We start from the raw sequence: 56577 nt of genomic DNA, 5'->3' as shown, positions 1-56577 counted from the left end.
AGGCACTCGGCGACGTCCCCGTCAGCGAACCGACCCTCGCCGTCGCGGCCGTGGAGGGCGTCAAGCACCGGTGATCCGCGGCAGCCGGGCAACGGGGCGGCGCGCTGCTCCTGCCGACCACGAGACGGGGCCTGGCAGTGACTCCCTCGGGTGCGGCGGACTGCCTAGCCTTTCGGGTGATCGCGAGAAATGAGCAGTGAGAAAAGAGGAACGATGACCACCATCGCCATCATCGGTGCCGGCCCCGGTGTCGGCCTTGCCGTGGCCCGCCGGTTCGGTCGCGAGGGATTCGCCGTCGCGCTGCTGTCGCGTCGTCAGACGAGCGTGGACGAGCTCGCGGCCACGCTGGAGTCCGAGGGCGTCACCGCGCGCGGTTTCGCGGCGGACGTACGCGACCCGGAGTCGGTCGAGCGGGCCCTCGCCTCCGCATCGGCGTCGCTCGGCCCGATCGAGGTGCTCCAGTACAGCCCGCTTCCGCAGCGCGAGTTCCTCCGCCCCGTCCTGGAGACGAGCCGCGAGGACTTCGCGACCGCGCTCCAGTTCTCCCTGTTCGGAGCCATGGCGGCCACGCAGCAGGTACTGGAGGACATGCGCAGCACCGGCCGCGGAACGCTCGTCTTCGTCAACGGCGGAACCGCGGCACGGCCCAGGACCGATTTCGCGGGCACGTCCGTGGCCTTCGCCGCCGAGAGCGCCTACGCCAGCACGTTGCACGACGCGGTGAAGCAGGACGGGATCCACGTCACCCAGCTGGTCATCCCGGGTGCCATTCCCGCCGAGGACCCCGAGCGCGGCCCGGCCGCCGTCGCCGACCGCATCTGGCAGCTCCACAAGGAGCGTGAGGGATTCCGCCATTTCCTCACACCGTTGGACGAGGACTGAACCCGCCTACGGCTGCGCCGACTTCGGGACCCGGGAAAGCGGGAAAACGGGCACGGCTGCCGTCCCTCCTTGGCCTCCGCGCGGCCCTTCGGCGTCAGCGGCGAGACGGGGATCTCGCGCAGCCGCTCGCCCCACTCGCGCTGCCGCTGCTGGACCTCGTTGCGGGTCTTGGCACCCAGTCCGGGGGCGTTGACGAGCTTGCGGCGGCTGTAGTCCAGCAGTTCGCCGACCGTGGTGATGCCGAGGCCGTACAGGAACGACTGGGCAGCGGGCGTAAGTCCAGAGACCGTCAGCGGAGTATCCCGCATGACCTCGGCGGCGAGGCGGTCGCGCTGCTGCTCGGCGGTCTCCGGCTCGGCGTCCGCGATCGCCGCCGCGGCGGCGATCGCGGCGGGCGTCCCCTCCCCTGTGGTCGCGGCGGCCGGGTGGCGGGAACGGTGGCTGGACGGGACGCTCTGGGAAGCGTCGAGGAAGACCTTGCGCCAAGCGTCCCGCATCGGCTTCAGCTCGGGGAACCGCTTGGCCGCGTCGCGGTGCAAAGCCTTGTGGAAGAAGGCGACTAGACCGTCCCGAACGGCCGGGTCGAAGGCCTCGGCCGCGATGGTCGGGTACGGCCAGTCCTTCGGGACGGTCATGCGGGGCAGGACACTGCCGTCGCCCCACTTGGGCAGCTCGCCGGAGGCCATCTGGTGCAGGGTGACGGCGACGGCGTACCGCTCGGCGTGCGAGTCGTACGAGCCGCGGGTGATGACGTCGACGAAGGGGTCGAGGTAGCCGTCGGTGCCCGCGTTGGTGCTCTTCGCCGGGTAGCCGGCGAGGGAGAAGTCGATGAGGACGAGTTCGCGGGTGCGGTTGGGGCGGATGCGGATGGCGATGTTGTCGGGCTTGATGTCGCGGTGCCAGACGCCCTCGCCCTCCAGGAAGTCGACGGCTCCGAAGAGGTAGTCGCCGTACGCCTCCAGCTGGTCGACCTGGAGGCGGCCGTGCTCGCGGAGCTGGCGGGCGACGGTCTCCTCACGGCGGCGCGGGCGTCCGCCGCCTTCGGTGCCCTGCCCGTTGTCGTCGCGCTCGTCGCCGACGTACTCAAGTGCCAGGACGGTGCGGCCGGCGATGTGCAGCGGCTCGGGTTCGACGAGGCGGATGATGCCGGAGTGGGGGCGCAAGCGTCCCATGGCCTCGGCCTCGCGGGCGAGGATCTCGCTGCGGCTGTCGGAGAGGGCGACCTTCAGCACGGCCAGCGGGCGGGTCCTGCGGGCTTCGGCCTGAAGGTCGCGGACGAGGAAGGCGCGGCTGGTGGAGCCGGTGCCGAGACGCCGGCGGATCTCCCACCGGCCGCCGAACACGTCACCGGCTACGGCCTCCAGCGGGTCCTTGTCGGCGGCGGTTCCGTCGTCCTCGTCGCCCGGCCCCTCCGTACCGGTGGCCGCCGGGGCCGGGGCGGTGAGGGAGTCCTCGACAACCTCCAGCAGCTCCAGGAACTCGTCCACGCTGGACAGCCGCTGGCCCGGCCGGTACGCAGTGGCGGCCTGCACCAGGTCGTCCACGTCCTCCGACAGGCCGTCCACCAGGGAGCTGGGGCGCAGGCCCTCCCCCGCCTCCAGTCGGGCCAGCAGCTCGGCCTGGCTGGCGGCCGGGGCCTTGGCGGTGACCAGCAGGTACGTGAGGACGCCGAGCCCGTACACGTCGAGGTGAACCGGGTCGGGGTTGAGGGCGGTGAGTTCGGGGGCGAGGTAGGCGTCGGCGTCGTCGGCCAGGTGCATCGCGGACAGGGCGGTCGGCGCGAAGCGGGTCATGCCCTGGCCCTGGGAGGAGTCGCCGCTGCGCTGGGTGGCGATCTGCCAGTCGGAGATCTGGAGGTGCGGGGTGAGCCAGGCGGCCTCCTCCCCCACGGCCCGGCCCTTCCTGCCGCGCGGCCGGGGGACGACGAGCACGGAGCGGGCGGCGAGGGCCCGGTGATGGATGCGGCTGGAGTGCGCGGAGCGCATGGTCTCGGCGAGCTGGCGGACCAGCGCCATCCGGCCGAGGATGTCCAGCTTCTCGCCGTACTGGACCAGGTACTCGTCCAGCTTCAGGGTGTCCGGGTGGTAGTCGAAGATCAGCGCGGGGCCGGCGGTGTGCCCGGAGGGGAAGTACTGCTTGAGTTCGACCACGCCCGGGTGCTTGAAACGGCCCAGCACCGCGGCCTCTCGCCGGGCTGCGTTCTCGACGGACTGGCGCAGGGAGGCGTCGGAGCCGCGCTCGCTGAGGTAGATGCGGACGCGGGCGGCCTCGGGGAGCTCACTGTGACGGGCGAGGTAGTCCGCCCAGGTGGGCCCGGAGTCGAAGGACTTCCGCTCCAGCTCGTACGGACCGACCTTGTATTGCGCGTCGCTCTTGCGGATGCCGATGTTCTTGAGGGCCGCCTCGATCTCGCGCGAGCCGATCGCGGTGATACGGCGGCGCTCGTCACGCGGGGGCTGCTTGAGCATCTCGACCAGCTGGTGGACGGTGTAGACGCCGTTCTGGTCGTGGGCGGGCAGCCGTACGCGGAGGCTGTTGTCCGTGAAGCAGACGGCCTCGGCGACCCAGACCCGTTTGTTGCCGGGCAGCGCGAGCAGGCCGGCCAGCTCCTTGGCCTTGCGGTTGACCAGGTGCAGCGGATTGCCGTGCGTACGGCGGCGGCCACCGGGCGTGGTTTGCACCCAGGTGCCGTTCTCGGAGGTGACCGAGCCGTGCCAGTCCTTCAGCTCGATCATGCAGACGCCGCCGGGGGTGACGACCAGCAGGTCCACCTCGCGGACATGACCGGTGTTCGCGGTGAAGGTGAAGTTCGACCAGGCACGCCAGGGATCTGAGTCCGGCAGCTTCTCCCGGATCGCCTCCAGGCCACGGCGTTCGTGATCGAACTCGGACTCGGTGACCGTGACCCACCGGCCTTCCCGCATGCCTGTTCCCCGCTCCTCGTGTCCCGCAAGGGCGACCGTTCCCCGTGGTCAGACCCTCGACGCAGATCCTAGTGGCTGGCCGTGCCATGAAAAGAGACGGTGAAGGACGGGAGTATGGGACATTCCCCCCTTATCGCCCGACTTCGGTGACTTGTGGTGCGCGGACCACCAACATCTTGGAGCCTCGTCCACACCTTCAGGTGAGAATGTGCAAACTCCACACAGCCGATCTCATCGCGATCGATGCCGTCCCGTCCGGTGCCATCACGTCCGGCATCCGGGCGGAGACACCGCGGCGTCCAAAATCGATCTGCCCCAACTGGTGGGTGCACTAACGTGGTTACCCGCTGCGCACCTTCCCGGAGGGTACGTCGGCGGTGTTCCAGGTGCCGATCCTCGGCGATGAGCGACGAGTGGTCTCCATCGCGTGCCACACGCGGTGTGACTGCGGATGCCCGGTAGGGCGATCCCTGCCATTCCCAGCTCACGCTCAGGAGTGGAAACCGATGAACCCCGTTGAGTACAAGCTTGCACGTCGTGACCGGATTCGTCAGATTCTGGTCGACGTCACGGTGGGAGTCATCACCAATCTGCTGGTGACGGCCCTTACCGTGGTAGCGCGCCTGGTCTTCTGACCGGCAGGTGGCGGGCCCGGGAGCCCGCCACTACCACCTACCTGTCCACCGTTTCAGAACAGACGCATCTCTCCGGGCGGAGCGTCCTTCTTCTGACGCTTCCTGCGGCGGCGCCGTCCTCGGCCGGGACGGGGCAGATGTGGCTGTCTCGCCTGCTCCGGCAGGTTCTCCCAGGTGGGTCGCAGACCGTGGATCTCAACGTCGCCGACGAGCCCCTTCAGGTAGTCCCGGGTCTCCTCGTCCGTTGAGTAGAGCACGGTCGCCCGGCTCGCCCTGGTCATCAGCACGTGATACCCGTGCCGGACGAGGCGGGCGAACTCGTCGTCGTCCACGCTCTTCGGCTTCACCTTGGGATCGAACGACCCGGGAACGGCCACCCGCTTGACGCCCGCCTCCTTGTCCGCCCGGTCCTTGCCCCGGCGGAACACCCAGCGATCGCCCCGGCGCACCATGTCCTCGCCCATGATCACGCCGCACCAGTCCCACTCCAGGCCCTGCGCGGTGTACACACATCCGATCTGGCCGAGGCCGTTCTCGTGCACGGACCAGATCTTGGAAGGCGGGACGGTCTTGTTCTCGCAGAAGGAGTCGCTGTCCGCGTTCCACGGCCGGTGCCAGTCACCGATCCGGACGTCGGGCTCAAGTCGCTTCTCCTTACCCAGGGGTTTCGTCCAGGGCCAGCAGTATCCGGCGACCATCCGCGCGGACGCTCCCGCCTTGGCCTCGGTACGGATGATCCCCTCGAGTTGCTCCGGGCTGTCCACGACCTCGACGTGCATCAGTCCGTCCGGGGTCCACGGCTCCGGCTCCGCGTCGGACACCCCCAGCGCGCCGCGCACCCAGCGGATGTAGGCGTCGCTTCCGCCGCACCGGAACTGTTCCCGCAAGCGGCAACGGACCAGGTGGGCGTCGTAGCGCCGTGCCGCGTCCTCCACGAGAGCGGCGGTACCGACCTCCTGCGGGCGCACGGACTGACCCTCGTCGAGGAAGAACACCGTCAACCGGGAGGCGTCGAGGAGTTCGTCCACCTGAGGCTTGGTGCCCCAGTCCTCGGGTTTCCAGAAGCGGTTGGTGGAGCGGTCGCGCAGGCGGTGGGCCTCGTCGCAGATCAGCACGTCCAGAGGCGGGTCGGGCGGGGTAACGAAGTTGCTGAAGTAGGTGAAGGTCTCCTTGAACTCCCGGTCACCGTAGCCGACATGCTCCTGCAAGGCTCCGTTGAACGCCCGGCTGCCGCTCGCGTACTTGACCGTGCGGCCCTCCGCCTCCAGTTCAGCCTTGAGCTGGAGGCCGATGGCGCTCTTGCCCGTGCCGGCACCGCCCGTGACCAGGAACACCACCCGTCGCTCGTCGGGGAGGAGCGCGGGGCGCCGGGGATCGGGAAGCACCTTGGCTGCCGTGTCGAGGATCTCGTCCGCGACCTTCTTCTGACGGCCGCGCAGGGTGAAGACCGTGTCCTCGCCGCTGGAGCGGATCATGGCGTCGAGCAGCGGGGTATTACGCAGCCCCATGCTCCGTAGCAGGATCTCGGCCGCCGAGTCGGCACCGTCGGCGGCGAAGCTGCTCCGCAGGTCCGACAGCAGTTGGGCGCGGCGGTCGTTCGTGTAGACACGGGCGTAGGAACCGGTCGGCGCGTCCACGCCGACCAGTGGGAGCACCGAAGCGTCGGTGGCGTTGTGCAGATAGGCGAAGCCGCCGCACTCGAAGTTAAGTCCGTACAGCGGACCTCTGTCGCTCGTGAACGCCTCGTAGTATTCGCGCAGTTGTAGTGCGGGATGCTTCTTCTCCCCCATGCCGGGGACGTGCACCAGTTCCGCGGTGGCTCGCTCCACCCGGGTCACCGTCGACCACCGCTTGAGCTCGACGAGCTGGACGGACAGCCCGTTCTCTTCGGGATGGTGACCCACGAGGACGACGTCGATGAGCCTCGGGTCCCCGGCGCGGTCGGTCTCGTCGAGCGTGGCCGCGCACTCGACGACCATCTCGACGTTCCCGCGTTCGGCGGCTACCAGATCCTCGGCAAGATGCACCAGGCTCTCCGCCCAGGCGGAACGTTCGGTCAAGGAAGCTTCGGTGCTGAGGAAGTGCTTCCACCTCGCGGCGAGGTGGGGCACCATACGGCGTCTTGAGTTCAGGTTCAGCAGATCCCGCGCTGCCAGTTTCAGCAGGAGCATGGACACGAGGTGGATCCCCCAGGGCACGAGTGACTCGTGCGGATGGGGGCATGTCCACGTGGGGAAGCCCGTCGGGCCGCAATGACGCCTGGGATCTTAGGCAAGTGACGTCCCGTCCCACGCATATGACACGTCGGTCGGCTGGAAGCACGGACATCATGGCCGGATATCACGCGCTCACCGCCGCAGAACGGGCTCCTCGATCGCGTCAGGCCGTGGCTCCGGTCGGCCGGACACCAGTTCCCGTAGCTTCTCCCGGGTCTCCGGATCGGTCGAGTACACGATGGTGCCGACCATGCCCCGCGTCAGCAGCACCTTGTACGTGTTCCGGATGAGACGGTCCACATCGGTGTCCGGTGTGGACCTCTTGAAGACCGGGTCCTTGGACGCGGTGCGGTCGGTGATCCAGCGGTCACCCCGCCAGACCAGATCCGGGCCGATGATGACGCCGGACCAGTGGTACTCGAACCCCTGGGCGGTGTAGACGCAGCCGATCTGGCCGAAGCCCGCAGGGTCGGTGGCCCACAGAGCGGACGGGGGCGCACCGGAGACCGACCGGTCCCCGCGCAGGTTCCACGGCCGGGCCCAGCCCCCGATGACGACATCGGGAGGCAGTGGATCGCCGGGCTTGGGCTCGGGGGACCACCGCCAGCAGTAGCCCGCGGACATCCGGGCACCGTATTTCTCGGCGCGGCGGGCATCGAGGAACGCCTCCAGTTCCTCAGGGCTGTCTGCGACCAGCAACTGCATGCGATCGTCGGGTTCCCACACGACCGGCCCGCCGGGCTCGAGGCCGAGGAGCCGGACCACCCAGCGCAGGTAGGCGTCGCTGCCTCCGCAGCGGAACTGGCTGTCCAGGGGCACGACATGGCAGTCGATACCCCGTCTGGCCGCGGCCTCACGAATTTCGTCCACGGTGCCCATCTCACCGGGACGCACCACCTGGTGCTCGTCGAGGAAGAAGACCGGTACATGGGCGACGTCGATGAGTTCGTCGATCTGTGCCCTGCCGGTCCGCAGTGCCGCGCGGGTGTAGCGGTTGGCGGACGTTTCCCGGATGCGGTGCGCCTCGTCACATATCAGAGCACCCAGGCTGTTCTTCTCCGTGGTCATGAAGCTGTTGAAGTACTTGAAGAGATCCTGGACTTCCCGTTTCCGGGAACCGGCCACCTTGCGCATCGTCTTGGTGAACGACTGCGAGCCGGTCGCGTGGACCGCGGCCACACCCCTCCGGTAGAGCTCGCCGAGCAGTTGGAGCGCGATCACGCTCTTCCCGGTACCGGGGCCGCCGGTGACGATGACGACTTCCTTGTGGTCGGCGCGCTTCGCTCTCTCCACCGCGTTGAGCACCGTGCGGTAGGCGACCTGCTGCTCGTCGAGGAGGACGAACTGCTGCCGCTCCCTCACTTCCTGGGCTGCCACCGACATCAGCTGCTTCGACGGCACGGTGGCGCCCGCGAGCAGCTCGTCGGCCGCACGGGCACCGGGGTGCTTGTCGCTCAGCTTCGACCGGAGGTGGTCCAGGAACGCACCGCGACGCTCCCCCGTGAAGAGCCGTACCTGCCCGTCGCGCTCGATCTCCCGCAGCCCCGTCACCCCGAACTCGGTGGCGTTGTGCAGGAAGGCCACTCCGTGGATCCGCTCGCCGTGCTCGGCCACCGCGCCGTTGAAGTTGACCAGGTAGTCGCAGTATCGCTGCACCTGCTCGATCGGGTTGAGCACGGGGTGCGCGTAGGCGTCGACATGGCACAGGGTGGGGTCGTCCTCGTGCGGAGCCGCCTGGCTCCACTGCTTCAACTCCACCACAACGTAGGACGGCTCCTGTGTGACCGGGTGCAATCCGGCGAGGACGACGTCGGCACGCTTGCTGTTCAGCGGTAGCGCGTACTCCAGCATGACCTCGACGTCGCCCAGGCCGGCGTCGTTGAGCGCGGCGGTGAGAAGCGGGATGCTGCGCTCCCAGGAACGCACCTCCGAAGCGCCGGGCCGATAGCCGTGCATGTGGACGAACTGCTCGGTGAGATGCAGGAACAGCGAACCGTCGAGTGCCATGACGGCGACCGTTTTCGCGGACGCGCGGAACAGCAAGGACTTCCCCCAGGCAGCACGAAGAGACTCGTGCGGGTGGGGGCATGTCCTTCGAGACTCCACCTGAGTGGAACGGAAGCCCGTCGGGCCGCGTTGACGATGTGTCTGAGGGTACCTGGCGGTACTCACATTCGTACCGGTGGTTGCAGTGGCGGCAGCGGACGCTGTGCCCGGTCTCCCCTACCGACGTCCGGATACCGGAGTGCATGGCCTTTGACCTCTGGAACCGGCGCGGTCGACTTCGGTGGCGCCCGTGTCATCCCAGCGGATGCGGCCGGTGTCGGGGCTTACCGACCGCAGGGGAGCCTGGCCAAAGCAACGGCGACCAGGGCCCCGTCGTCCCCCTGCACCGCCCGACCTGGACATCGGACCGCTGCTCTACGCGGTCGACGACGAGGACGCGCCGGCGCGCGGCGGGTCTGGGTCTTGATCTCCGCAATTCCGATGCCCGCGTCCCGGACGCTGAGGCTCAGAGTGATCTCCTTGGTGACCGGCTCGACCCTGCCCGGAACGGAGCCATGTACGGACGCGCCTCCTTCCAGCTCCTGCGGATACGCATCCTCACCCGCTCGTAAGGCCCTCGGCCCACGACGCTGGCGGGCGGTGCGGACCTTCTCGTACAGGGCGGCGTACTCCTCCTCGTCCAGGTCCGGGTAGCGGGCCTGCCAGTCAGACCGGCGTCGGCGCTCGCTGAGTCCCGCGATCTGCTCGACGAAGGTGCGGCGTTCGCACCGCTCGCGCTCGCAGAAGAACCGCCGAACCCGGAGCCGTACAGACAACTTCTGCCCAGCCAGGGGCAGTTCGGCGAGCATGCGCCAGTAGGTGGAATGGACTCGACGTCCCCGGTCTCCGCAGTCCGGGCAGCACGGCGGACGACCACATGCCGCCGCTTCCAGCACCACGAAAGGCGGCTCCATGATCAACTGGTTCAACTCAACGTCAACGCCGGGGAACAGCACATCCTTGATCACGCAGAGGCCCACGAGTAAGAGATGCCACACGGAAACGATCCTGCATGCAGGGCGCCGACCTGCGGATTCACGCAAGCGCGGTCAGAGCCTTGAATCTCCCCAACCGGTGCTCGGGGACAGGACGGACCTGCTCGCCGAAATTCCCCACGCGCGGGCCGCCGGCCTATGGCTGGCAACAGGCAGGTTTTCGGCCTATCAGGCAGAGGGAACCGCGTCGACCTCTGAACTCATGCCCGAAAGCCGCCCTCCTGTACGGTGCGACGGCCCCAAGCCGATGCCCTTCGCCCCGCCAGTAGATGGCCCCACTGCCCGAGTCGCGACGGGCTGCTCCTCTTTCGGGTCGTGATCACATCCGAACCGGTGGGCGTGCCCCCACCCGCATGGCCGGCTGACCAGGCGAGACGGACCTCCGCGTTGGGCTTGGCCGAGAACGAGCAGGTGTGGCGCACACCTACTGGAAGATCGCGTTCCGAGTCTGAATGAATACGGAGTGTTACCAACCCTGCTCGCTCCTCCTCGTGAGCCTCTGACGAAAGGGCACAGCCATGCCTTCGGCCATGCGTAAGACGACGAATTCTCCAGTGGTACGGCGGCTGACCGCCGCGGCCGTCGCGCTGGGCAGCTGCCTGGCGCTCGCCGGCCCGGCGGGAAGCGCCGGCGCGGCGCCCGCCGACCCCGTACCGACCGTCTTCTTCGGCGACTCGTACACCGCCAACTTCGGCATCGCTCCCTTCAACCAGGACGGCAAGAGGGACTTCTGCTTCCAGGCGAAGGAGAACTATCCCACCGTCGCCACCCGGCGCCTTGCGGACAAGGACATCACGCTCGACGTCCAGGCGGACGTCTCCTGCGGAGGCGCCCTCGTCCACCACTTCTGGCAAGAACAGGAACTGCTGCTGCCCGGCATGACGGTCCCGCCGCAGCAGGACGCGCTCAAGCAGGACACCCAGCTGACCGTGGGAAGCATGGGCGGCAACACGCTGGGCTTCAACCGCATCCTGAAGCAGTGCTCCGACGAGCTCCGGAGCCACCCTCTGCTGCCGGGAGAGGCGGTGGACGGGGACGAGCCGGCCTCCAAGTGCGGTGAGTTCTTCGAGTCCGGGGACGGAAAGAAGTGGCTGGACGGTCAGTTCGAGCAGGTCGGTGGGGACCTGGAGGAGCTGCTCGACCGCATCGGCTACTTCGCCCCCGACGCGAAGCGCGTCCTGGTCGGCTACCCCCGGCTGGTGCCCGAGGACACCACCAAGTGCCTGACCGCGGCGCCCGGTCAGACGGAGCTGCCGTTCGCCGACATCCCCAAGGACGCCCTGCCGGTCTTGGACCAGATCCAGAAGCGGCTGAACGACGTCATGAAGAAGGCCGCCGCTGACGCCGAAGGCGGCGCCGACTTCGTCGACCTCTACGCCAACACCGGCGGCAACACGGCCTGCGACGGCGCCGACCGGGGCATCGGCGGCCTGCTGGAGGACTCCCAGATCGATCTCGGCGCCAAGCTCCCCTGGTACGCGCACCCCAATGACAAGGGCCGCGACATCCAGGCCAAGCAGGTGGCCGACAAGGTCGAGGAGGTCCTCAACCGGTAAGGGGGCACACAGACCCCTGCCAGGAGCCGCCCGCACCCTCACCACGCACGGGTGCAACACGCGTCATCACGCCTGACCGAAGCCCCAGGCCAGCCCTGGGGCTTCGTCATGCGGCGCGCTCCGGCACCGCTCAGATCACCACGCGCTGGATGCCCCCGCCGTCGCACGGCAGTCCCAACGACACCCGAGTGGGGAGCGAAGAGCACCCCTGGCCATATTCACGAAGCCTCATCAACAGCGGCCTCAGCCCCGCTGCCGCTTTCCCAGAGCTCTTCGCCTCCGTGCTGCGCCATCGGCGTTGTCGTCCACCCGAAGGTCGAGTGGTGCGGTCCAGTCGGCGGGAAGTGCTCCTCGAATGAACAGGGCTGTCGACGAGGTACTGGCTGGACGGGGCTCTCTACGCTGCTCCAGCATCGCAGCGGGACCACAAGGGACAGCCCAGGCCAAACGACGCTTGCCGCAGGTCAGGCCCTGCTGTCGCCAACCTCGGGCCCCGCTCCCCATGGCTGCGTTCATGGCTACGTACGTAGCCGCGCGGTCCCGTTTGAACCGGTGCGGAACGGGGTCGAGCATCGCCCTTGGATCTGCAAAAAAAGGCCCCTGACCTGCGATTTAGCTGGTCAGGGACTCCTAGCGGCAGACGAGTCGGGCTGTACGCCGGGTTCTGTTCCCCGAGGTCCTCGCGGGCCTCGGGGCGACGGCCATCCATCTAGGGCCGGCGTTGCCGCCGGCCTCGTGCGGTCTACCCGCGGACTCGGGCGGGCAGCCCTCGAACGTCCGCGCAGAGCGCGTTTTACCGCGCTCCTCTTGACCTTGCTCCGGGTGGGGTTTACCTAGCTGCCCAGGTCACCCTGGGCACTGGTGGTCTCTTACACCACCGTTTCACCCTTACCGAGGGCCGTACGGATACGGTCCCCGGCGGTCTGCTTTCTGTGGCACTGTCCCGCGGGTCACCCCGGGTGGCCGTTAGCCATCACCCTGCCCTGTGGAGCCCGGACGTTCCTCGGGAAGCACCCCGTCAGGGGGACTCCACGCGGCCGTCCGCCCGGCTCGTCTGCCGTGTCGACCATGCTACCCGGCGTGCGCGCCCCCTCGGGCCGGCGGGCGCCGTGGCCAGGAACGAGCCCGCCAGGATGAGGGCGAAGGAGACGAGTACGGCTGCCGTGAGCTGTTCGTCCAGGAACGCGGCGCCTGCCGCGACCGCCACCGCCGGGTTGACGTAGGTGAAGACGGTGGAGCGGGTCGGGCCCGCCTCCCTGATCAGTTCCAGGAAGACGACGAAGGCCAGTGCCGTGCAGATCACGCCCAGGCCCAGGAGAGAAGCCAGGACCGAGGGCGCGGGCATCGACGTCGGCCACGTCGCCGCTGCCGCGGGGGCGTAGACGAGGGCCGCCAGGGCGAGGCAGGGAGCGATCAGCTGGAGTGTGGGGACCTGCTTCAGGTGGCGGGCGACGATCAGCGGGGCCGTGGCGTAGCCCAGGACCGTGACCCCCACCTCCGCCAGGGAGCGGGCGTCGCCGCCGGTGAGGTGCGGGGCCGTGAGGACCGCTACTCCGGCCAGTCCCAGGGCCAGGCCGATCCCGCGGCGGACGCCCAGCCTCTCCGCGTCGCCGAAGAAGCGTGCCAGGACGACCCCGACGATCGGTACGCCCGCTATCAGCAGACCCGCCGTGGAGCTGGAGAGGTGACGTTCGGCGTCGGTCAGGGTCCACCAGGGGCCGATGATCTCGATGACGGAGAAGGCGAGCATCGGGCGCCAGTGGGTGCGCAGGACCTGGGCCAGGCCCCCTTGGCGCAGGGCGAAGGGGAGCAGGAGGGCCGCTCCCAGCGCGCAGCGCGTGAACACCACCATCGACGGGGACACGGCGTCCACCGCCACTTTGATCATCAGGTAGGGGATGCCCCAGAGGACTCCCATCAGGGAGAAGAGGAGCCAGCCTCGTGCAGTCATACGGTGAGTCTCGGGCGCGCGGTCGAAGTTCGTCTTGAACGCTGTTGCGCCCCCGCGCCCAGCCACACGGCCCCCACGGCCCCCACGGCCCCCACGGCCCCCACGGCTCCTACAGCTCCCACGGCTTCGAGGACACCCCACTCCGGTACGCCGCCGGTGTCACCCCCAGCACCCGCCTGAACCACCGCGTCATGTGCGCCTGGTCCGCGAAGCCCACCTGTCCGGCCACCTCGGCGGGGCGCCCGCCCGCCTCCAGCAGGCCGCGGGCCCGCGTGACCCGGTACTGGGCGAGCCAGGCGTACGGGGGCATCCCCGTCGTCGTACGGAAGGCGCGCAGGAGCTGGTAGCGGGACAGGCCCAGGTCGGCGGCGAGGTCGGCGAGCGAGGGCGGGGCGAGGAGTTCGTCGGCGAGGCGGTCGCGTACGGCGCGGGCGATGGTGCCCGCACCGGGGATCGTGTCCGGCGCCGGGCGGGCCGTGGAGTGGCGGCGGGCGAGGGCGGTGAGCAGCCAGGGGAGGCGGGATTCCGTCTCCAACGGGTCCGGGCAGACGCTGAGTTCGGCGTGTGCGGAGAGCAGGGCCGTGGCCAGTTCCGGGTCGTCGATGAGGGGGGCGCGGAAGTGGGGGGTGTCGGTGAGCGTGCCGTCGGCCAGGAGGGACGGGGCCGGGTACAGGGCGCGGTACGCGTAACCGTGCGGGTCGGCGATGCCGGTGTGCGCCTCGCCGGGGGCCAGGACGACGATCGCGCCGGGGCCCGCGTGGACGCCGCCGCCCCGGTAGTCGATGAACGACGCGCCCGTCGTGCAGATGCCCACGCTGAACTCGTCGTGCGCGTGCGGAGCGTAACGGTGGCGGGCGAAGCGGGCGGTGAGCAGGTCGAGGGGGCCGCCGTCGCGGCCGAGGGTGGCACGGGTCCAGCGGGCCTGCTCGCGTCCGCTCACTTCGCGCTCCTTCCTCCACCGGCCGCCCCAGGCTACGCCCGGCGGTCAAGAGAAAGGCTCAGAGGAAGTCCGAGGTCTCCATGTCGAAGGCGAAGGGTTCCGGGAGGGTGATCGGTTTGCCGAAGGGGAGGGTGCAGTGCTGGCGGTAGTCGTCCTTATGCGGGTCGCTGAACAGGGTGACCGAGGAGGCCTCGCGGTCGACGAACAGGTAGAGGGGGATGCCGCCGCGGGCGTAGCAGCGGCGTTTGGCCTCGCGGTCGGCCTTGGGCTTGGTCGACGTCACCTCCAGGACCATGGCGACGCCGTCGCAGGGCATCCAGGCACCGGCGCCTCGGAAGAGGTCCAGCTTCAGGGGGGCGAAGGTGATGTCCGGGATCACGTGATTCTTCGGACAGGCTTCCCCGCTCTTCAGCTTCAGGCCCTTGTTGCCGGAGAAATCCATGTCGGCCTGGGACCGCCTGATCACCTGCCTGGCAGTCCGGCTGATGTAGTGCTCGTGCTCCCCGTCCGGCGGCGGTGTCACAACGATCTCCCCCTCGATCAACTCGGCCCGGAAACCCTCCGGGGTGTCCAGGGCGAGAAAGCCCTCCAGCAGGACCTCTTCCTGCGTGAGCGGCTCATGGGCCATGGCAGTCATGTCACGCCCCTCCTTCTGTCGCTCGCCAGACTCGGACATCGCCGGATCACCTGTCCGTGAGATCGGGAACCGTTCCCTCGATCGTGGCACACGGTCACGGCCGTCGTCAGGCTTCGCCCCCCCGCGCGCCGCTCGCTTGACCCTGCCGCAACGTCAACGTTTCTACTGATGGCATGCGGATCGGAGAACTGGCCACGGCAGTCGGAGTCACCACACGTACGGTGCGGCACTACCACCACCTCGGGCTGCTGCCTGAACCGGAGCGGCGGTCGAACGGGTATCGGGACTACTCGCTGCGGCACGCGGTCGTGCTCGCGCGGATCCGGCGGCTGACCGAGCTGGGGCTCGGTCTCGCCGAGGTGCGGGACGTGCTCGCGGACGACGCGGGGCGCGACCTCGCCGAGGTGCTCGCGGAGCTGGACGAGGACCTGGCGCGGCAGGAGGCCGCGATCCGGGAACGGCGGGAACGGCTGCGCGCGCTCATGGCCGACGCCGAACAGGGGCGGCTGCCCGCCGAGGGGCCCGTCTCGCCCGAACTCACCGCCCTGTTCCGGGAGATGGCCGAGAGGGACGGCGAGGGTTACGCGTCCGCCATGGCCGCCAAGGACCGCGAGATGCTCGCGTTCATCGAGACCTCGGCTCCCCCGGAGGTCCGAGAGAGCATGCTGGCCTCGCTGCGGGCCGCTTTCCAGGCGCCGGGCGCGGTGGAGCGGTGGCACCAGGTGTACGCGCTGCTGGACGCCCTCGCCGACGCGGACCCCGGCGATCCACGGGTGGAGGAGGCGGCTCTGGCGCTCGCCGGATCCATGCCGGAGGCCCTGGTCCCGGACGGCGGCGGGGTCGGCGGCGGAATCGACGAGCACAGCAGCTTCCTGCGCGCCCTCTACGCCGACTTCGCCCCGGCCCAGGCCGAGGCCGTCCGGCGGGCGCTGCGGATCGTCACGGAGGGACCCCGATGAGGGCCGCCGCGCGCATCCCTTCCGCCCTCCTACGGCATGAACTGCTGTTGCTGGCCGCCATCGTGCGGTGGCTGGGGCGGCGTCCCCACGGCGTCGGCGACGGGCGGCAGGGGTTCGGGTACGCGCGCGGGCAGGGGGCCATGCTGTTCGGGTTCGGGTTCGTGTGCGCGATCGAGACGGCCGCGTTGTCCGTGCTGTTGCGTGGTTTTCCGCTCCTGCACCTGGTCTTCCTGGTCGTCGACCTCTACACGATCCTGATGGTCGTCGGGCTGCACGCGTCCTCGGTGACCCGCCCGCACGTACTCAGCGCCACGGCCCTGCGGCTGCGCCGGTTCGCGACCGTGGACCTGTGCGTGCCCCTCGCCTCCGTCGCCGCCGTGCACCGCGAGCTGCGCACCACGCACGAGAAACGCGAGGGCGAACTCGACCTGGTGGTCGGTTCGCAGACGTCCATCACCCTCGAACTGGCCGAGCCCGTCACGTACCGGACCCTCTTCGGGCGGAGCCGGGCCGTACGGCTGGTGCGCTTCCACGCGGACGAGCCGGACGTCCTGGTGACGGAGCTCAGGCAGGGGCTCAGGCCGGAACTCGGGCAGAAGCCCGCGCAGGAGCCGGGGCAGAAACTCGGGCAGGAGCTCAAGCCGGGGCGAACAGCACCTTCGCCGCTTCCGGATCCGTCCGCGTGAGGTCCGCCCGGGTGAGCCGTACGCTCAGCCGCTCGCCCAGCGGCAACTCCTCGCCGTAGCCCTCGATGCGCCCGACGACCGCGGGGGTCTCCAGCTGGACGGTGCCCACGGTGGGTCGGCGTTCCGCCAGGTCCAGGTCCACCACGTACCCGTCGAAGACGTCCCCCACCCGGTCCCTGAGCAGCGCGGCCTCGACGATGTCCACGCACGCGCGCTCGACGGTGCCCGCCCGGCGGGCGCCCTCGGCCATCTCCCCGGGCAACGCGTCGAGGGCGGCGAGCACCCAGTCGGGGATCTCCTCGCCCGCGGCCGCCGCGAGGCAGATCTCGGCGGTGTACCGGTCGACGAGACGCCGGAGCGGTTCCGTGCAGTGGGCGTAGGGGGCGGCGACGGCGGAGTGCGTGGTGATGTCGGGCAGGGCACCGTTCCGGAAGACGGTGTAGCCCGCGCCGCGCAGCAGTGTCGTGCACTCCAGGAGGAAGGCCGCGTGGCGCGGCTCGTACGGGTCGAGGGAGCGGACGAGCCGGGCGTACGAGACGTGGTGCGGCCAGTCCACGCGCAGGGCCGCCGCGGTACGGCGCAGCCGGCCCACGGCTCCCCCGGGAGCGGCCGGGAGCGTCCGCAGGACGCCGGTGCCGTGGGCGAGCATCAGGTCGGCCGCGGCCATGCCGGTGAGCAGGGAGATCTGCGCGTTCCAGCCCTCGGCCGGGAGGGGGGCGCGGTAGGTGAGCGTGTACTCGCGGTCCCGCTCGACGATCTCCTGTTCGGGCACGGTGAGGGAGATGCCGCCGCGCTCGACCTCCAGCCGCTCGCGCAGTTGGCCGATCTCCTCCAGGAGGGCGACCGGTTCCCCGGCGGTCCCCGTGTCGATCTGCTTCTGCACGTCCTCGTGGCTCAGCCGGGCGCGGCTGCGGACGAGGGCGCGGCGCACGTCGGTGGCCCGTACGCGGCCGTCCGCGTCGAGGTCGACGGTCCACAGCACGGCGGGACGCGTCCGCTCCGGGAGCAGGCCGGCGGCGTCCTCGGAGAGCCGGGGCGGGTGCAGGGGCACCTTCTCGTCGGGGAAGTACAGGGTCGTCACCCGGCGGTGGGTCTCGGCGTCGAGGGCGGAGCCGGGGGCGACGAAGGCCGCGATGTCGGCGACGGCGTACCGGACCCGGTAGCCGCCGAAGCCGCCATGGCCACCGCGGCCGCCATGGCTGCCATGGCTGCCGTGGCCGCCGGTCCTCCGGGACAGGTGCAGCGCCTGGTCGAGGTCGGTGGAGCCGGGCGGGGCGACGGTGAAGAAGGGGATGTCCGTGGCGTCGTACGACGCCGGGGGCGCAGACCGGGCGGCCCGTTCGGCCCGTTCGGCTTCTGCGACCACCTCGGGTGGGAAGCCCGCGGGCACGCCGAGTTCGGTGCGCAGGCTGCGCAGGGCCACCCGCAAGGGGGACTCCGGGTCCCCGGTGACGCGTAGATGGCGGCGGGGCATGGGTCGAGCGTAGGGCGGGGCGGGCGGGGTGGCATCCGCAGGCCGGGCAGGGGGCATCCGCAGGCCGGGCCGGCGGCGCGGCGGGCCTGTGTCGGCCACCCCGTAATCTTGCGCGAGCCCCTCCCCGTACGTACCGCTAGGAGAACCATGCTCGTCCTGCTGCCGCCCTCCGAAGGCAAGGCCGCCTCCGGCCGCGGCGCCCCGGTGAAGCTGGAGTCGCTGTCGCTGCCGGCGCTCACGCAGGCGCGCGAGGCCGTTCTCGGCGAACTGGTCGAGCTCTGCGCGGGAGACCCGGACGAGAACGACAAGGCCCGCGAGGTGCTCGGGCTGAGCGAGGGCCTGCGCGGCGAGGTCGCCAAGAACGCGGGGCTGCGGACGGCGGGGGCGCGCCCCGCCGGGGAGATCTACACCGGCGTGCTGTACGACGCGCTGGACCTGGCGTCCCTGGACACGGCGGCGAAGCGGCGGGCCGGGCGCTCGCTGCTGGTCTTCTCCGGTCTGTGGGGCGCGGTCCGCGTGACCGACCGAATCCCCTCGTACCGCTGCTCGATGGGCGTGAAGCTGCCCGGGCTGGGGGCGTTGGGCGCGTACTGGCGCGAGCCGATGGCCACGGCCCTGCCCGAGGCGGCCGGCGACGGTCTCGTCCTCGATCTGCGCTCGTCGGCGTACTCGGCCGCCTGGAGGCCGAAGGGCGAGGTCGCGGGGCGGACGGCGACCGTCCGTGTCCTGCACGCCCAGGTCGACGAATCGACCGGCGTCGAGAAACGGTCCGTCGTCAGCCACTTCAACAAGGCGACGAAGGGCCGGATCGTACGGTCCCTGCTGACGGCCGGTGCGGCGCCCAAGGGCCCGGCGGAGCTCGTCGAGGCCTTGCGGGATCTGGGGTACGCGGTGGAGGCGGAGGCGCCCGCGCGGGCGGGGAGGGCGTGGGCGCTGGACGTGGTGGTGAAGGAGATTCACTGAGCCTGAGCCGAGACTCACTCGCACCCGTTGCATCATGCGCAACGCCCTTTGCGCATGATGCGGCCACTCGGCAGGATGGCGTCATGACTTCGCCCATGCCTGCCCCTGTGCCTTCCTCCTCGCCCCTGCCCCCTTCCGTACTGGACCTCGCCCCCGTCGTCCCCGTAGTGGTCGTGGAGGACGCCGGTGACGCCGTGCCGCTCGCGCGGGCGCTGGTCGCGGGCGGGCTGCCCGCGATCGAGGTGACGCTGCGGACGCCGGCCGCGCTCGACGCGATCCGTGCGATCGCCGCGCAGGTGCCGGATGCGGTGGTCGGGTCGGGCACGGTCATCTCACCGGAGCACGTCACGCAGTCGGTGGACGCGGGTGCCCGGTTCCTGGTCAGCCCCGGCTGGACGGACATACTGCTGGAGGCGATGCGGGCGTCCGGGGTGCCGTTCCTGCCGGGGGTGTCGACCACCTCGGAGGTGGTGGCGCTGCTGGAGCGCGGGGTGCGGGAGATGAAGTTCTTCCCGGCGGAGGCGGCGGGCGGCACGGCGTACCTGAAGTCGCTGGCCGGACCGTTGCCGCAGGCGCGCTTCTGCCCGACCGGAGGGATCCGGCCGAGTACGGCGCCGGAGTACCTGGCGCTGCCCAACGTGCCGTGTGTGGGCGGGACCTGGCTGGTTCCCGAGGACGCGCTGGCGGCGCGGGACTGGGGACGGATCGAGAAGCTGGCGCGGGAAGCGGCGGCGCTCCGGGACTGACCCGGCTCCCCCCGGCTTGTGAACCGAGCCGTTCAGCGGAGGTGGGAGGTGTCGTTGAGGAGCCGGAGCGAGGCGTTCCCGTCGGCGTAGTACGCCACCGCCGACAGTGAGGCCGCGGACAGTTCCATGCGGAACAGGGACTCCGGGGGTGCGCCGAGGGCCAGCCGGACGAGGGTCTTGATCGGCGTCACGTGGCTGACGAGCAGGACGGTGCGGCCCGCGTACGCCGTCACGAGCTCGTCCCGCGTCACGGCGACGCGCTGGGCCACGGCCTCGAAGCTCTCGCCCCCGCCGGTGGGTTGGGCTCCGGGTGAGCCGAGCCAGGCGTCGAGGTCCTCCGGGTACCGTTCGCGCACCTCGCCGAAGGTGAGCCCTTCCCAGGCGCCGAAGCCGGTCTCCCGCAGGCCGTCGTCGACTCCCACCCGGAGCCCGAGCCGGGCCGCGACGATCCCGGCGGTCTCGCGACAGCGGGCGAGGGGCGACGACACGATCGCCTGGATGGTGCCGCGGGCGGCCAGGGCGGCGGCGACGCGTTCCGCCTGGTACCGCCCGACGTCGGACAACGCCGGGTCCGACCCGCCGCTCCCCGAGAACCGCTTCTCCGGCGTCAACGGCGTCTCCCCGTGCCGCAGCAGTACGAGGGTGGCGGGCGCCCCGAGGTCGGGCCCGGCCGCCGCCACGTTCCGCGCGGCGCGCAGATCCGCCGCGGCCTTCGCGGCGCGCGGGGCCGCCCCATCCTTCGCGGCGCGGGGGGCCGCCCCAGCCTCCGCTGCGAACGGGGCCGCCTCGGTCTTCGCGGCTCTGTCTCCCGGCTCCCGCGCCGCCTTCGCCGGCGCCGTCACCTTCGCCGTCGTCGGACGCGCGTCCAGGTCGGCAGTCGATGCCGACGGGGACCACTGCTCGCCTCTGCGCCCCGCGTCCATCGCCTCGTTGGCCAGACGGTCCGCGTGCTTGTTCTGTTCTCGCGGGATCCACTCGTAGGTGATCTGGGGGGCGGGGAAGATCCCGGCGGCTTCCAGGGCGAGGGGCTTCATGTCGGGGTGCTTGATCTTCCAGCGGCCCGACATCTGTTCCACGACGAGCTTGGAGTCCATACGGACACGGACGGCGGCGGTGGGGTCGAGTGCACGGGCCGCCTTCAGGCCCGCGAGCAGCCCCCGGTACTCGGCGACGTTGTTCGTCGTGACACCGATGTACTCGGCCGCCTCCGCCAGCGTCCCGCCGGACGCCGCGTCGATGACGACCGCGCCGTAGCCCGCGGGCCCCGGGTTGCCCCGGGACCCCCCGTCGGCCTCGACGATGAACTCCCGCACGCCGTATGTCCTTACGCTATGTCCTTACGCTATGTCCTTACGCCCGAGTTGAGCGGCCGGCCTGCTCGTCGACCCCCTTGGCGCCTACAGGCCCGACTCGGACGTGCGCACCAGGATGCGGCGGCAGTTCTCGCAGCGCACCACCGTGTCGGGTGCCGCCGTGCGGACCTCGTTGAGCTCGGTGATCGCCAGCTCCTGGCGGCAGCCCTGGCAGGTCCGCTGGTACAGCTTGGCCGCGCCGATGCCGCCCTGCTGCTCGCGCAGCTTGTCGTAGAGCTTGAGGAGGTCGGCGGGAACGGAGGCCGCGATGACCTCGCGCTCCTTCTTCACAGAGGCCGCCTCGCCGTCGAGTTCGTCGAAGGCCGCGTCCCGGCGCGCCGTGGCATCGTCGATCTTCGACTGCACCGACGCGACCCGCTCGGTCAGCTCGGCCACCCGCTCCTGCGCGGACTCCCGGCGCTCCATGACCTCCAGGACGATGTCCTCCAGATCGCCCTGCCGCTTGGCGAGGGAGGCGATCTCGCGCTGGAGGTTCTCCAGGTCCTTGGGGGACGTGACCGCACCCGAGTCCAGGCGCTGCTGGTCGCGGGCCGCGCGCTGGCGCACCTGGTCCACGTCCTGCTCGGCCTTGGTCTGCTCGCGGGCGGTGTCGCTCTCCTCGGTCTGCGCGGCCACGAGCAGGTCGCGCAGCTGCGTGAGGTCCTTGGTCAGCGAATCGATCTCGGCGTGCTCGGGCAGCGACCTCCGCTTGTGCGCGAGCTGCTGCAGGCGTACGTCGAGTGCCTGGACGTCGAGGAGTCGGATCTGGTCGGCGGGCGCGGCGTTCAGTTGGGGGCTCCCAGGGGGTCAGAGGGGTCGGCGGCGGACGCCGCGTGGGCGGTCCAGGGGTCGGTGACCGTCTTCGAGACGTGGACCCTCAGGCCCCATCCCTTCCGGTCGGAGATCTCGTCGAGCTGGGCGGCGGCCAGCTCGCACCAGGGCCACTCGGTGGCCCAGTGCGCCGCGTCGAGCAGCGCGAGAGGGGGGTGGGCGCCTTGGGCACTGTGGGCGCGAGCCGCCATGAACTCCGAGGCCGGGTGGTGGCGCAGGTCCGCGGTGAGGAACGCGTCGACTCCGGCGGCGCGTACGTCCTCGAAGAGGCTGTCGCCGCTGCCGCCGCTCACGGCGACCGTGCGGACGAGCGCCTCGGGGTCGCCGGCCACGCGGATGCCCTGTGCGGTGGCGGGCAGCCGCTCGGCCGCGCGGGCCGCGAACTCCCGTACGGTCAGCGGGTGGTCCAGCTCGCAGACGCGGCCGAGGCCGCGGCGGCCGTCGGGGTCGGAGGGGTCCGGCACGAGGGGGCGTACGACCCGGAGGTCCAGCGCCCCGGCCAGTGCGTCGCTCACTCCCGGGTCGGCGGTGTCGGCGTTGGTGTGGGCGACGTGCAGCGCGATGTCGTGCTTGATGAGGGTGTGTACGACGCGGCCCTTGAAGGTGGAGGCCGCCACCGTCGTCGTACCGCGCAGATAGAGCGGGTGGTGGGTGACCAGCAGGTCGGCGCCCCGTTTCACCGCCTCGTCCACGATGTCCTGGACGGGGTCGACGGCGAACAGGACTCGCGAGACCTCCTGGTCGGGGTCTCCGCAGACCGTCCCGACCGCGTCCCATCCCTCGGCCCTCTCGGGGGGCCAGAGGGCGTCGAGCGCGGCGATGACTTCAGACAGACGGGGCACGAACAAAAGGCTACCTGCCCTGCGCCCGTACCCCACCGGCCGCGGTTCACTTGATCAGGCAGTCACCCGGCCACCCGACCGGTGGTCACTTGACCAAGTTGGTCCTGAGGTCGCCGAGGACCTCGTTCGCAGCCGTGACGCCCAGACCGAGGTACCAGGTCTCGTCCGGTACGTCCTTGGCCTGGCCGCCCCTCACCGCGTCCAGCTTCTCCCAGAGCGGGTTGCCCTGGACGGTCGAGCGGTCCGTCTTCTTGTCGTCGCCGTACACACCCGTGAAGATCCAGTCGGCGTCGGCCTCGTCGATCCGCTCGGGGCTGATCTCGACGGCGAGGTCGTTGATCTGCTGGTTCTTGGGGCGCGGGATACCGACGTCCTGGAGGATCGTGCCGATGAACGAGGCCTTGGCGTAGAGGCGGATCATGCCGGGCATGTAGCGGAGCATGGTGACGGTCGGCTTGTCGTCGCCGAGGTCCTCGCCGAGCTGCTCCGCCTTCTTCTGGTACGCGTCGAGCTCGGTCTTCGCCTCCGCCGTCCGGTCCAGGGCGGCGGCGTTGAGGAGGTAGTTCTCCTTCCAGGTGAAGCCCGGGCGGATGGAGAACACGGTGGGGGCGATCTCGGAGAGCTGCGGGTACAGCTTCGCGGCGCGCAGTTCGCTGCCGAGGATCAGGTCGGGTTCGAGGTTCGCGATCGCCTCCAGGTTGAGGGAGTTGATCGTGCCGACGTTCTCGGGGTTGCCCGCGTCCTTCTTCAGGTACGAGGGGATGGCGGCCGAGCCCTCGGTGGGCGCGTACCCGACGGGCTTCACACCGAGCGAGACGACGTTGTCCAGTTCACCGACGTCGAGGACGACGACCCGGGTGGGGCGCGCCTTGAGTTCGGTCTCGCCCATGGCGTGCTTGATGGTGCGCGGGAACTCGCCGGCCTTGGCCGTGGTCCCCATCTTCGCCGTCTCCTCGGCCGCCTTCGCGAAGTCCTCGCCGCCCTGGGCGACGGACTTGCTGCCGCCGCCGTTGTCGGACTTCCCCGATCCCGAGCCGCCCTCCCCCGATTCTGATCCGGACCCGGACCCGGACCCGCAGGCTGCGAGGGAGAACGCGGCGACGAAGGCGAGGGCGGTGGCAGTGGTCCCGCGGCGGCGGCTGCGGACGGACATGGGTGACTCCTGGGGTTCGGACTCGGGCTGCGCTCGCGGGACTCGGACGCGGCCGCGCTTGGGCGAGGCCGGTCCGGCCACGCTTAGGCGAGGCTAACCTTAAACCGCCTTCCCCCTCCAGCACACCCACCCCCATCGCCTCAGGCGAACCGCGAGACCGACACCCTTATGTGTGAAGCAGCGGCCCGCCGGTGCCACGTCTGTGCGTACGAAAACTACCTTCGTCGCCGGAGGTGACCGAACAATGACGGTCTGTGCCACCGAGGTGGCCGTGGGGAACGACGACGACGGCGGAGCCCCACGGCCCGGATGCGTGATCACCGCCGACGGGACGTACGGGGCGCGCCTCGCCCTCGCCGGGGAGTCCTGGTTCCCGGAGCGCTGGACTCTGGACGGCCCCGAGCCGTACGCGGTGCCGTTGCCCGCGAACCAGCCGGAGGAGCCCGGCACCGAGGTACTCCCGATAAGTGACGGCCGGGTGCTGATCCACCGGATCGCGGGCGGGCGGCATCTGTTCTCGCTCCTCTATCCGACGGGCCCCGGGACCGGTGAGCTGTTCCTCGGCGCGGTCGAGTGTCCGGACCCGACGGACCGGGTGCGGTTGTTGCCGCCGGCGCCGCGCGGGGAGTGCGCGTACGCCCTTGCCGTGGGGCGGAGTTCGACGGTGGTGTGGCTGGTGGCGGGCGGGACGTTCGGTCCGGAGCGTCTGGCGGAGGTGCCGGGGCGCTGCTCGGGGGGCGTGTGGCTGGACGGTACGGGGCGGATGCTCGCCCTGGACCGGACGCTGCGTGGGCGGACGAAGACGGTGGTGGTGGACCTGGAGGAGGGTGGCTCGGTGTCTCCACTGCTCCAGATCGCCGAGGACAGTGACGATCGGCTGCTGCTGGCCGACCCCGACAGCGGGCTCCTGCTGATCCGCTCGGACGCGCCCTCGCCCGGCCATGGGCGGCTCGGCTGGGGGGTGTTGGGCAGTACGCTGCCGGTCCGGTTTCCCGAGTGCCTGCGGTTGCGGGACTGTGTGGTGACACCGTTCGCGATTCAGCCCGGGCAGATGCTTACGCCGGAGGGCTGTGCGGTGGCTCTTCGGGTGGATGGTGCGGTCGGCAGCTGGGTGGGGGTTTGGCGCCCTGCCGAACGGCAGGTCCATCATCTTGCGGCGCCTGAGGGGTGGTTGGCGGGGTCGGGGCAGTGGAGCAGGGACGGGGTGCTTCAGCTGCCGTATGCGACGGGGGTGGTGCCGTGTGGGGTGTCGTGGGTGGAGGTGCCGGGGGCTGTGCAGGAGGGCGTGCCTTGTGCGGCCGCAGGTGTGCCTGGGCATGTGGCTGCGCATGTGCGGGCGCCTGTGCCTGTGCCTACGTCCGCGTCCGCGTCCATGTCCACGTCCACGTCCACGTCAGGTGATGCATCCCCACCGGAGCCACTGCCGCTTCCGGAGCCGTCGGAGCCCGTCGCCGCGCGTCCGGTGCCGTTGCGGGAGGCGCCGTTGAGGGGGCAGGCAGGGGCGGAGGCAGGCGCCCCAACGCCCGTGGCCGCCATCACAGTTGTCACACCGGCCCATTAGACTCACCCCTCGTACGAAGATCTCGCTGACGGGGTGAACACTTCCACATGAGCGACACACACACCACGGAACCGCCCGCCGCCGACGCCACCGCCCACGAGGCCTCTGGCCACGGCAAGCATCGCGGACCGGTCTCGGTGAACGACTCCGAGGCGACCCCTCGGGGCCGGCACCGCAGGCAGGCCGAGCAGACGGAAGCGGCTGCCTGACCGACGTTCGGCTCTGCTGAAACGTCAAGCCAGCCAGACGTCGAGCCAGCCGGAGGAAAGTGCACACCGCGCGCCTCGCACTGTGCAGCAGTGCGAGGCGCGCGGCACACGACCCCGCCAGCGCGATGCTTCCGGGGCCGTCGCATGGTCGTCCACCCCGTCACTCTGCCAGGCGAGGCCTCCGGCGCCTGGCCTTACAAGACGTCGAACGCGTCGGGCAGTGGCGGGAAGTGGGACGCACAGTCGTCGCACGCGTACACGTTGAATCCCGGCCCGGAGTTCTGGTGCACCTCGGAGACGAGAACCGGAGTGTCAGTGATCCGGTCGCAGCGCACGCACATCCGCACGGGCGGACGTACGACGGCCGAGGCATCGCTGCGCGCGCACCCCTGGCAGACCTGCCGGTGCCGTGCAGTTCCGCCGCTGTCCGTGGTGACGGTCACGTGCGGCGGCTCAGTCGACCCGCACTTCTCGCACACACCGGCCCCCTCGCGGTCGGCGACGTCCTGATGCGGGCCGTAGTGCCCCACGATCCGCAGGCGGAGCCCCGCCGCGCCGGGGAGCAGTGCCCCGCATTCCGCCACGCCGGACCGCTGGAGCCAGGCGTGGCCGAATGCATCGCGATGGTCTCCGTCGTGGCCCTGCCCCAGGACGCAGGGCAGGCGGTGATGCCCGCGGCCCGGCCGCTCCCACCCGGGGCGGCGGGCACCGCACAGCGCGTTACCGGTGCCGGTGCCGGTGCCGGTGACAGTGGCGGTCATCAGGCCCCCCCCGCGCGCCGATCACGTGCGGATCAAGGTCGATGCCGAAGTCCGCAGCGAGGACCAGGGCGAGGCGGCGTTCCCTCTGCCGCTGCCTCTCCTCGAACGCGACCAGGTAGGGGCGGATCAGGGCAGCATCCTCGCCGTTGAGCGGTGACTCCAGCCCGTAGGGGCTCCTCGGCGACGAGGGCCGGGCCGGGGGTGCCGGAGGGGCGAGCGGTGGCGGCACGGTGGCCGCCCGCACCGCCGCCGACTCCAGCAGCACCGGCAAGGGCGACGCCGCCACACCCCCGGCCGCCTCCAGCAGCGCGGACGACAACAGCGGTCTGAGCACCACCACCATCCTCGCCCTCGCCGCAGGCGGAGTCTTCCTCCTCCTCGTGGTCGGCGCCATCGTCCTCGCCGTCCGCAGCAAGAACCGCGCCCGCCGCGACGGCTCGACCAACCCGCCGCCCGGATTCGCCACGTACGCCCAACAGCAGCCGTACGGCAACCAGGGCCCGCCCCGAACCCCTACCAGCAACAGCCCACACCCCGGTCGCCCCGCCGAACCAGCCCCCACCCGGGAGCAACCCCTACCAGCGGTAGCGGAACGCAGTCCTCGGCGCCGGATGGACCTGCCGGGTAGTGCTCACCGCGCCAGTGGCAGAGAGCTGCACAAGGAGCGGTGAACCCGTCCACCCCGCTCTCACGAAACCATGGTCAAGTGGTCTCATTCTGGCGAGACTCCTCGACGCCAGAGGGCGAGAGGTTAGGACTGTTCGTGCAGCCCAAGGACTTACTTACCTTGGATGCGGCTGAGAGCAACACTCTGAGTCGAGTATTGCTCTGCTTGGTTACGTCGTCGAGGCCGTTGTCCCAATACCCCTCAAAGTAGCCTTGTACGGCACCGTCGTGGCCACTCGGAAGTGTGCATGCGAAGCGTGCTGTTGAACGCCGGAGGTCGTCCACAGCGCGCGTCATCTCCGCATCGCCTACGGTGAAATTGAGGGTTTCAGACTTCTCCTCTTTGGTGAAGTACGGGTGCCGGGTCCAGCCGAAGTAGAAGTCGATTTCCCTTTGGCCACCGCACGGCGTTCGCACATCTTCCTTGCACAGCAGGAAGGAACAGACGGAGGAGGCTCTGGTGTAGTTCGGCTTGCTGCTGCCTGGGGCTTCCTTACGCATTTGCTCTGCGACCCGCTCGACTCTCGTCCCCTCGGATCGCGTACGCGGATAGAACTCCTTCCGACCGACGAGCAACTGCTGAAGGTCTCGCATTGTGCTGCTGCCGAACATGCCGCCACAGATCTCGTCCGCCGCGACTGGCTTGATGGGGGCGGGTTTGGGCTCATTCGGTGAAGCAGTGCAGGCGGTGATGAGGGCGGCAAGCGCCAGAGCTGCAACCGTGGCTTGATGACGGTGAGGCTTCGGGGTCATCGGGAGTTGTCCGTATCTGTTATGCGACTACCCCGGGCGTATGCGGCGTCGAGTGCCGTGTTCCGGGTGTCCCGCGATGCACCCACCACGCCTTGGCTGTCCATGTAGTTGTCGATTCCTGTTCTGGCCAGTTTCTTGGATTCGTAGTCGAATTCATCGATGCTGTTGATGGCTTTGCCGGTGCTGTCCCGCTCGTTTTCCTTGAGGGAGTCGGCGATCTCGTTGCCCAGGCCGGTTTCCACAGCTGAGCCAGCGGCCTCGGCGATGGGAAGGATGATGGGCGCTGCTTGCGGGGCCAGGATGGTGGCAGCTGCTTCGACCCCGGTTGTGGCACCGCCCACGGTGACGGAGACTCCCGCTTGCTTCCAGGCTGCGGACTTCGCGAGTTCGTGGTTGTAGTCCTCGTCGCTCTCACGGTAGTCGCGGCCGATCTGTTCGGCGCGCGCCTCATCGAGGGCACCGTGCATCGTCATCCCCCACTCGGCGGCCCGATACGCCTCAGCGGTGCCTTCGTGGGCCTGGATACGGCTGGTGGTGAACGCTTGCTGGGCCTGAGACATGATGCCGTGCGAGGTCTCGTCGTTGCCGAGTTCGCGGACGAACTGCTGGGCAGCGACCGGTTCGATTCGGTTCTCGTCCTTGACGCCGAACAGCTCCTCCATACCTCGCTGGCTTTGGTCGGAGGCATCCAGTCCCGAAATGCCGTAGTTGAGGTCGTCGATGTAGGCGGCGCCGATGCGCCCCATGCTGTCGGAGATGCCCGTCTGCTTGTCCATCAGCTCCACCTCGGGATCCCCGTAGCGTTCCATGACCCGCTGCATGACGGCGCGTTCCTCCTCACCCCGGTGGAGTTCGGGTTTGGCGGCGCCGTAGTCGCTCCCCGTGGTGGCGGATTCCAGGGCATGGCCGAGAGCGTTGTAGCCACGGGAAGTGCCGTTCTCGTACTGCGGGTGAGCGTCCTCGGGCCAGTCGCGGGCACCCTTGACTCCATCACCGCCCACCACGTAGTCGAAGTTGCCCTTGTCGGAGAAGAATTCGGTGGACGCCTGGTGGTTGTGGCCGAGGGCGTTCATGTAGCCGGTCATGGGGTCGGTGCCCCAGTCGTTGGTGAGGTCGATGTCACCGCCGTCAAGGCCGCTGCCGGGGATGGTCTTACCGAGGTACTCGTTACTCAGGGAGTCACCGTTCTTGGTGGCGTCCTTCTCATAGTCGATCAGGGCGTTCCCGTAGTCCTTCAGAAATGCGCTGTCGTAGCGGCCCGAGTTCATCAGGTCCGACATCACCTGGAATCCCCTGGGCTTGTTGAGGTCGTGATCGAGAGGGTAGGGGCCTGCGGCGATCACGTCCTCCTTCCACTCCCGCATCGCCCTGCTGTCGGACTCGGTGGCGGTGGCGAGGGTCCCACCGAGCTGGCTGCGGGTCTGCTCCAGGAGCTCCTTGCGGGCGCCCTCGGGGGCCGGATCGCCGTGGAGATCCATGCCCTCCCAGAACTCCAGCGTCCCCCGGCCGCCCATTCCTGTGGTGAACTTCTCGGCGAACTCCTTGTCGTTCTTGTTGGCCCGCAACAGCTCGTTGAACTTCCGGAGTTCACTGTCCGACATGTCCGAGCCCTTTTGCGCCAGTTCCAAGGCGCGGGTGGCGTCGGCGTCGTCGAGGGAGGTGACGACCTTGGAGTTGAAGTCGGTCTTGTCTCCGCCGAGGTCGCGGCGCAGGGCCCAGCAGGCGGTGTCGTCGGCGGCGGCGGCGCGCTGGAGGACTCGTTCGATACGGCGGGCGAAGGCGTCGCACGCGTCCTGCTGTTCGCGGATGGCGGCCTGGCGGTCGGGGTCGTCGCGGGCGCCGACGTGGGAGAGTTCATAGCGCGGGGTGACGACGCCGGTGGTGCTGACAAGGAGGTCCTGCTCCTTGGCCTCGACCTCAGCGAGGTGGTGGAGGTCGTACTTCGCCTTCTTCAATTCGGCGTGCAACGTCGTGAGGACACCGGCGATACCCTTCGCCTCCTTGTGGGCGTCCTCGAACTCCTGCTGGGCGGCGCGTACGTCGTTGTCGGCTTTGGCCGCCGTCAGGACCGGCTGGGTCCAGCCTGCCTGCCGGAAGGGGCTGGCGACCTGATCGCCGTACGCGGTGTGCAGCCCCTTGAACTTGGTGACGGTCTCCTCCCAGCGCTCAGCGGCCGCTTTGAGGTTGCTGAGCTTGAGGTGGTACAGCTGCTCGTACGTCGGCATGAGCTCGGCGATTCCCCGTGAAGTCGTGAGTCTTGTCTGGTTGGCGCGGTGGCGGTGGCGGTGGGATGGAAGGCCTGGTTCAGCCGAAGTCACTCGCCAGAGAGTTCATGGTTTGCGCGTTCGCGGCTTCCGTGCGCTGATACAGCACTCCCGAAACTCCGCACTGGCCGGCGAGGCTGTCACACTTGCCCGCGAGTGCGGAGACCTGAGATGACCAGGTCTCCGCCAGGCCAGTAAGCGCCCCGCCCAGCCCACCGTCCCAGTTGCCACTGCCGAAGTCCCCGGCTGCCGTACGCGTCTCGTCCACCGGATGCGCACCGGCAGTTCGCGTCTGCCCCTCGATCTCGCGCGCACCCGTGCCCGCACGATTGAGGGCTGCCGGATCCTCGATTTCCGTCCCGGTTGACACGTCCTACCCCCATGTGTCGTTGCGCTCCGTACGTAAGAGGAAGGCAGCCACCGTACCTGACGCGAACACGACGACAGTAAGTGGGGCCGTTGCATTCCGTACGACCCCTCAGCGTCCCCGCCTGAGCCCCAGCACCTCCACCGCCGCGAACGTCTCGTTCCTCGGCCGCCCGGCGTAGTACGGGCTGAGCAGAGCGTCCAGCTCCTCGTACGTGAAAGCGTCCCGCTCGGTGTCGAACTGGGCTGCCACCCGGGGCCGTTCGATAACCGCGACCATCCCCCCGTGCACGACGAGGAGCTGCCCGTTCACGTGCCCGGCCGCGGGCGACGCCAAGTACCCGACGAGCGGCGCGACATGCTCGGGGGCCAACGGGTCCAGGCCACCGCCGTCACCATCGGCGTCCCCGGGCTGCTCCACTCCCGCGAACACGTCCGCCGTCATCCTCGTCCGCGCCCGCGGGCAGATCGCGTTCGCCGTCACGCCGTACTTGGCGAGGGCGGCCGCCGTCGACGTGGTCAGGCCGACGATTCCGCCTTTCGCCGCCGCGTAGTTGGGCTGTCCTGCCGAGCCCGCCAGGAACGCCTCCGACGAGGTGTTCACGATCCGTCCGTACACCGGCCGCCCGCCCTCCGCCTTGCTGCGCGCCCGCCAGTGCGCTGCCGCGAAGTGCGTCGTGTTGAAGTGGCCCTTCAAATGGACTCGGATGACGGCGTCCCACTCGTCCTCCGACATCGAGAAGACCATCCGGTCGCGCAGGATGCCCGCGTTGTTGACGAGGATGTCCAGCTTCCCGAATTCCGTGATCGCCAACTCGACCAGTTCCCCGGCCTGTTCGTGGTTCCCCACGTCTCCCGTGTCGGTTACGGCCGTGCCGCCCGCCGCCCGGATCTCGGCGGCGACGTCCTCGGCCGGCCCGGTGGACGCCTCGCCCGAGCCGTCGCGGCCCGGCTGACCGTAGTCGTTGACGACGACCGCGGCGCCGAGCCGGGCGAGTTCCAGCGCCTCGGCCCGGCCCAGTCCGCGGCCCGCGCCCGTGACGATCGCGGACCGACCCTCAAGTGGCAGTGACATCAACGCCCCTCCGCCGCATGGAAGCTCATCAATGAATCCTCAAGTCCCCGGGCTCTCAAGTCCCCCGGGCTCTCAAGTCCCCCGGGCTCTCAAGTCCTCGGGTTCTCGGGTTCTCAGATCTCTACGCACGTCCGCAGCGCCGTGCCCGTCCGCATCTGGTGCAGCGCCTCGTTGACGTCGGCCAGCGGCACCCGGTGGGTGATCAGGCCTGAGAGGTCGATGCGCCCGGCGCGCCACAGCGCGATCGTCCGCTCGTACGACCGCACCACGTCCCCGCCGCCGTACATCGACGGCAGGATGCGCTTCTCGTCGAAGAACAGCTCGAACATGTTGAACTGGAGGAAGTCGTCCATGGCGCCCGCGCCCACGACGACCAGCGTGCCGCCGCGCCGCGTCATGTCGTACGCCGTCCGTGCGGTCGCGGACCTGCCGACCACCTCGAAGACGTAGTCGAAGCCCTCGCCGGCGGTCACCGACTGTTTGGTGTCGGCCAGTTCCTCCGGCGCCACCGCCTTCGTCGCGCCGAACTTCAGCGCGGACTCCCGTCGGGAGGCGACGGGATCGACGGCGATGATCTCGGCGGCACCCTTGAGCCGTGCGCCCTGGATCGCGGATATGCCCACTCCCCCGCAGCCGATGACGGCGACCGACGAACCCGGCTCCACGTCCGCCGTGTTGAGCGCGGCGCCGAGCCCGGTGGTGACGCCGCAGCCGATGAGGGCGGCGATGTCGAAGGGCACGTCGTCGGGGATCGGCACCGCGCAGCCCGCGTCGACGACGACCTCCTCGGTGAAGGTGCCGGTGCCCGCGAAGCCGAAGACGTCGCCGCCGGGCCGCCTGAAGTTGGGGGTGCCCGCGTTCATGAACCCGGTCAGGCACAGCTCGGTCTGGCCGCGCTTGCAGGCGGGGCATGCGCCGCAGGCCGGCAACCAGCAGACGATCACCCGGTCGCCCGCCTTCAAGTGGCCGACGCCTTCCCCGACTTCGAGGATCTCGCCCGCCCCTTCGTGGCCGAGCACGAACGGCGCCGGCTGCGGCAGGACCCCGGCCATGGCGGACAGGTCGGAGTGGCACAGGCCCGTGGCGCGTACCCGGATCCTCACCCTGCCGGGCCCGAAGCCCACCGCCTCGACGTCGTCGAGGACGTCGAGCTTGTCCTGGCCGATCTCGTGCAGTACGGCTGCGCGCATGGTGCGGCTCCCCTCAGGAGTACCGGAGTACTGGTCGTGCCGGAGTACTGGTCGTGCCGGAGTACTGGACGTACCGGAGTGCTGGGCTGCTCAGGAGTGTTCGACGAGGGTGTCGGCGAGTACGGGGGCGTCGTCCCGGTCAACCGCCGTCACCGACACCTGGACCCTGCCGTCCTCGCGCCACATGCGGATGCGCAGTGTCTCCCCCGGATACACGACCCCGGCGAATCGCGTGGTGTACGAGCGCACCCGGCTCACATCGCCGCCGAGCAGCGTGTCGACGACGGACTTGAGGGTCATGCCGTAGGTGCACAGCCCGTGCAGGATGGGCCGTTCGAACCCGGCGACCTTGGCGAACTCCGGATCGGCGTGCAGTGGGTTCCAGTCGCCGGAGAGACGGTAGAGCAGTGCCTGGTCCTCGTGGATCGGGCGTTCGACGACCTTGTCGGGTTCACCGGCGGGCGGTTCGAGACGGGCGGACGGTCCGCGGTCTCCTCCCCAGCCGCCCTCCCCCCGTACGAAGATCTGGGCGTCGTTGGTCCACAACGGGCCCTCGGCGCCGGTGACTTCGGTGCGCATGACGAGGACGGCCGCCTTGCCCTTGTCGTACACGGCGGCGATACGGGAGGTGGCGGTCGCGGTGCCCTCGACCGGGATGGGACGGTGGATCTCGACGGTCTGGCCGCCGTGCAGGACGCGGGCCAGGTCGACGTCGACGCCGGGCATGGACAGGCTGCTGATCACCCCGGGCGAACCGGCGCCCGCGACGGTGGCGAAGCTCGGCAGGACGTGCAGCCGGGACTCCAGGGTGTAGCGCAGTTCGTCGGGATCGGTGGCGGGGCTGTGCTTGTCGGGGTTCGCGCCCGCGCCCACGCCGAGGTGGTACAGCTGGACGTCCTTCGAGGTCCAGGAGATCTCCCCGGACCGGGGCTCGGCCGCGAGGGCCAGGGCTGCGTCGATGGGCATGGGGCTCCTGATCGGGGCGGCTGGGGTGCGGGAACGACTCGTCGACGGGAAGAGACCTCGGCACGGCCGTCCGCACCATCGGCCGCACCGAGGTCGTCACGGGGCCGCGGAACCCGCCCTCCCTGGGAAATCCCTGGAAATCCCTAGAACGCGTTCCAGTCCGGCGACCTCTGTATAGCCGAGCCGCGTACACTTGTGAAGACTTCTGACGCCACGTCAGATCCGTGTGTCCCCGCCTGTCTCCGCGTGCCGTGACAGCCGTGACATCTGTCCCACCCGAGTCCGTACAAGCGCATCTGCCGTGCCCGCCCGGTGGCTCGTAGCGTCGTAGCCATGACGGAAAGAGCTGCAACACCGCCTCGGTCTCAGGCCGTGTCGGTCGGCCGCCAGGCCCTGACGGAGATCCGCGAGGCGGTGACCGGCTTACCGGGAGGGCAGTCCGACCATCTCCTCACCGGCTTGCTCCGCTGCGAGGAATGCGGGCGTTCCATGCCGACGGGACGCAGGAGCTACAAGCCGGCAGCAGAGTTCGGGGCTGCTGGCTTTGCGGCTCGTCGCGCATGAAGGAGCCCCCGGACGAGTTGTCCGGGGGCTCATGGTTCAGACGGCTGACCGCCTCACCCGCAGGAGCCACCGCACTGGCAGGAGCCGCCGTTCTGGCAGCCGCAGCTACAGCCGGGGCCACACTGGCAGCCGCTGGCAACCGTGCCTTCGTCGTTCGTCATGATTCCTCGCTTTCAACCTCGTCCTGAGGTCAGTGAATATGGCAGGGCGGCACACAGTCCTGAGGTGCTTTCACCCCTCTTGACGAGGCCCATTTCCCGACGCAAACCGCACGAATCCGCCACAGCCGCAAGCCACTCTTGTGGGTGATTTGTTTCTCGCCATAGGCAATAAGGCTGCCGGCCTTCCAGATCCCCCGGATCAGAGGTAATGCCTCACGCCCCGAAAGCCCCGCCCCCATGCAACTTCCCCGGCTGTCCCGAGTCGACCGCCCGTGGCGGCGGCTGTTCCAAGCACGAGCGGGAGGCGTCCGTACTGCGGGTGCGTGGTCTGAGATCCCGACCATCATGTGGAACGGCATTCCGCTGTTGAACGCCGGTCAGCGACTGGACGACACGGAAGTGCTGCCTCTGACGACCAGGACTGGGATACGGAGACAGGTGATCTCTATGCGGCTCGTTTCGGGGCGACCGAGGCGGAAGCCGGATTCTCCGGGCTCACCAATGGCGGTGTTCAGGTCGCCGATCTGGGTGAGCCACACGGCAAGCCCGATATATCGCACCCGTATCGGCTTCTCCTTCGGCATCGCGCTCGACCGGTCATACGCGTCCTTCTCTCGCGATTGCTCGCCGCTGCGGTCGCGGTCGAACGAGCCCATGCCGGGGGTCGTGACGATCAGCCCTTCTTCCCGCAGGAACCGACACAGGACGCACAGCCGCCCACCGACACCACGCACCCCGTCCGGCCACGCGCCGGGCGGGGCTTTCGTCTGCCCGCAGACCTGCTTGACGCGCCCCAACAAACTGCCCGCTCTAGCCTGTTCCTCATGAGCGAGATGCCGCAGGACCACCGCCCGCTGAAGAGCGTAAGAGTCCTGCTCGCCGAGGACCAGGGCATGATGCGAGGCGCCCTCGCGCTGCTCCTGGGCATGGAGGCGGACATGGAGGTGGTGGCCCAGGTCGGCGCCGGGGACGCGATCGTGGACGCCGCGCTCACCCACCGTCCCGACGTCGCACTGCTCGACATCGAACTGCCCGGAAAGAGCGGCCTGGACGCCGCCGCTGACCTGCGCGACCAGGTGCCGGACTGCCGGGTGCTGATCCTCACCACCTTCGGCCGGCCCGGCTACCTGCGCCGGGCCATGGAGGCGGGCGCCGCCGGGTTCCTCGTGAAGGACGGACCGGTGGAGGAGCTCGCCGAGGCGGTCCGCCGCGTGCTGACCGGCGAGACGGTGATCGACCCGGTGCTCGCCGCGGCCGCCCTCAGCGCGGGCCCCAACCCGCTCACGTCCCGCGAGTGCGACGTACTCAATGCCTCCGCGGACGGGGCGGCCGTCGCCGACATCGCGGACCGGCTCCACCTCTCCGAGTCCACCGTCCGCAACTGCCTCTCCTCCGCCATCGGCAAGACGGGCACCCGCAACCGCATGGAGGCGATGCGGGAGGCCCGGCAGCAGGGGTGGTTGTAGCGGACCGGAGGCCGGAGGTCAGTCCGTCGGCGTCCGCCGCGGCAGCCAGGCCAGCATCAGCACCGCCGCCACGACGAGCACGGTTCCGCCCGTGCGGAACACCAGCGCGTACCCGTCCGTCAGCGCCTCCGGTGAGGTGCCGCCCGCCGTACGGGCCGCCGCGATCGTCGACATGACGGCGAGACCGAGTGAGCCGCCCATCGTCCGCGAGGTGTTGACGAGCCCGGACACCAGACCGGCGTCCCCGGGGGCCGCCCCGGACGTGGCGAGCGCGGCCAACGGGGTCGCCGACAGACCGCCGCCGGCCATCATCAGGACTCCGGGGATCATGATCGCGGTCACGTACGAACCGTCCGCCGTCATCGTCGACTGCCACCCGAACCCGACGGCTGCCATCAGCATCCCGAGCACCACAACATGGCGCGCCCCGAGCACCCGCATGAGCCGCGGCGCGAGCTGGGCACCGAGCACCACCGCGAGCGAAGTCGGTATCCCCGCGAGCCCGGCCTCCAGCGGGGTGTAGCCGAGCACGGTCTGCGCGTACAGCGTCATGAAGTACCAGGTGCAGAACATCACCCCACCGCACAGGAACATGGCCGTGTTCGCCGACGCCACCGACCGCAGCCGCAGCAGCTTCGGCGGCATCAGCGGTGCCCGCGTCCGTGCCTCGACGGCCAGGAAGGCGCCGATCAGCACCAGTCCGGCGAGCAGCGGCACCAGCGTCACGGCCGCCGTCCAGCCCACGGCCTCGGTCTGCACGATGCCGTAGGCGAGGCTCGCGAGACCCGCCGTCACCAGGACCGCGCCCGGCAGGTCGAGCCGACGCCGGTCCCGCGCCCGGCTCTCGACGAGCCGCCATGCCGCGCCGGTCAGCACCACGGCACCCACGGGCACGTTGATGAGGAGCACCCACCGCCACGACAGGGCGTCCACCAGTACCCCGCCGACCAGGCCGCCCGCCGCTCCGCCGCCCGCGCCGACCGCCATCCACGTGGCGATGGCCCGTGCGCGGGCGGGCCCCTCCGGCACCGCCGAGGTGACGATGGTCAGCGTCGAGGGCGCGAGCACCGCGGCCCCGAGCCCCTGGACGGTCCGCGCGACGAGCAGGTGCCAGCCGTCCTGGGCAAGGCCGCCGCCGAGCGACGCCAGTGTGAAGAGGGCGAGCCCCAGGAGAAACATTCGCTTGTGCCCGTACAGGTCACCGGCCCGCCCTCCCAGCAGCATGAAGCCGGCGAAGGCGATGGTGTACGCGTTCACCACCCACTGCAGCCCCGTCACGCCGAGCCCCAGGTCGGTCCGTATCGACGGCAGCGCCACATTGACGACGGACACGTCCAGGACGACGAGGAACTGCCCGGCGCACGCGAGCGCGACCAGGAGCCAGGTGGGCGGCGCGATACGGCCCGATGCACGGGTGCCTTCGGCGGCTCTGAGCATGAGGCTCATGCTCTCAACCACCCGGCGCCCACGGCATCGGCATTTCGCGCCGGTGCACCTCGGGCGTGAGACCTACGCCACACGGGACCGGCCCGGCATGACGGCACGTCAGATCCCCATATGCAGGTCAAGAATTCGTTAGGTACCCAAAACATCGGAATAGTTGCCCAGGCACACGGGGTTCAGCATCCACGTACCCCTTCTCACGCGGCCTGGAGGCCTCACGCAATGACGCACACGACCGCAGACCGGCCCACCCGGAGGCCGACCGGAGCGATCGTCCCGGTCCTGGCCTTCGCGGGGATCGTTGTCGCGGTGATGCAGACCCTGCTCGTACCGGTCATCAAGGACCTGCCGACGCTGCTGGACACCACCCCGAGCAACGCCACCTGGGTCCTGACCTCGACGCTGCTCTCGGGCGCCGTGGCGACGCCGATCATGGGGCGCCTGGGCGACCTCTACGGCAAGCGGCGCCTGCTGGTCCTCAGCCTCGCCGTGATGGTGGTCGGTGCGCTGATCAGCGCGTTCACCAGCACACTGCTCCCGATGATCGTCGGCCGCACCCTCCAGGGCTTCGCCATGGGCGCGATACCCCTCGGTATCGGCCTGATGCGCGACATGCTGCCCCGCGAGCGGCTCGGCTCAGCGATGGCCCTGATGAGCTCCTCGATCGGCGTCGGCGGCGGCCTCGCGCTGCCCGCCGCGGCCCTGGTCGCCCAGCACACCAACTGGCACGCCCTCTTCTACGGCGCCGCCGGCCTCGGCATCCTCTCGATCGTCCTCACCCTCCTCGCCGTACCGGAGTCCCCGATGCGCGCCGAGGGCAGCTTCGACGTCCTCGGCGCACTCGGCCTCTCCACCGGTCTCGTCCTCTTCCTCCTGCCGATCACCAAGGGCAGCGACTGGGGCTGGACCTCGGGCACCACGCTCGGCCTGTTCGCCGCGTCGGCGGTCGTGCTCGTCCTGTGGGGTGTCATGGAGCTGCGTCTGAAGGCGCCCCTCGTCGACCTGCGCACCACGGCCCGCCCCGCCGTCCTCTTCACCAACCTCGCCTCGATCATGGTCGGCGTCAGCTTCTACGTCGTCTCCCTCGTCCTCCCCCAGCTGCTCCAGCTGCCGAAGTCCACCGGCTACGGCCTCGGCCAGTCGATGGTCGCCGCGGGCCTGATCGTCGCTCCGCTGGGCCTGACGATGATGTTCACGGCCCCCGTCTACGCCCGTGTGTCGGCGAAGTACGGCCCCAAGGTCACCCTGATCCTCGGCATGCTGATCATCGCGGTCGGCTACGGCGCCGGCCTCGGCCTGATGAGCGCCGCCTGGCAGAGCCTCGTCATCGCGGTGGTCCTGGGCGCCGGCATCGGCCTCGCCTACTCCTCGCTCCCCGCCCTGATCATCGGCGCGGTCCCGGCCTCCGAGACGGGCGCGGCCAACGGCCTGAACACCCTCATGCGCTCCATCGGTACGTCGGTGTCGAGCGCCGTCATCGGCATGGTCCTCGCCAACACCGCGAACACCGTGAACGGCGTCGCGATCCCCACCATGCACGGCTTCCGGATCTCCTTCCTGATCGCCACGGCCGCGGTCGTCCTGGGCCTCGCCCTCGCCCTGTTCCTGCCGGGCAGCCGCCCCGCGACGAGGCCGCAGCTGCGTGCGAGCAGCGAGGAGGACGCGGCCCTGCGGCGGGCCACCGAGGTGCTGGGAGGCTTCCGCGGCCGTGTCCTGGACGCCGAGGGCACCCCGGTCGCCCGCGCCAAGGTGATGCTGATCGACCGGCACGGACGCCGGGCGGGCGCGACGGTCACCGCCGAGGACGGCTCGTACGCCCTCGCCGTCCCCACCGAGGGCACCTACGTGCTGGCGGCCCGCGCCACCGGCCACGGCCCGCTCGCCTCGTCCGCGACCCACACGGGCGACGACCACCCGATCGACGTGGACCTGCCCCTGCCGACCACCACCGTGAAGGCCTGAGCCGGACCCCTGGACACCTGAACTCCTGAATTGAACTAAAGGCCTCACCCGTACCGTTCCTAAAGGCTGAGCGGGAATGAGTCCTGTTGCCAGGACTCGTGCTCAGCCGGGCGCCCCGAACGGTGTTGGGCGTCCTGGTTCCCCGCGTTCGCTCCGCGTCCGGCGCGCACGGATCGTGTCCGTGGTCCGGGAATGCGGGGGCGGGGTCCCTCACGCCCCGGGGTGCCCGGTCGGGCCTGGACGGTCCGATGCCCCGCACGATCACTCCTGTCGTGTGGGGGCGGTGCCGTCCGTCGCCGGATCGGGTGTCCCAGGGCGCGCCTGCCGATCGCCACGGCGGCAGCGTCGTGGCGAGTGGTCTTGCGTGTTGTGGTGGTGAGGGGTTTCTGCCAGTGCTGGGCACCCCAGCGGCTGGTGTAGGCCGGGTCGACGGCGACGATGGTGATGCCGAGTTCGGCCGCCATCGACACGAGCCGGGCCCGCAGTCTGCTGACGGGCATGCCGGAGATCAGCTTGCGGAAGCCTTTCCGGCGGCCGTGTTTCTCGCGGGTCTTCTCCGCCTGGAAGTCGAGATCCTCGACCGCGATCGCGAGGTTGTGGCGTTTGGCCCAGTGCAGCAGGCGGATCAGGGCGTGGCGGACCTGGGCGTCGCGGTGGGCGGCGGTGCCGGACAGGTCGTAGCCGAACCGGAGTGGCTGGCCGACGGGGTTGCCGTGTGCGTCGAGGCGCCAGGCGGCGAGGTGGTCGGCGTTGGTGTCGACGCCGATCAGGCCGCTTGGGCGGGCCGCCGTGAGTGGCACGGTCCTGGCCGGGGGGATCGTCCACGACGCGGTGAGGTACCAGCGCCCGCGTGCGGTGTCTTCGTGGATGCGGTAGGCGACGGCCCGGTTCGCAGTGACGCGGTCACGCCACTGATCACCCCGGTGCGCGAACGCCACCCGCGCGGCGAGCACGTACCGGCCGTGCGGGGCGTTGGCCAGATGCGCCAAAGGGGCCGGGAGCTTGAGGGAGACCTCCCCGTCGGGGGTGACACGGATGGTCTCGTTGCCGAACCGCTTGCCGGACTCCCCGTCGGCCTGGAGGAACCGGCGCCCGGCCTGCCACCGGGTACGCCACTGCTCCTCGGTGAGCTGCGCGGCGTCGAGGTGGTGGCGGGTGTTCAGCAGGCGCTTCCCGCCCCGCACCACGTGCACAACACCAGCCTCACGGTCCGCCCGCGCGACATCGAGCCGGTCGGTGAGCACGTGCAGGCGGCGGGTCTTGGCGAACCACTCCTGCCGGTTGCGGTAGCCACCCGGCGCCCGCTGAGCGCCCTTCTCCCCGACGGGCACGGACAGCCGGTGCGCGATCGTGCGCACACCCGCTTCCAGGCCCTGGATGTGCGCGAGCTGCCCGCGTCGGGCGAGCGCCCACTGATCGTGGTTGGCCTTCGTGATCGACCCCGCCCACCGCGAGGAGGACTCCTCGGTCAGGGCCGCTTGCGCTCGGCCCACTGGCCGGTGTCATGGTCCAGCCCGGCCGCGCAGCGCGCCTTCAGATCCCGGGAGGCGAGCGTGCCCAGATGATCGCCGACCAGCCGCAGTACCTCCTCGTCCTCGGCCGTCAGGTGCTTGAGGCGGTCGCGGACCGCGACCCCCGAGGGGCCGGGCACCACGAACGGCGCCGCCAACTCCCGCAGCCCGCCCAACCCTTCACCCCCTGTCCCCGCGTCGGCCGAAGAACCCCCTTGCCGCATCCAACGACCACCACCGGCAAAGGTCACACATTCGACAGAGAAACCTCTGTTCTCACCCTTAGGCCCGCACCTGCCGCAGCCTGGACACTCACTCGTGCGCACCAGAACACGCTCGTACTCAGTCAATCGCCAGCAGTCCACAACCCCCCGGCCCGCCTCCGGCCCGGGGGTGCGGCAGCATGGGCGCTCGGACGCACGTACGACCCGAAGGAGCCCCATGCCCGCGGCACCCCCGCCGGAGACCCTGGCCGCGTTCGAGGCCGCCAAGGGATTCATGCCCACCGACGAGGGGCTCGCGCTGTACGCGGCGGCCGTCGAGGCGGGGCGGCTCGGGCTCCCCCTCCTGGAGGTGGGCACGTACTGCGGACGGTCCACGATCCTGCTCGCCGACGCGGCCCGGGCGGCCGGGGTCACCGCACTGACGGTCGACCACCACCGCGGCAGCGAGGAGCAGCAGCCCGGCTGGGACTACCACGACCCGGAAACGGTCGACCCCGAGCTCGGCCTGATGGACACACTGCCCACCTTCCGCCGCACGCTCCGCAGGGCGGGACTGGAGGAGCACGTCGTCGCCCTGGTCGGCCGTTCCCCGCAGATCGCGACGATCTGGGGCACACCCCTCGCCCTCGTCTTCATCGACGGCGGTCACACCGACGAGCACGCGAGTGCCGACTACGAGGGCTGGGCACCCCATGTGGCCGAGGGCGGTCTGCTCCTCATCCACGACGTGTTCCCGGACCCGGTGGACGAGTTCACCGGCCAGGCCCCGTACCGCGTCTACCTCAGGGCCCTGGAGTCCGGAGCGTTCACGGAGGGCTCGGCGACCGGTTCGCTGCGGGTGCTGCGGCGGACGGAGGCGGAGATGGGGACGGGGACGGGGATCTGAGGCGGACACCACCCGCACGGAGTTCACCAAGCCCACGGAGTTCACCACCGTCACGACGTTCGCGACTCGCACGGAGTTCATCACCCGCACGGCCTTCACCCGAGCGACCCCGGCGCCCTGCGGGCCTCGGGGTCGCCCCGTAAGGTGGCGGTCGTGTCGTACGTAGGCCCGGACTTCGATCCGCCCCAGCCCCGCCGTTCGCCGCTGCGCCGCCCGTTGGTGGTCGCGGCCGCCGCGCTGGTGCCGGGTGCACTGGCAGGGTGGCTGCTGTGGCAGGCCACGGGGAGCGGCGGAGACGCGGGCGGGTCCGGCAGTGCGGCTGCGGGGGCGTCGTCCACCGCGGGCTCCCCTGACAACCGATCGGCGAGGACGTCCACGCCCTCCGAATCGCACGCCGGATCGGACTCCGGATCGGACTCCGGGAAGACGGCCTCCACAGGATCGGGCGACGACGACAAGGTCCCCAGCCCCTCGCCCTCCGGCTCGTCCTCAGGTCCCGCCGCCTCCGGTCCCCTCACCGGCAAGGTCGTCGTCATCGACCCCGGTCACAACCCCGGCAACTTCCAGCACACCACCGAGATCAACCGCAAGGTGAACATCGGGACAAACTTCAAGGAATGCGACACGACGGGGACCTCCACCAACTCCGGGTACCGTGAGGCCGACTTCACGCTCGACGTGGCGCGGCGGGCGCGCAAGATCCTTGAAGAGCAGGGCGCCACGGTGAAGTTCACGCAGGACGGCAACCGGGCATGGGGGCCGTGCGTCGACGAGCGGGCGCGGATCGGGAACGAGGCGGACGCCGACGCCGTCGTGTCCGTCCACGCGGACGGCTCGGGCGCCGGGAACCGCGGGTTCCATGTGATCCTCCCGGGCGCCGTGAACGACGGCGGCGCCGACACCCGGCTGATCGTCGCCCCCTCCCGCGACCTGGGAGAGCGGGTCGCGGGCAGGTTCGTCCGCAACACGGGCAGCGCGCCCTCCAACTACGTCGGCGGCGGCACCGGCCTCGTCACGCGCAAGGACCTGGGCGGTCTCAATCTGTCGACCGTTCCCAAGGTGTTCATCGAGTGCGGCAACATGCGCGACAGCAAGGACGCCGCACTCCTCACCAGCGGCGCCTGGCGACAGAAGGCGGCGCAGGGCATCTCTGAGGGAATCGTGAGCTTCCTGCGCAAGTAACGGGGAGCAGTGTTCAGCGGGCTGATCCCGGCGGACACCGTCACTGATCGGACGATAGTGTCGTCCCTACGATGAGGGGCCACCTCTGCGCTTCACACCACGGCCGCACGGCGACTTGGTGTCAGCGACGCCTCCACCGATGACGTGACGACTGACGAAGGACCTGAAGTGAATATCCGCTCCCTCACTAGAGGCGACGGCGTGGTGATCGGAGCAGCGGTATTGCTGTTCATCGCGTCGTTCCTCGACCTCTACTCGATCGACGGGGCTCCCGACAGCGTCGACCTCCCGAGCCTCTGGGGCAGTGGGCCGGTCGTGTTCGGCGTCGTTCTGGCGGGGATCATCGGCGCGGCGCTCGTCGTCGCCTCCCGGAGTCTGCCGCAGGTGCCCAAGGTCGCTGGTCTGGACCTCGGTCAGTTCGGCGTCGCGTTCACGATCTTCGCCGCGTGGAGCGCGCTGGGTAACGTCTTCGACGTGGCCGGCGGCGCGGACAACATCGGCAACGGTTCGAGTACCGGTCCCAGCGCCGGCACCGGCCTGATCCTCGCCCTCATCGCCACCCTGGTCATGGCCGCCGGGGCGGTCGCCACCCCCCTCGTCCCGGCCCTGAAGGCCGCCCTCGTCCCCGCCCCGCGCCCGCAGGCCCGCAGCCGTACGGCGCGCAGCCGCCCGCCGGGTACGGCTACCCGGGCGCCCAGCAGCCGGGTCCGGGGCAGCCCTTCGGCGGCCAGCCCCAGCCGGGTCAGCCGCAGCCGGGCCAGCCGTACGGTGCGCAGCCGCAGCAGGCGCAGGCCCCGCAGCCTCCGGTGAGCGACTTCTCGCCGTTCTGGTTCGCGGTGCCGGTGCCGCGCCCGCTGTTCGCTGAGGACGGCTCGCAGTCGACGATCGCCGAGCTGGCGCCGGGCACCTGGTACCTGGCCGTCGAGCAGCGCGGTCCGAGCCTGGTCGCCCAGACACAGGACGGTCGCCGTGGTGTGCTCCAGGACACGAGTGGTATCCAGCGCGGCTGACGCGTCGGCCCGCACCCGCACGGCCCTTCGCCCCTTCCGGGCGAGGGGCCGTTGTCGTACAGTCGCCTCCCGCACACCCGAAGCTGACGAACCGTCAGGAGGCAGGCAGGCATGCGGCTCGGTCTCGCACTCGGCTACTGGGGCCGCGGCCCCTCACCGGACCACGTCCCGCTCGCGCAGGAGGCCGAGCGGCTCGGCTACGACTCCGTGTGGACGGCGGAGTCCTGGGGCTCGGACGTCTTCACCCCGCTGACCTGGATCGCGGCCCGGACCTCAAGGATCAGGCTGGGCACGGCGGTCGCCCAGATGGCGGCCCGCTCGCCCACGACCACCGCGATGCACGCCCTCACCCTCGACCATCTCTCCGGCGGCCGGATGCTCCTGGGCCTCGGGCTCTCCGGCCCCCAGGTCGTCGAGGGCTGGTACGGGCGCCCGTTCCCGTCGTCGCCGCTCACCGCGACCAGGGAGTACGTCGACGTCGTACGCCAGGTGCTGCGACGCGAGGCCCCCGTCGAACTGGACGGGCGCTTCCACTCCCACCCGTACCGCGGCGAGGACGGCACCGGCCTCGGCAAACCCCTGAAGCCGATCACGCATCCCCGCCGCTCCGACCTCCCGATTCTGCTGGGCGCGGAGGGTCCGAAGAACATCGCGCAGACGGCGCGCATCGCGGACGGCTGGCTGCCGCTGTACTGGTCGCCGACGCGTACGGAGGTGTACGAGGCCTCGCTCGCCGACGCGCCCGAGGCCCGCGAGGGATCGAGCAAATCTGACTTCCTCGTCGCGCCCATGGCCCGTGCCCAGGTCTGCGACGACGTGGCCGAGGGGCTGCTGCCGGTGAAGACGATGCTCGGCTTCTACATCGGCGGCATGGGCCACGCCAAGCGGAACTTCCACGCCGACCTCATGGCACGCATGGGCTACGAGGAGGAGGCGCGGCGGATCCAGCAGTTGTTCCTGGAGGGCCGCCGCGAGGAGGCCGTCCTCGCCGTCCCGGACGCCTTCGCGGACGAGATCTCCCTGGTCGGCCCGAGGGAACGGATCGCCGAGCGCCTGGAGTCGTGGCGCAAGGGCCCGGTGACGGACCTGCTGCTCCTGTCCCCGGACCGGCATACGCTGCGGGTGCTCGCGGAGCTGAACTCCTGAACTCCTGAAGCCCTGAAGTCCTGAACTCCTATGGCAGAGCACGCCCGTTCTGGTTTCGTCCGGGCTTCAAGGGCTACCCGGAGGGCATGTCCCCTCATTATCGCGCCACCCAGGCCGGGAGGATCATCGCGGTCATCGCGGACGTCATGGCCTTCATCCTCGGCCTCTGGATCCTGATGTACCTGTTGGACGCCAACCGCGCGAACGACTTCGTGCGGTTCATCCACGACACGGCCCGCTGGCTGGCGGGCTGGTCCCACGACCTGTTCACCTTCGACGAGGCCTGGGCACGTGTGGTCGCGGGCTACGGGCTCGCAGCCGTGGTCTACCTGCTGGTGGGCCACACCATCGCCAACCGGATCTACCGGCACTGAGAGCTGTGCTCAAGGGGCGGGGACCAGCCGCAAACAGGCCCAGGCCCGCACCCGGCAAAGGACAACAACCCCAACGGCGCCTGGCAACACTCCGCGCCTAGCAACACTCCGCGTCGAGCCCCCGAGGCAACCGCTCGCCCCCGAAGACCGCGCACGTCGGCTCATCACCCCCCAGCGCAGCCACCGCAAGAAGCAGCGACCCCGCGGTCCACGTGGTGAGTTCCTCGGGCCAGATCGCGCGGGCATCGAAGACGTAGCCAGTCCAGTACAGGCCGGTCCTCGCGTCGCGCAGGTGCTGGATCGACTGGAGGATCTCCAGGGCGCGGTCGGACTCGCCCATCGCCCACAGGGCCAGGGCGAGTTCGGCGGACTCACCGCCCGTCACCCACGGGTTGGGGACCACGCAGCGGACCCCGAGGCCGGGGACCACGAAACGGTCCCAGCCCTCCTCTATGCGGGACTTGGCCTCCGGGCCGGTGAGGGCGCCGCCCAGCACCGGGTAGTACCAGTCCATCGAGTAGCGGTCCTTGTCCAGGAACCGCTCGGGGTGGCGCCGTATCGCGTGCCGCAGCGCGCCCGCCGCCAACTCCCAGTCCGGCTGCGGCTCTTCCCGCTGCTCGGCGATGGCCAGCGCGCAGCGCAGCGCGTGGTGGACGGAGGACGAGCCCGTGAGGAGCGCGTCGGCGGTCTGCGTGCCGTCGTCGTCCTGCCGCCAGCCGATCTGGCCGCCGGCCTGCTGGAGGCCCAGCACGAACTCCACCGCCGCGTGCACGGTCGGCCACATGCGGTCCAGGAACATGTCGTCGCCCGTGGACAGGTAGTGGTGCCAGACGCCCACGGCCACGTACGCGACGAAGTTCGTCTCCCGGCTGCGGTCCGTGACGTCGTCCGGGTCGCCGTCGGCGTACGCCGCGTACCAGGAGCCGTCCTCGTTCTGGTGCCGGCGCAGCCAGTCGTACGCCCGCTCGGCGGCGTCGTGTTCGCCCGCCGCGTCGAGGGCCATGGCGGCCTCGGTGTGGTCCCACGGGTCGAGGTGGTGCCCGCGGAACCACGGGATGGCGCCGTCCTCCCGTTGCACGGCGAGGATGCCGCGGACGGTCGCGGCGGCCTCCTGCGCGGTGAGGACCCCGGGCAGGACGAGGTGTTCTGTCCGGGGGGTGGTCACTCGGCGGCCGCCTCGGTCTTCTGGGAGCGGCGGTTCTCGGAGCGGCGGTTCTCGGAGAGGCGGGGCAGGTGGGGCTTGGTCGCGTACGCCACGAAGCTCTTGCCGATCAGCGGGTTCAGCGCCTGTTCGGCGACCCGGGTGGCCAGCGGCTTCTTCATGATGTCCCAGACGAGCAGCTTGTGGTACGCCCGCACCGGCAGCGCCTTGTCGTTGTCGACGCCGAACGCGCACTTCAGCCACCAGTACGGCGAGTGCAGGGCGTGGGCGTGATGGGTGCCGTACGGGCGGAGGCCGGCCTCGCGCATCTTCGCCAGCAGCTCGTCCGCCCTGTAGATGCGGATGTGGCCGCCCTCGACCTCGTGGTACGCGTCGGAGAGCGACCAGCAGACCTTCTCGGGGCCGTAGCGCGGCACGGTGACGGCTATGCGGCCGCCCGGCTTCAGTACGCGCACCATCTCCGCGAGTACGCCCTTGTCGTCGGGTATGTGCTCCATGACCTCGGAGATGATCACGACGTCGAAGGAGGCGTCCGGGAAGGGCAGGGCGAGCGCGTCGCCCTCCATCGCGGTGGCCGTCGCCCCGGCCGGGGCCTCGCCCGCCTCCTTCATCGCCGCGAACCACTTCGCGACCTCGCGGATCTCCTCGCCGTTCCGGTCGAGCGCCACCACCCGGGCGCCCCGCCGGTAGCACTCGAAGGCGTGCCGTCCCGCTCCGCAGCCGAGGTCCAGGACACGGTCCCCCGGGGCTAGCGGGAACCGGGAGAAGTCGACGGTCAGCACGTGGCCCTGCTTTCGGGATCGGGTTCGACTACTTCGACTGCTGCTGCCGTTGCCGCCGTTGTGGCTGTTGCTGGAGCTTTCTGGCTCCCGGCACGCGCTATCGCCTCGCGGTAGTGGGCCACCGTGCCCTCCGCCGCCCTGGCCCAGGTGAAGCGGGACAGCACGCGCTCCCGGCCGGCCGCGCCGAGTCGTACGCGCAACTCCGGGTCGCCCAGCAGCCGGCTCAGCGCGGAGGCCAGCGCGCCCGCGTCGCCGGGGGGCACCGCGAGGCATGTCTCCCCGTCGGGGCCGGCGACCTCCGGGATCGCCCCGCCGGTGGTGGCGACCAGCGGCGTTCCCGTGGCCATCGCCTCGGCGGCCGGCAGCGAGAACCCCTCGTACAGCGACGGCACGCACGCCACCTCCGCCGACCGCACCAGGTCGACCAGTTCCGCGTCGGATATGCCCTTCACGAACTCGACGGCGCCTTCGAGGCCGTACCGTTCGATGGCCTGTGCGACGGGCCCGTCCTCGGCGCGCTTGCCGACGACGACGAGGTGCGCTCGGGGGTGCTCGGTGCGCACCTTGGCGAGCGCCTCGATGAGGTGGACCAGGCCCTTGAGGGGGACGTCGGCGCTGGAGGTGGTGACGATCCGGCCGGGTATCTGCGGTACGGACGGGTCGGGCGAGAAGAGGTCCGTGTCGGCGCCTATGTGCACGACGTGGACACGGGATCCGGGGACACCCAGGTGGTCGACGATCTCCTGACGGGACGTGCCCGAGACGGTGAGCACGGACGGCAGGCGGCGCGCGACCCGCTTCTGCATGCGCGTGAACCCGTACCAGCGCCGTACCGATGTCTTCCGCCGCCAGCCCTCGGCCGCGTCCAGCTCCAGCTGCCGGTCCACGGTGATGGGGTGGTGGACGGTGGTGACGAGCGGGGCGCCGACATCGCCCAGCAGCCCGTACCCGAGCGTCTGGTTGTCGTGCACGACGTCGAACTCGCCGCGCCGGGCGCGCAGATGGCGGCGGGCGCGCAGGCTGAAGGTCAGCGGCTCGGGGAAGCCGCCGGTCCACATCGTGGCGACCTCCAGGGCGTCGATCCAGTCGCGGTACTCGTCCCGGCCGGGCGTGCGAAAGGGGTCGGGCTGGCGGTACAGGTCGAGGCTGGGCAGCTCGGTGAGGGAGAGCCGGCCGCCGTGGCCGTCGGTGGGGACGTCGTCGAGTACGTCGAGTACGGGGTACGGCTGGGCGCCGATGACCTCGACGCGGTGGCCGAGCCGGGCGAGCTCGCGCGAGAGGTGCCGTACGTAGACGCCCTGGCCCCCGCAGAACGGGTTCCCTTTATAGGTGAGGAGCGCGATGTCGAGCGGTCGCATGCCGTCGGCAGCGGGGCCCTCCTGGGGACCCGCCTCCCTGGCCTCAGCGGTCACTCCGGGCCCCCTTCTCCCCGCACTTTCCCGCGAGGGTACGCCGGGACGGTAATCTAGAACAAGTTACAGAGTTGATCGTTCAAGAGGCTTCGAATCTACCGGCAGGTAGCCCCGCCGTGGGCGGTGGATCAGGTGATTCACACCACGACGGGCCGGCGTGAATCACGTAATCCACCGATTCGCGCGACGCCCTGATGCCCTGCCATGCTGATCCGTCGTTCCTCTCACCGAACTGTCACGGAACGGGACCCATGCCTGCGGAAGCCAAGGTGGAAGCCAGTACCGCGCGCTCAGCGGCGCAGCCCGGCACCCCTGCCCTCACCGAGCGGCAGGAGGCACGCCGGCGCCGCATCCTGCACGCGAGCGCGCAGCTGGCGAGCCGGGGCGGTTTCGACGCGGTACAGATGCGCGAGGTCGCGGAGTCCTCCCAGGTGGCGCTCGGCACGCTGTACCGCTATTTCCCGTCCAAGGTCCATCTGCTGGTCGCCACGATGCAGAGCCAGCTTGAGCACATGCACGGCACGCTGCGGAAGAAGCCGCCGCAGGGCGAGACGGCGGCGGAGCGGGTGGCGGAGACCCTGATGCGCGCCTTCCGCGCCCTGCAGCGAGAGCCGCACCTCGCCGACGCCATGGTCCGCGCCCTGACGTTCGCGGACCGCAGCGTCAGCCCCGAGGTCGACCAGGTCTCCCGCCAGACCACGGCGATCATCCTCGACGCGATGGGCCTGGAGAACCCCACTCCCGACCAGCTCTCCGCCGTCCGCGTCATCGAACACACCTGGCACTCGGCCCTCATCACCTGGCTCTCCGGCCGTGCGTCCATCGCCCAGGTGAAGATCGACATCGAGACGGTGTGCCGGTTGATCGACCTGACGTCAACCGGCGATTGAGGCGCTTGAGAGGCACAGTCTCCTCGGGTCAGTCCTCGGGTCAGTCCTCGGGCGGAAACACCGTCTCCCCGCTCGCCAACAGCGTGATCACGATGGCCTCCACCGGGCAGCTCTCCGCCGCCTCCAGGATCTTCTCGTTGGCGTCCGTGTCGGGAGCGGCGGGGTGGGACTGGCGGCCCGTGTCGAGGTGGAAGCCGTCCGGGGCGTGGTGCACGCACTGGGCCGAGCCGATGCACAGGGAGCGGTCGACCTCGACGTGCCAGCGGTCGCCCATCCTCACGCCCCCCAGCCCGCGGGCAGGTGGATCATCTTGTGCTCGAAGTACTCGCCGTACCCCTCGGGCCCGAACTCCCGCCCCAGACCGGAGTTCTTGTAGCCGCCGAACGGGCCGAGCATGTCGAGGCTGAAGGTGTTGACGGAGTACGTGCCCGTACGGACCTGCCGCGCGACCTCGATGCCGCGCTCGGTGTCCGCCGTCCACACGCTGCCGCTCAGCCCGTACTCGGAGTCGTTCGCGATCTTCACCGCGTCGCTCTCGTCGCCGTACGGGATGAGGCAGATGACCGGGCCGAAGATCTCCTCGCGGGCGATGCGCATGGAGTTGTCGACGTCGCCGAAGAGGGTCGGCTCGACGTACCAGCCCTGCTCGAAGCCGACCGGACGCCCGCCGCCGGTGAGGAGCTTGGCGCCCTCCTCCTGGCCGATGCGGATGTAGTCGAGGGAGCGCTGTTGCTGGCGGCGGGCGACCAACGGGCCGAGCTCCGTGGCCGGGTCGAGCGGGTCACCGACCTTCAACGCGCTCGCGGCGGCGGCGAAGGCCCCGGCGAACTCCTCGTAGCGGGTGCGCGGGACGAGGATGCGGGTCTGGGCCACACACGCCTGGCCGTTGATCATCCAGGCGAAGGGGGCGATGCCGGCGACGGCGGTCCCCGCGTCGGCGTCCGGCAGGATCACCGCCGCCGACTTGCCGCCGAGTTCGAGAGTGACGCGGGTCAGGTTGCGCGCACAGACCTCCATCACCCGCTTGCCCGCGGCGACCGACCCCGTGAAGGACACCTTGTCCACGCCCTCGTGCCCCACCAGGTACTCGCTGACCTCACGGTCGGCGGGCAGGATCGACAGCACACCCTCGGGCAGCCCGGCCTCGGCGGCGATCTCCGCCAACAGGTAGGCGTCCAGCGGTGTTTCGGGCGACACCTTCAGCACCGCGGTGCAGCCCGCGAGCAGCGCGGGCGCGAGCTTGGCGGCGGCGGTGAACTGCGGCACGTTCCACGGCACGACGGCCGCGACCACCCCGACGGGCTCCCGCCGCACCAGCAGCTTGCCGAGCACACCGTCCCGCTTCTCCTCGTACGTGAAGCCGCGCGCGGTCGTGATCGCCGCGTCCCACACCATCATCGAGGCGAGCGCCTGCACCATGACCGACGAGGTGTAGGGGGTGCCGTTCTGGGCGGAGATCACGCGGGCGATCTCCTCGTGGCGGACCGCGATCGCGTCCTTGATCCGGGTGACGACCTCGATGCGCTCGTCGAGCGTCGAGCGCGGCCAGGGGCCCTCGTCGAACGCCCTGCGCGCGACCGCCACCGCCCGGTCCACATCCGCCCTGGAGGCGTGCGGCACACGGCCGATGACCTCCTCGGTGTGCGGCGAGACCACCTCGATGACGTCCTCGCCGAGGGGGTCGGTCAACTCCCCGCCGATGAACAGCTGTCCGTGTTCCACGAGCTCGGCCATGGTCGACTGCCTCCCCGGGTGCGTACGTCCTTGTTCTGTGCCGTTCTTTCTGACGGTGTTCCTCTGACGGTGTCCTCTGACGGTATTCCTCTGACGATCCATCAGACATGGGAACTGATACCAGTTCCAGTTGGAGGAGTCCACGGTCGGGACCGGTACACGAGGGGGCGACTCGGGCTCTCATCGAAACCTGTTCTAGTTATAGTGGTCCCGGGACACGGCGATGGGGGCCTCATGGCGGCGAGTACGCGGGTGACCGATCACGGCGGGGGCGTGCGGAGCATCCAGGTGCCCATCCCGGACAACCCCCTCGGACACACGCTCGTGTACGCGGTCGACACCGACCGAGGCCCCGTACTGATCGACACCGGCTGGGACGACCCGGCCTCCTGGGACACGCTCACCGAAGGCCTGACCGCCTGCGGTACGTCCGTCGGCGAGCTGTACGGCGTGATCGTCACCCACCACCACCCCGACCACCACGGCCTGTCGGGCCGGGTGCGCGAGGCCTCCGGTGCCTGGGTGGCGATGCACGCGGCCGACCGCGCGATCGTCCGCCGGACCCGTGAGACCAGGCCGGGCCGCTGGTTCACCTACATGACGGCCAAGCTCACGGCCGCGGGCGCCCCCGAGGAACACGTGGCACCCCTGCGCACCTCCGAGCCCCGCACACTGCCCGGCTTCTCCCCCGCGCTCCCCGACCGCGAGATCGTCCCCGGCGAACTCCTCGACCTCCCCGGCCGCCGCCTCCGCGCGATCTGGACCCCGGGCCACACCCCCGGCCACGTCTGCCTCCACCTGGAGGAGTCCCATCCCGACCGACTCCCGGGCCGCGGCCGTCTGTTCTCCGGCGACCACCTGCTCCCGGAGATCTCCCCGCACATCGGCCTGTACGAGGACCCGGACGACGCCACCGTCACCGATCCCCTGGGCGACTACCTCGACTCCCTCGAACGCGTCGGCCGCCTCGCCGCCGCCGAGATCCTCCCGGCCCATCAGTACGCTTTCACCGACGCCCCCTCCCGTGTGGGTGAGTTGCTCGCACACCACGAGCAGCGCCTCGCCGGACTCCTCACCCTCCTCTCGAACCCGCTGACCCCGTGGCAGCTCGCCGAGCGCATGGAGTGGAACCGCCCCTGGGCGGACATCCCTCACGGCTCCAGGAACATCGCCGTCTCGGAAGCCGAGGCCCACCTGCGCCGCCTGGTCAAACTGGGCCACGCGGAGGCGGTGCCGGGTACGGACCCGGTGACGTACGTGGCCGTGTGAACCGCTCAGGCCCGTGGGCCCCCACCGCCACCGACAAGCCACCCCGCGGGCGTGTCACCGCGGGCGGGTAGAGTGTGCCGGTCGTCATCACACCCGTACGGGGGGAAGCCGGTGCAAATCCGGCACTGACCCGCAGCCGTGAGCCGCCCCGAGCCCAACAAGGGGGCCGGCAAGTCGGAATGCCTCGTACGGACGTGACCGGCTCGCGTCACCGGCAACCCGTCGGTGACGGCACCGTCGAGGCATACGGAGCCGAGCCGCCCGGCTGTGCCGTGCTGTCCGGCTCCCCCACAGGGGGAGGCACCACCCGTCATGAACATACGTCGCAGCGCAGCGATACTCGCCGCCACAGCCGTGGCCGTACTCGGCACCGGGTCCGTGCCGGTCACCGCCCTCGCCGACGACTCCTCGCCCTCCGCCTCGCCGTCCCAGGCGATCCCCCGCGGGCTGTACGGCTCCGCCGACCCCACGTACGACGGTGTCTGGCGCCAGTCCCTCGCCCTGCTCGCCCAGGACACCGTGGGCGTGAAGCCCGCCGTCGTCGCTGTGGACTGGCTGGTGGGGCAGCAGTGCACCAGCGGGGCGTTCGCGGCGTACCGTGCCGAGGCCTCCGCGAAGTGCGACGACAAGACGCCGGTCGACACCAACAGCACCGCGGCGGCCGTCCAGGCCCTCGCCGCACTCGGCGGGCACGACGGCGAGGTGGGCCGGGCCGTGCGCTGGCTGAAGGACGTGCAGAACGAGGACGGCGGCTGGGGTTACCAGCCGGGTGGCGCGAGCGACTCGAATTCGACATCCGCCGTCATCGGTGCCCTCGTGGCCGCCGGCGATGAGCCCGAGGACCAGAAGAAGGGCGGGCACTCCCCGTACGAGGCCCTACTCTCCCTGTCCGTCCCCTGCGACGAGGACGACGGCGGCGCCTTCGCCTTCCAGCCCGACAAGAAGGGCGGGTTGAGCGCGAACGCCGACGCCACCACGGCCGCTGTGCTCGGCAGTCTCGGCAAGGGGTTCGTGGCCAAGGCCGGTACGAAGGACCGTACGGGCGCCGGGTGCGTCCGCGGTGACGACTTCTCCCCCGAGGACGCGGCCCACAACGCGGCCCTTTACCTGACCAAGGCCCTCGCCGAGGACGGCTACCTGAAGCTCCCCCTCGCGGGCGCCGAGGACCAGCCCGACCACGGCAACACGGCCGACGCGGTCGTCGCACTCGCCGCCGCCGGGCAGAAGGACAGCACCGGGGAGCCCCTGGCCTGGCTGGAGAAGAACTCCGGTGCCTGGGCCGCCGAGGCGGGTCCGGCCGCGTACGCTCAGCTCATCCTCGCCGCCCACGCCACGGGCACCGACCCGCGCGACTTCGGCGGCGCCGATCTCGTCAAGAAGCTGAACGCGACCGGCCCGGCCCCCGAGGTGCCCGACGGCTCCACCGCCGACGCGGACAAGAAGGGGGATGAGAAGGGGAAGGACGACGGCTCCGTGTTCGGCGTGTGGTGGATCGTCGGGACGTGCCTGGTCGCCGGTATCGGTGTCGGTTTCCTGCTCAGCGGCCGCACGAAGAAGCAGCAGCTGTGATCCCTCGTCGTACACCCCTCGCGAACCCGCTCCCGCTCCCGTTCCCACTCCTGCACCTGCTCGCCCTCGTCGTCGTCATCGTCATCGGAAGCGCCGGCCCGGCCCTGGCCACCGGCTACCGCTACTGGTCGTTCTGGGAACAGGACGGCGGGCGGGGCGACGGGCGGAACGGCGGTTCGGCCTGGACGTACGCCACGCAGGGCCCCTCGACGGCCCGCCCCTCCGACGGCGACGTCCAGGGCCTGCGTTTCGCGGTCAGCCGGGACGCGAACGACGCGGCCGAGCCGCGCGGCGCCGCGGACTTCGCGTCCATCTGTGCCAAGACGCCCCCGAGCGAGGGCCGAAAGCGCGTGGCCCTCGTCATCGACTTCGGTACGGCTGCGGACGCCCCGTCCGGTGAGACGCCCCCGGAGCCCCGCACGGCCTGCGCCCGCGTACCGGAGGACGCGACGACCGCCGACGCCCTTGCCGCGGTGGCCAAACCCCTCCGCTACGACACAAACGCCCTGCTGTGCGCCATCGCGAACTACCCGGAGAAGGGCTGCGGCGATCCGGTCCCGGACAGCGGGGCGGACACCGGGGCGGGCGCCTCGGACGAGGGTCCGCAGGCGTCCGGCGGGGAGGACGGCTCCTCCGGCGGCCCGTCCCTCGGGCTGTTCGCGGGTGCCGGTGTCGTGGTGCTGCTGGGCGCGGCGGCGGTGTGGCAGGCGCGCCGCCGCAGGGGCTGAGGACGATGCGGACGAGGACGATACAGAAGGGAACGCTGCGGACCGGGACGCTGCACCCGGGCGCCTGGTGGGTCTGGGCTCTCGGCCTCGGCACGGCCGCCTCCCGCACCACCAACCCCCTCCTGCTCACCCTTCTCGTCGTGGTGGCCGGTTACGTGGTGGCCACCCACCGCACGGACGCCCCCTGGTCCCGTTCGTACACCGCCTTCGTCCGGCTCGCCCTGGCCGTCCTCCTCCTCCGCGTCGCCTTCGCCGTCGTCCTCGGCTCGCCCGTCCCCGGCAGCCACACGATCGTCACGCTCCCCGAACTCCCGCTCCCCCACTGGGCGCAGGGCGTTCGTATCGGCGGCCGGGTCACCGCGGAGGGCCTGGTCTTCGCGGTGTACGACGGTCTGAAGCTGGCCGCGCTGCTCGTCTGCGTGGGTGCGGCGAACGCCCTCGCGAACCCGGCGCGGCTGCTGAAGTCGCTGCCGGCCGCGCTGTACGAGGTGGGGGTGGCCGTGGTCGTGGCGATGACGTTCGCACCGCATCTCGTCGCGGACGTGCAGCGGCTGCGGGCGGCACGGCGGCTGCGCGGGCGCCCGGACCGAGGACTGCGCGGGCTGGCACAGGTGGTCCTGCCGGTGCTGGAGGGCGCGTTGGAGCGTTCGGTGGCCCTCGCGGCGGCGATGGACGCGCGGGGGTACGGCCGCAGCGCCGAGGTGGCGCCCGCCGTGCGCCGCACCACGGCCGCGCTCACCCTGGGCGGCCTGCTCGGCGTCTGCGCGGGAACGTACGGCGTCCTCACCGCCGAGGGCGGCGGCTACGGCCTGCCCGTCCTGTTCGCGGGGCTCGCCACCGCGCTCGCCGGGTTGTGGCTGGGCGGCCGCCGCTCGCCGCGCACGCGCTACCGGCCGGACGCGTGGGGGCCGCAGGCCTGGCTGGTGTCCGCGTCCGGGGTCGCGGTGGCGGCCCTGCTGGTCGTCGCTGCCGCGTACGAACCGTCCGCGCTGCATCCCGGTGTCGTGCCGCTGACGGCGCCGACGCTCCCGTTGTGGCCCATGGCGGCGATCCTGCTGGGTCTGCTGCCCGCGTTCGCCGTGCCGGCCCCGCTGAAGGGCGCCCTGACGGCACCCCCGCCCCCGACTCCCGAGGAACCCGAATGATCCGCGAGGAACCCGCATGATCCGCTTCGAGGATGTCTCCGTGACGTACGAGGGAGCGGCCGGACCCACTGTCCGGGGCGTCGACTTCGAGGTCCCCGAGGGTGAACTCGTCCTCCTGGCCGGCCCGTCGGGGGTCGGCAAGTCGACCGTGCTGGGCGCGGTGAGCGGACTCGTGCCGCACTTCACGGGCGGTACGCTGCGGGGCCGCGTGACCGTGGCGGGCCGCGACACCCGCACCCACAAGCCGCGTGAACTCGCCGACGTGGTGGGCACGGTGGGCCAGGACCCCCTCGCCCACTTCGTGACCGACACGGTCGAGGACGAACTCGCCTACGGCATGGAGTCGCTGGGCCTCGCA

Annotated in this window: 48 protein-coding genes, 1 other RNA gene, 4 pseudogenes and 1 riboswitch (2 of these 54 only partly in view); of the genes and pseudogenes, 25 read left to right on the top strand and 28 right to left on the bottom strand. The window is 70.5% G+C overall.

Annotated elements, in window-relative coordinates:
- Positions 1 to 74, top strand: the end of a protein-coding gene (locus E0500_RS31330) for an aldo/keto reductase family protein (RefSeq protein WP_131563469.1). 925 nt of this gene lie to the left of the window's left edge; 74 of the gene's 999 nt are visible here — the last part of the coding sequence; the start codon falls outside the window, past its left edge; the stop codon is at positions 72 to 74.
- 139 nt (positions 75 to 213) lie between these two features.
- Positions 214 to 882, top strand: coding sequence for an SDR family NAD(P)-dependent oxidoreductase (locus E0500_RS31325; RefSeq protein ID WP_131563470.1), 669 nt, complete (start codon positions 214 to 216; stop codon positions 880 to 882).
- Positions 883 to 947: 65 nt separating this feature from the next.
- On the opposite strand, the pseudogene pglW reads toward E0500_RS31325, so the two are convergent.
- Positions 948 to 3806: pseudogene (gene pglW, locus E0500_RS31320) on the bottom strand (BREX system serine/threonine kinase PglW); the annotation flags it as partial.
- A gap of 506 nt (positions 3807 to 4312) precedes the next feature.
- On the opposite strand from pglW, the gene E0500_RS43330 reads away from it, so the two are divergent.
- A complete protein-coding gene (locus tag E0500_RS43330) occupies positions 4313 to 4441 on the top strand; it encodes a DUF6408 family protein (RefSeq protein WP_220141422.1) in 129 nt (42 codons plus the stop codon).
- A 53-nt stretch (positions 4442 to 4494) separates the two neighbouring features.
- Here E0500_RS43330 and E0500_RS31315 read toward each other — a convergent pair whose 3' ends face one another.
- The 3 genes from E0500_RS31315 to E0500_RS31305 all read right to left on the bottom strand — a co-directional run bounded on the left by E0500_RS31315 (position 4495) and on the right by E0500_RS31305 (position 9617).
- Positions 4495 to 6501, bottom strand: a complete 2007-nt coding sequence (locus tag E0500_RS31315; RefSeq protein WP_399120357.1) for a DUF2075 domain-containing protein — start codon at positions 6499 to 6501, stop codon at positions 4495 to 4497.
- A gap of 288 nt (positions 6502 to 6789) precedes the next feature.
- Positions 6790 to 8700: a DUF2075 domain-containing protein gene (locus E0500_RS31310; RefSeq protein WP_131563471.1), complete on the bottom strand. Its 1911-nt coding sequence runs from the start codon at positions 8698 to 8700 to the stop codon at positions 6790 to 6792.
- A gap of 287 nt (positions 8701 to 8987) precedes the next feature.
- A complete protein-coding gene (locus tag E0500_RS31305; protein WP_258573837.1) occupies positions 8988 to 9617 on the bottom strand; it encodes a transposase family protein in 630 nt (209 codons plus the stop codon).
- Between the two features lie 611 nt (positions 9618 to 10228).
- On the opposite strand from E0500_RS31305, the gene E0500_RS31300 reads away from it, so the two are divergent.
- On the top strand, positions 10229 to 11254 hold the full coding sequence (locus E0500_RS31300) for an SGNH/GDSL hydrolase family protein (protein WP_131563473.1): 1026 nt from the start codon (positions 10229 to 10231) through the stop codon (positions 11252 to 11254).
- Between the two features lie 637 nt (positions 11255 to 11891).
- Here the strand turns inward: E0500_RS31300 and rnpB are convergent.
- The 4 genes and pseudogenes from rnpB to E0500_RS31275 all read right to left on the bottom strand — a co-directional run bounded on the left by rnpB (position 11892) and on the right by E0500_RS31275 (position 14782).
- Positions 11892 to 12307, bottom strand: an RNA gene (gene rnpB / locus E0500_RS31295) — RNase P RNA component class A.
- A 118-nt stretch (positions 12308 to 12425) separates the two neighbouring features.
- Positions 12426 to 13142 (bottom strand): annotated as a pseudogene (locus E0500_RS45595) (DMT family transporter); the annotation flags it as partial.
- 172 nt (positions 13143 to 13314) lie between these two features.
- Positions 13315 to 14145 carry an AraC family transcriptional regulator gene (locus E0500_RS31280; RefSeq protein WP_131572113.1) on the bottom strand — a complete coding sequence of 277 codons (831 nt, stop codon included), beginning with the start codon at positions 14143 to 14145 and terminating at the stop codon, positions 13315 to 13317.
- Positions 14146 to 14203: 58 nt separating this feature from the next.
- The gene (locus E0500_RS31275; protein ID WP_181587296.1) at positions 14204 to 14782 is read right to left on the bottom strand and encodes a Uma2 family endonuclease; all 579 of its coding nucleotides are present in this window, start codon (positions 14780 to 14782) and stop codon (positions 14204 to 14206) included.
- Positions 14783 to 14955: 173 nt separating this feature from the next.
- Here E0500_RS31275 and E0500_RS31270 point away from each other — a divergent pair, with 173 nt between their 5' ends.
- Positions 14956 to 15741, top strand: a complete 786-nt coding sequence (locus E0500_RS31270; protein WP_131572111.1) for a MerR family transcriptional regulator — start codon at positions 14956 to 14958, stop codon at positions 15739 to 15741.
- Positions 15738 to 16427, top strand: a complete 690-nt coding sequence (locus E0500_RS31265; RefSeq protein WP_131572110.1) for a hypothetical protein — start codon at positions 15738 to 15740, stop codon at positions 16425 to 16427. Before E0500_RS31270 ends, E0500_RS31265 begins: the two co-directional genes overlap by 4 nt.
- Here the strand turns inward: E0500_RS31265 and E0500_RS31260 are convergent.
- Positions 16378 to 17901: an RNB domain-containing ribonuclease gene (locus tag E0500_RS31260; RefSeq protein WP_181587295.1), complete on the bottom strand. Its 1524-nt coding sequence runs from the start codon at positions 17899 to 17901 to the stop codon at positions 16378 to 16380. The genes E0500_RS31265 and E0500_RS31260 overlap by 50 nt on opposite strands.
- Positions 17902 to 18048: 147 nt before the next feature.
- Here E0500_RS31260 and yaaA point away from each other — a divergent pair, with 147 nt between their 5' ends.
- Together yaaA and eda are read left to right on the top strand one after the other, a co-directional pair.
- Positions 18049 to 18864: a peroxide stress protein YaaA gene (gene yaaA / locus E0500_RS31255; protein WP_131571171.1), complete on the top strand. Its 816-nt coding sequence runs from the start codon at positions 18049 to 18051 to the stop codon at positions 18862 to 18864.
- A 95-nt stretch (positions 18865 to 18959) separates the two neighbouring features.
- Entirely contained in the window at positions 18960 to 19610 is a 651-nt protein-coding gene (gene eda / locus E0500_RS31250; RefSeq protein ID WP_258573681.1) for a bifunctional 4-hydroxy-2-oxoglutarate aldolase/2-dehydro-3-deoxy-phosphogluconate aldolase, read from the top strand.
- A gap of 32 nt (positions 19611 to 19642) precedes the next feature.
- Here eda and E0500_RS31245 read toward each other — a convergent pair whose 3' ends face one another.
- The 4 genes from E0500_RS31245 to E0500_RS31230 form a co-directional block, all read right to left on the bottom strand.
- A complete protein-coding gene (locus tag E0500_RS31245; RefSeq protein WP_131571176.1) occupies positions 19643 to 20923 on the bottom strand; it encodes a bifunctional RNase H/acid phosphatase in 1281 nt (426 codons plus the stop codon).
- An 84-nt stretch (positions 20924 to 21007) separates the two neighbouring features.
- Positions 21008 to 21751: a zinc ribbon domain-containing protein gene (locus tag E0500_RS45180; RefSeq protein WP_131571179.1), complete on the bottom strand. Its 744-nt coding sequence runs from the start codon at positions 21749 to 21751 to the stop codon at positions 21008 to 21010.
- Positions 21748 to 22635, bottom strand: coding sequence for a Nif3-like dinuclear metal center hexameric protein (locus E0500_RS31235; protein ID WP_131571180.1), 888 nt, complete (start codon positions 22633 to 22635; stop codon positions 21748 to 21750). Before E0500_RS31235 ends, E0500_RS45180 begins: the two co-directional genes overlap by 4 nt.
- A gap of 85 nt (positions 22636 to 22720) precedes the next feature.
- Complete coding sequence (locus E0500_RS31230) at positions 22721 to 23788, bottom strand: ABC transporter substrate-binding protein (protein WP_131571183.1); 1068 nt, start codon at positions 23786 to 23788, stop codon at positions 22721 to 22723.
- A 244-nt stretch (positions 23789 to 24032) separates the two neighbouring features.
- On the opposite strand from E0500_RS31230, the gene E0500_RS31225 reads away from it, so the two are divergent.
- Complete coding sequence (locus E0500_RS31225) at positions 24033 to 25349, top strand: hypothetical protein (RefSeq protein ID WP_258573680.1); 1317 nt, start codon at positions 24033 to 24035, stop codon at positions 25347 to 25349.
- A 47-nt stretch (positions 25350 to 25396) separates the two neighbouring features.
- On the top strand, positions 25397 to 25558 hold the full coding sequence (locus E0500_RS31220; RefSeq protein ID WP_165935228.1) for a hypothetical protein: 162 nt from the start codon (positions 25397 to 25399) through the stop codon (positions 25556 to 25558).
- 194 nt (positions 25559 to 25752) lie between these two features.
- Here E0500_RS31220 and E0500_RS31215 read toward each other — a convergent pair whose 3' ends face one another.
- Positions 25753 to 26319 carry a hypothetical protein gene (locus tag E0500_RS31215; protein ID WP_131571186.1) on the bottom strand — a complete coding sequence of 189 codons (567 nt, stop codon included), beginning with the start codon at positions 26317 to 26319 and terminating at the stop codon, positions 25753 to 25755.
- 25 nt (positions 26320 to 26344) lie between these two features.
- Here E0500_RS31215 and E0500_RS45175 point away from each other — a divergent pair, with 25 nt between their 5' ends.
- Together E0500_RS45175 and E0500_RS31210 are read left to right on the top strand one after the other, a co-directional pair.
- Entirely contained in the window at positions 26345 to 26476 is a 132-nt protein-coding gene (locus E0500_RS45175; protein ID WP_309505259.1) for a hypothetical protein, read from the top strand.
- A gap of 73 nt (positions 26477 to 26549) precedes the next feature.
- On the top strand, positions 26550 to 26990 hold the full coding sequence (locus tag E0500_RS31210) for a hypothetical protein (RefSeq protein ID WP_181587294.1): 441 nt from the start codon (positions 26550 to 26552) through the stop codon (positions 26988 to 26990).
- A gap of 31 nt (positions 26991 to 27021) precedes the next feature.
- On the opposite strand, the gene E0500_RS31205 is transcribed toward E0500_RS31210, so the two are convergent.
- From E0500_RS31205 to E0500_RS31175, 7 genes are all read right to left on the bottom strand, one after another.
- Positions 27022 to 27738: a hypothetical protein gene (locus tag E0500_RS31205; RefSeq protein ID WP_131570103.1), complete on the bottom strand. Its 717-nt coding sequence runs from the start codon at positions 27736 to 27738 to the stop codon at positions 27022 to 27024.
- Positions 27735 to 29963: a hypothetical protein gene (locus E0500_RS31200; protein ID WP_131570105.1), complete on the bottom strand. Its 2229-nt coding sequence runs from the start codon at positions 29961 to 29963 to the stop codon at positions 27735 to 27737. Before E0500_RS31200 ends, E0500_RS31205 begins: the two co-directional genes overlap by 4 nt.
- Before the next feature lie 79 nt (positions 29964 to 30042).
- Entirely contained in the window at positions 30043 to 30372 is a 330-nt protein-coding gene (locus E0500_RS31195) for a hypothetical protein (RefSeq protein WP_131570107.1), read from the bottom strand.
- Positions 30373 to 30480: 108 nt separating this feature from the next.
- Positions 30481 to 31443 carry a 3-oxoacyl-ACP reductase gene (locus tag E0500_RS31190; protein ID WP_131570109.1) on the bottom strand — a complete coding sequence of 321 codons (963 nt, stop codon included), beginning with the start codon at positions 31441 to 31443 and terminating at the stop codon, positions 30481 to 30483.
- 113 nt (positions 31444 to 31556) lie between these two features.
- Entirely contained in the window at positions 31557 to 32633 is a 1077-nt protein-coding gene (locus E0500_RS31185) for a Zn-dependent alcohol dehydrogenase (protein WP_131570111.1), read from the bottom strand.
- 90 nt (positions 32634 to 32723) lie between these two features.
- Positions 32724 to 33599 carry a MaoC/PaaZ C-terminal domain-containing protein gene (locus E0500_RS31180; RefSeq protein ID WP_131570113.1) on the bottom strand — a complete coding sequence of 292 codons (876 nt, stop codon included), beginning with the start codon at positions 33597 to 33599 and terminating at the stop codon, positions 32724 to 32726.
- A gap of 1102 nt (positions 33600 to 34701) precedes the next feature.
- Entirely contained in the window at positions 34702 to 35121 is a 420-nt protein-coding gene (locus tag E0500_RS31175) for a hypothetical protein (RefSeq protein ID WP_131570115.1), read from the bottom strand.
- A gap of 27 nt (positions 35122 to 35148) precedes the next feature.
- Between E0500_RS31175 and E0500_RS31170 the strand changes: the two genes are divergently transcribed.
- On the top strand, positions 35149 to 35790 hold the full coding sequence (locus E0500_RS31170) for a response regulator transcription factor (RefSeq protein WP_181587293.1): 642 nt from the start codon (positions 35149 to 35151) through the stop codon (positions 35788 to 35790).
- An 18-nt stretch (positions 35791 to 35808) separates the two neighbouring features.
- On the opposite strand, the gene E0500_RS31165 is transcribed toward E0500_RS31170, so the two are convergent.
- Complete coding sequence (locus tag E0500_RS31165; protein ID WP_131570117.1) at positions 35809 to 37236, bottom strand: MFS transporter; 1428 nt, start codon at positions 37234 to 37236, stop codon at positions 35809 to 35811.
- A gap of 219 nt (positions 37237 to 37455) precedes the next feature.
- On the opposite strand from E0500_RS31165, the gene E0500_RS31160 reads away from it, so the two are divergent.
- The gene (locus E0500_RS31160) at positions 37456 to 39195 is read left to right on the top strand and encodes an MFS transporter (protein ID WP_131570119.1); all 1740 of its coding nucleotides are present in this window, start codon (positions 37456 to 37458) and stop codon (positions 39193 to 39195) included.
- 59 nt (positions 39196 to 39254) lie between these two features.
- On the opposite strand, the pseudogene E0500_RS31155 reads toward E0500_RS31160, so the two are convergent.
- Positions 39255 to 40882, bottom strand: a pseudogene (locus tag E0500_RS31155) (IS200/IS605 family accessory protein TnpB-related protein).
- 265 nt (positions 40883 to 41147) lie between these two features.
- Here E0500_RS31155 and E0500_RS31150 point away from each other — a divergent pair.
- The 5 genes and pseudogenes from E0500_RS31150 to E0500_RS31130 all read left to right on the top strand — a co-directional run bounded on the left by E0500_RS31150 (position 41148) and on the right by E0500_RS31130 (position 45528).
- Positions 41148 to 41816 carry a class I SAM-dependent methyltransferase gene (locus E0500_RS31150; RefSeq protein WP_131563603.1) on the top strand — a complete coding sequence of 223 codons (669 nt, stop codon included), beginning with the start codon at positions 41148 to 41150 and terminating at the stop codon, positions 41814 to 41816.
- A gap of 153 nt (positions 41817 to 41969) precedes the next feature.
- Positions 41970 to 42998 (top strand): N-acetylmuramoyl-L-alanine amidase, encoded by a 1029-nt coding sequence (locus E0500_RS31145; RefSeq protein WP_131563602.1) that lies wholly within the window; start codon positions 41970 to 41972, stop codon positions 42996 to 42998.
- Positions 42999 to 43166: 168 nt separating this feature from the next.
- Positions 43167 to 44008, top strand: a pseudogene (locus E0500_RS31140) (hypothetical protein).
- A gap of 111 nt (positions 44009 to 44119) precedes the next feature.
- A complete protein-coding gene (locus tag E0500_RS31135) occupies positions 44120 to 45154 on the top strand; it encodes an LLM class F420-dependent oxidoreductase (RefSeq protein WP_131563600.1) in 1035 nt (344 codons plus the stop codon).
- An 86-nt stretch (positions 45155 to 45240) separates the two neighbouring features.
- Positions 45241 to 45528: a hypothetical protein gene (locus tag E0500_RS31130; RefSeq protein ID WP_131563599.1), complete on the top strand. Its 288-nt coding sequence runs from the start codon at positions 45241 to 45243 to the stop codon at positions 45526 to 45528.
- A 97-nt stretch (positions 45529 to 45625) separates the two neighbouring features.
- Here the strand turns inward: E0500_RS31130 and E0500_RS31125 are convergent, their stop codons facing one another.
- From E0500_RS31125 to E0500_RS31115, 3 genes are read right to left on the bottom strand one after another with little or no spacing between them, the layout of a single operon-like run.
- The gene (locus E0500_RS31125) at positions 45626 to 46693 is read right to left on the bottom strand and encodes a prenyltransferase/squalene oxidase repeat-containing protein (protein ID WP_131563598.1); all 1068 of its coding nucleotides are present in this window, start codon (positions 46691 to 46693) and stop codon (positions 45626 to 45628) included.
- Entirely contained in the window at positions 46690 to 47472 is a 783-nt protein-coding gene (locus tag E0500_RS31120; RefSeq protein ID WP_131563597.1) for a class I SAM-dependent methyltransferase, read from the bottom strand. Before E0500_RS31120 ends, E0500_RS31125 begins: the two co-directional genes overlap by 4 nt.
- Positions 47466 to 48884 (bottom strand): glycosyltransferase family 4 protein, encoded by a 1419-nt coding sequence (locus E0500_RS31115; RefSeq protein WP_131563596.1) that lies wholly within the window; start codon positions 48882 to 48884, stop codon positions 47466 to 47468. Before E0500_RS31115 ends, E0500_RS31120 begins: the two co-directional genes overlap by 7 nt.
- 251 nt (positions 48885 to 49135) lie before the next feature.
- Here E0500_RS31115 and E0500_RS31110 point away from each other — a divergent pair, with 251 nt between their 5' ends.
- On the top strand, positions 49136 to 49774 hold the full coding sequence (locus E0500_RS31110) for a TetR family transcriptional regulator (RefSeq protein ID WP_131563595.1): 639 nt from the start codon (positions 49136 to 49138) through the stop codon (positions 49772 to 49774).
- A gap of 40 nt (positions 49775 to 49814) precedes the next feature.
- Here E0500_RS31110 and E0500_RS31105 read toward each other — a convergent pair whose 3' ends face one another.
- Entirely contained in the window at positions 49815 to 50048 is a 234-nt protein-coding gene (locus E0500_RS31105) for a ferredoxin (protein ID WP_131563594.1), read from the bottom strand.
- Positions 50049 to 50050: 2 nt separating this feature from the next.
- A complete protein-coding gene (locus E0500_RS31100; RefSeq protein ID WP_131563593.1) occupies positions 50051 to 51508 on the bottom strand; it encodes an aldehyde dehydrogenase in 1458 nt (485 codons plus the stop codon).
- Positions 51509 to 51742: 234 nt separating this feature from the next.
- Between E0500_RS31100 and E0500_RS31095 the strand changes: the two genes are divergently transcribed.
- From E0500_RS31095 to E0500_RS31075, 5 genes are all read left to right on the top strand, one after another.
- Positions 51743 to 52777, top strand: coding sequence for an MBL fold metallo-hydrolase (locus E0500_RS31095; protein WP_131563592.1), 1035 nt, complete (start codon positions 51743 to 51745; stop codon positions 52775 to 52777).
- 102 nt (positions 52778 to 52879) lie between these two features.
- A riboswitch (cobalamin riboswitch) is annotated at positions 52880 to 52961 on the top strand.
- A gap of 128 nt (positions 52962 to 53089) precedes the next feature.
- Positions 53090 to 54346, top strand: a complete 1257-nt coding sequence (locus tag E0500_RS31090; protein WP_131563591.1) for a prenyltransferase/squalene oxidase repeat-containing protein — start codon at positions 53090 to 53092, stop codon at positions 54344 to 54346.
- On the top strand, positions 54346 to 55074 hold the full coding sequence (locus E0500_RS31085) for an SCO2322 family protein (RefSeq protein ID WP_399121021.1): 729 nt from the start codon (positions 54346 to 54348) through the stop codon (positions 55072 to 55074). Before E0500_RS31090 ends, E0500_RS31085 begins: the two co-directional genes overlap by 1 nt.
- Positions 55075 to 55079: 5 nt before the next feature.
- A complete protein-coding gene (locus E0500_RS31080) occupies positions 55080 to 56219 on the top strand; it encodes a CbiQ family ECF transporter T component (RefSeq protein WP_131563590.1) in 1140 nt (379 codons plus the stop codon).
- A 16-nt stretch (positions 56220 to 56235) separates the two neighbouring features.
- A protein-coding gene (locus E0500_RS31075) for an ABC transporter ATP-binding protein (RefSeq protein ID WP_131563589.1) crosses the window boundary here: on the top strand, positions 56236 to 56577 show its beginning. It continues 1380 nt past the right edge of the window; the window shows 342 of its 1722 coding nt (coding positions 1-342); it begins with the start codon at positions 56236 to 56238; its stop codon lies off the right edge, out of view.

It is taken from the genome of Streptomyces sp. KM273126 (assembly GCF_004337435.2).
In the GTDB taxonomy this organism is placed as follows: domain Bacteria; phylum Actinomycetota; class Actinomycetes; order Streptomycetales; family Streptomycetaceae; genus Streptomyces; species Streptomyces acidicola.
The sequence above is the reverse complement of the archived record's forward strand: the minus strand, read 5'-3'. Positions and strand labels throughout refer to the sequence as shown.

What these genes read in the sequence shown, in the direction of transcription:
- E0500_RS31260 (WP_181587295.1), bottom strand. Translation starts at nt 17,901, where the DNA reads ATGCCCCGCCGCCATCTACGCGTCACCGGGGACCCGGAGTCCCCCTTG.
- yaaA (WP_131571171.1), top strand. Translation starts at nt 18,049, where the DNA reads ATGCTCGTCCTGCTGCCGCCCTCCGAAGGCAAGGCCGCCTCCGGCCGC.
- E0500_RS31165 (WP_131570117.1), bottom strand. Translation starts at nt 37,236, where the DNA reads ATGAGCCTCATGCTCAGAGCCGCCGAAGGCACCCGTGCATCGGGCCGT.
- E0500_RS31305 (WP_258573837.1), bottom strand. Translation starts at nt 9,617, where the DNA reads ATGGAGCCGCCTTTCGTGGTGCTGGAAGCGGCGGCATGTGGTCGTCCG.
- E0500_RS31190 (WP_131570109.1), bottom strand. Translation starts at nt 31,443, where the DNA reads ATGTCACTGCCACTTGAGGGTCGGTCCGCGATCGTCACGGGCGCGGGC.
- E0500_RS31100 (WP_131563593.1), bottom strand. Translation starts at nt 51,508, where the DNA reads ATGGCCGAGCTCGTGGAACACGGACAGCTGTTCATCGGCGGGGAGTTG.
- E0500_RS31270 (WP_131572111.1), top strand. Translation starts at nt 14,956, where the DNA reads ATGCGGATCGGAGAACTGGCCACGGCAGTCGGAGTCACCACACGTACG.
- E0500_RS31215 (WP_131571186.1), bottom strand. Translation starts at nt 26,319, where the DNA reads ATGACCGCCACTGTCACCGGCACCGGCACCGGCACCGGTAACGCGCTG.
- E0500_RS31160 (WP_131570119.1), top strand. Translation starts at nt 37,456, where the DNA reads ATGACGCACACGACCGCAGACCGGCCCACCCGGAGGCCGACCGGAGCG.
- E0500_RS43330 (WP_220141422.1), top strand. Translation starts at nt 4,313, where the DNA reads ATGAACCCCGTTGAGTACAAGCTTGCACGTCGTGACCGGATTCGTCAG.
- E0500_RS31110 (WP_131563595.1), top strand. Translation starts at nt 49,136, where the DNA reads ATGCCTGCGGAAGCCAAGGTGGAAGCCAGTACCGCGCGCTCAGCGGCG.
- eda (WP_258573681.1), top strand. Translation starts at nt 18,960, where the DNA reads ATGCCTGCCCCTGTGCCTTCCTCCTCGCCCCTGCCCCCTTCCGTACTG.
- E0500_RS31200 (WP_131570105.1), bottom strand. Translation starts at nt 29,963, where the DNA reads ATGCCGACGTACGAGCAGCTGTACCACCTCAAGCTCAGCAACCTCAAA.
- E0500_RS31135 (WP_131563600.1), top strand. Translation starts at nt 44,120, where the DNA reads ATGCGGCTCGGTCTCGCACTCGGCTACTGGGGCCGCGGCCCCTCACCG.
- E0500_RS31080 (WP_131563590.1), top strand. Translation starts at nt 55,080, where the DNA reads ATGCGGACGAGGACGATACAGAAGGGAACGCTGCGGACCGGGACGCTG.
- E0500_RS31265 (WP_131572110.1), top strand. Translation starts at nt 15,738, where the DNA reads ATGAGGGCCGCCGCGCGCATCCCTTCCGCCCTCCTACGGCATGAACTG.
- E0500_RS31130 (WP_131563599.1), top strand. Translation starts at nt 45,241, where the DNA reads ATGTCCCCTCATTATCGCGCCACCCAGGCCGGGAGGATCATCGCGGTC.
- E0500_RS31300 (WP_131563473.1), top strand. Translation starts at nt 10,229, where the DNA reads ATGCGTAAGACGACGAATTCTCCAGTGGTACGGCGGCTGACCGCCGCG.
- E0500_RS31230 (WP_131571183.1), bottom strand. Translation starts at nt 23,788, where the DNA reads ATGTCCGTCCGCAGCCGCCGCCGCGGGACCACTGCCACCGCCCTCGCC.
- E0500_RS31090 (WP_131563591.1), top strand. Translation starts at nt 53,090, where the DNA reads ATGAACATACGTCGCAGCGCAGCGATACTCGCCGCCACAGCCGTGGCC.
- E0500_RS31325 (WP_131563470.1), top strand. Translation starts at nt 214, where the DNA reads ATGACCACCATCGCCATCATCGGTGCCGGCCCCGGTGTCGGCCTTGCC.
- E0500_RS31220 (WP_165935228.1), top strand. Translation starts at nt 25,397, where the DNA reads ATGAGCGACACACACACCACGGAACCGCCCGCCGCCGACGCCACCGCC.
- E0500_RS31275 (WP_181587296.1), bottom strand. Translation starts at nt 14,782, where the DNA reads ATGACTGCCATGGCCCATGAGCCGCTCACGCAGGAAGAGGTCCTGCTG.
- E0500_RS31185 (WP_131570111.1), bottom strand. Translation starts at nt 32,633, where the DNA reads ATGCGCGCAGCCGTACTGCACGAGATCGGCCAGGACAAGCTCGACGTC.
- E0500_RS31150 (WP_131563603.1), top strand. Translation starts at nt 41,148, where the DNA reads ATGCCCGCGGCACCCCCGCCGGAGACCCTGGCCGCGTTCGAGGCCGCC.
- E0500_RS31225 (WP_258573680.1), top strand. Translation starts at nt 24,033, where the DNA reads ATGACGGTCTGTGCCACCGAGGTGGCCGTGGGGAACGACGACGACGGC.
- E0500_RS31170 (WP_181587293.1), top strand. Translation starts at nt 35,149, where the DNA reads ATGAGCGAGATGCCGCAGGACCACCGCCCGCTGAAGAGCGTAAGAGTC.
- E0500_RS31095 (WP_131563592.1), top strand. Translation starts at nt 51,743, where the DNA reads ATGGCGGCGAGTACGCGGGTGACCGATCACGGCGGGGGCGTGCGGAGC.
- E0500_RS31180 (WP_131570113.1), bottom strand. Translation starts at nt 33,599, where the DNA reads ATGCCCATCGACGCAGCCCTGGCCCTCGCGGCCGAGCCCCGGTCCGGG.
- E0500_RS31105 (WP_131563594.1), bottom strand. Translation starts at nt 50,048, where the DNA reads ATGGGCGACCGCTGGCACGTCGAGGTCGACCGCTCCCTGTGCATCGGC.
- E0500_RS31205 (WP_131570103.1), bottom strand. Translation starts at nt 27,738, where the DNA reads ATGACCCCGAAGCCTCACCGTCATCAAGCCACGGTTGCAGCTCTGGCG.